Source organism: Rhodobacter lacus, from assembly GCF_042683065.1.
GTDB lineage: Bacteria > Pseudomonadota > Alphaproteobacteria > Rhodobacterales > Rhodobacteraceae > Rhodobacter > Rhodobacter lacus.
The window spans coordinates 55,257-109,249 of sequence record NZ_JBHUIX010000005.1 but is presented as its reverse complement, the minus strand read 5'-3'; the positions used below and the strand labels follow the sequence as shown (position 1 = coordinate 109,249).

At 64.5% G+C, this 53,993-nt stretch carries 56 protein-coding genes, 1 tRNA gene, 2 other RNA genes and 2 pseudogenes; 38 read left to right on the top strand and 23 right to left on the bottom strand.

Annotation, left to right across the window (positions count from 1 at the left end):
- Positions 1-70: 70 nt before the first annotated feature.
- A complete protein-coding gene (locus tag ACFSM0_RS05565) occupies positions 71-1,033 on the bottom strand; it encodes a DMT family transporter (RefSeq protein ID WP_377388154.1) in 963 nt (320 codons plus the stop codon).
- Positions 1,034-1,070: 37 nt separating this feature from the next.
- On the bottom strand, positions 1,071-2,120 hold the full coding sequence (queG, locus tag ACFSM0_RS05560; protein ID WP_377388152.1) for a tRNA epoxyqueuosine(34) reductase QueG: 1,050 nt from the start codon (positions 2,118-2,120) through the stop codon (positions 1,071-1,073).
- A gap of 366 nt (positions 2,121-2,486) precedes the next feature.
- Here queG and ACFSM0_RS05555 point away from each other — a divergent pair, with 366 nt between their 5' ends.
- Together ACFSM0_RS05555 and ACFSM0_RS05550 are read left to right on the top strand one after the other, a co-directional pair.
- Positions 2,487-3,728: an aromatic ring-hydroxylating oxygenase subunit alpha gene (locus ACFSM0_RS05555; protein WP_377388150.1), complete on the top strand. Its 1,242-nt coding sequence runs from the start codon at positions 2,487-2,489 to the stop codon at positions 3,726-3,728.
- Positions 3,729-4,793: an FAD-binding oxidoreductase gene (locus tag ACFSM0_RS05550; protein WP_097071244.1), complete on the top strand. Its 1,065-nt coding sequence runs from the start codon at positions 3,729-3,731 to the stop codon at positions 4,791-4,793. It begins immediately after the preceding gene.
- A 102-nt stretch (positions 4,794-4,895) separates the two neighbouring features.
- Here the strand turns inward: ACFSM0_RS05550 and fzlA are convergent, their stop codons facing one another.
- The 8 genes from fzlA to ACFSM0_RS05510 form a co-directional block, all read right to left on the bottom strand.
- A complete protein-coding gene (fzlA, locus tag ACFSM0_RS05545; RefSeq protein WP_377388148.1) occupies positions 4,896-5,561 on the bottom strand; it encodes an FtsZ-binding protein FzlA in 666 nt (221 codons plus the stop codon).
- Between the two features lie 53 nt (positions 5,562-5,614).
- The gene (locus ACFSM0_RS05540; RefSeq protein ID WP_377388146.1) at positions 5,615-5,974 is read right to left on the bottom strand and encodes a TfoX/Sxy family protein; all 360 of its coding nucleotides are present in this window, start codon (positions 5,972-5,974) and stop codon (positions 5,615-5,617) included.
- Positions 5,974-6,597 carry a recombination mediator RecR gene (gene recR, locus ACFSM0_RS05535; protein ID WP_377388144.1) on the bottom strand — a complete coding sequence of 208 codons (624 nt, stop codon included), beginning with the start codon at positions 6,595-6,597 and terminating at the stop codon, positions 5,974-5,976. Before recR ends, ACFSM0_RS05540 begins: the two co-directional genes overlap by 1 nt.
- Before the next feature lies 1 nt (position 6,598).
- Positions 6,599-6,943, bottom strand: a complete 345-nt coding sequence (locus tag ACFSM0_RS05530) for a YbaB/EbfC family nucleoid-associated protein (RefSeq protein ID WP_377388142.1) — start codon at positions 6,941-6,943, stop codon at positions 6,599-6,601.
- Between the two features lie 10 nt (positions 6,944-6,953).
- On the bottom strand, positions 6,954-8,726 hold the full coding sequence (locus ACFSM0_RS05525; RefSeq protein ID WP_377388140.1) for a DNA polymerase III subunit gamma/tau: 1,773 nt from the start codon (positions 8,724-8,726) through the stop codon (positions 6,954-6,956).
- Between the two features lie 83 nt (positions 8,727-8,809).
- A complete protein-coding gene (locus tag ACFSM0_RS05520; protein WP_377388138.1) occupies positions 8,810-9,682 on the bottom strand; it encodes an alpha/beta hydrolase in 873 nt (290 codons plus the stop codon).
- 83 nt (positions 9,683-9,765) lie between these two features.
- An RNA gene (ffs, locus tag ACFSM0_RS05515) (signal recognition particle sRNA small type) lies at positions 9,766-9,862 on the bottom strand.
- 56 nt (positions 9,863-9,918) lie between these two features.
- The gene (locus ACFSM0_RS05510; protein ID WP_377388136.1) at positions 9,919-10,611 is read right to left on the bottom strand and encodes a metal-dependent hydrolase; all 693 of its coding nucleotides are present in this window, start codon (positions 10,609-10,611) and stop codon (positions 9,919-9,921) included.
- 143 nt (positions 10,612-10,754) lie between these two features.
- Between ACFSM0_RS05510 and gatC the strand changes: the two genes are divergently transcribed.
- The 7 genes from gatC (at position 10,755) to rpmG (ending at position 15,232) form a co-directional block, all read left to right on the top strand.
- Positions 10,755-11,042 (top strand): Asp-tRNA(Asn)/Glu-tRNA(Gln) amidotransferase subunit GatC, encoded by a 288-nt coding sequence (gene gatC, locus ACFSM0_RS05505; protein WP_097071254.1) that lies wholly within the window; start codon positions 10,755-10,757, stop codon positions 11,040-11,042.
- Positions 11,039-12,517 carry an Asp-tRNA(Asn)/Glu-tRNA(Gln) amidotransferase subunit GatA gene (gene gatA, locus ACFSM0_RS05500; protein WP_377388134.1) on the top strand — a complete coding sequence of 493 codons (1,479 nt, stop codon included), beginning with the start codon at positions 11,039-11,041 and terminating at the stop codon, positions 12,515-12,517. The genes gatC and gatA overlap by 4 nt, the downstream gene beginning before the upstream one ends.
- Positions 12,518-12,528: 11 nt before the next feature.
- A complete protein-coding gene (locus tag ACFSM0_RS05495) occupies positions 12,529-13,197 on the top strand; it encodes a hypothetical protein (RefSeq protein ID WP_377388132.1) in 669 nt (222 codons plus the stop codon).
- Entirely contained in the window at positions 13,194-13,883 is a 690-nt protein-coding gene (locus ACFSM0_RS05490) for an N-acetylmuramoyl-L-alanine amidase (protein ID WP_377388130.1), read from the top strand. Before ACFSM0_RS05495 ends, ACFSM0_RS05490 begins: the two co-directional genes overlap by 4 nt.
- A gap of 177 nt (positions 13,884-14,060) precedes the next feature.
- Positions 14,061-14,467: RNase P RNA component class A (rnpB, locus tag ACFSM0_RS05485), an RNA gene on the top strand.
- Between the two features lie 60 nt (positions 14,468-14,527).
- Positions 14,528-14,914, top strand: a complete 387-nt coding sequence (locus ACFSM0_RS05480) for a DUF302 domain-containing protein (RefSeq protein ID WP_377388128.1) — start codon at positions 14,528-14,530, stop codon at positions 14,912-14,914.
- 150 nt (positions 14,915-15,064) lie between these two features.
- Complete coding sequence (gene rpmG / locus ACFSM0_RS05475; protein WP_036638206.1) at positions 15,065-15,232, top strand: 50S ribosomal protein L33; 168 nt, start codon at positions 15,065-15,067, stop codon at positions 15,230-15,232.
- Between the two features lie 73 nt (positions 15,233-15,305).
- Here the strand turns inward: rpmG and ACFSM0_RS05470 are convergent, their stop codons facing one another.
- The 5 genes from ACFSM0_RS05470 to ACFSM0_RS05450 all read right to left on the bottom strand — a co-directional run bounded on the left by ACFSM0_RS05470 (position 15,306) and on the right by ACFSM0_RS05450 (position 22,170).
- Positions 15,306-16,034 carry a hypothetical protein gene (locus tag ACFSM0_RS05470; RefSeq protein WP_377388125.1) on the bottom strand — a complete coding sequence of 243 codons (729 nt, stop codon included), beginning with the start codon at positions 16,032-16,034 and terminating at the stop codon, positions 15,306-15,308.
- A 53-nt stretch (positions 16,035-16,087) separates the two neighbouring features.
- A complete protein-coding gene (locus ACFSM0_RS05465; RefSeq protein WP_377388123.1) occupies positions 16,088-19,141 on the bottom strand; it encodes an efflux RND transporter permease subunit in 3,054 nt (1,017 codons plus the stop codon).
- Complete coding sequence (locus ACFSM0_RS05460) at positions 19,138-20,199, bottom strand: efflux RND transporter periplasmic adaptor subunit (protein WP_377388121.1); 1,062 nt, start codon at positions 20,197-20,199, stop codon at positions 19,138-19,140. The genes ACFSM0_RS05465 and ACFSM0_RS05460 overlap by 4 nt, the downstream gene beginning before the upstream one ends.
- Positions 20,196-21,302: an efflux RND transporter periplasmic adaptor subunit gene (locus tag ACFSM0_RS05455; protein WP_377388119.1), complete on the bottom strand. Its 1,107-nt coding sequence runs from the start codon at positions 21,300-21,302 to the stop codon at positions 20,196-20,198. Before ACFSM0_RS05455 ends, ACFSM0_RS05460 begins: the two co-directional genes overlap by 4 nt.
- Before the next feature lie 85 nt (positions 21,303-21,387).
- Positions 21,388-22,170: an ABC transporter ATP-binding protein gene (locus ACFSM0_RS05450; RefSeq protein ID WP_377388117.1), complete on the bottom strand. Its 783-nt coding sequence runs from the start codon at positions 22,168-22,170 to the stop codon at positions 21,388-21,390.
- A 111-nt stretch (positions 22,171-22,281) separates the two neighbouring features.
- Between ACFSM0_RS05450 and ACFSM0_RS05445 the strand changes: the two genes are divergently transcribed.
- From ACFSM0_RS05445 to ACFSM0_RS05435, 3 genes are read left to right on the top strand one after another with little or no spacing between them, the layout of a single operon-like run.
- Positions 22,282-23,025, top strand: a complete 744-nt coding sequence (locus tag ACFSM0_RS05445; RefSeq protein ID WP_377388115.1) for a molybdate ABC transporter substrate-binding protein — start codon at positions 22,282-22,284, stop codon at positions 23,023-23,025.
- Positions 23,026-23,028: 3 nt separating this feature from the next.
- Entirely contained in the window at positions 23,029-23,733 is a 705-nt protein-coding gene (gene modB / locus ACFSM0_RS05440) for a molybdate ABC transporter permease subunit (protein WP_377388113.1), read from the top strand.
- Positions 23,734-23,758: 25 nt separating this feature from the next.
- On the top strand, positions 23,759-24,586 hold the full coding sequence (locus ACFSM0_RS05435; protein WP_377388111.1) for a TOBE domain-containing protein: 828 nt from the start codon (positions 23,759-23,761) through the stop codon (positions 24,584-24,586).
- Positions 24,587-24,667: 81 nt separating this feature from the next.
- Here the strand turns inward: ACFSM0_RS05435 and ACFSM0_RS05430 are convergent, their stop codons facing one another.
- A complete protein-coding gene (locus ACFSM0_RS05430) occupies positions 24,668-24,874 on the bottom strand; it encodes a TOBE domain-containing protein (RefSeq protein WP_377388109.1) in 207 nt (68 codons plus the stop codon).
- Positions 24,875-25,092: 218 nt separating this feature from the next.
- Between ACFSM0_RS05430 and ACFSM0_RS05425 the strand changes: the two genes are divergently transcribed.
- The 21 genes from ACFSM0_RS05425 (at position 25,093) to ACFSM0_RS05325 (ending at position 42,832) form a co-directional block, all read left to right on the top strand.
- Positions 25,093-25,977, top strand: a complete 885-nt coding sequence (locus tag ACFSM0_RS05425) for a DMT family transporter (RefSeq protein ID WP_377388107.1) — start codon at positions 25,093-25,095, stop codon at positions 25,975-25,977.
- A 76-nt stretch (positions 25,978-26,053) separates the two neighbouring features.
- Positions 26,054-26,470: a HutP family protein gene (locus ACFSM0_RS05420; RefSeq protein WP_377388105.1), complete on the top strand. Its 417-nt coding sequence runs from the start codon at positions 26,054-26,056 to the stop codon at positions 26,468-26,470.
- A 537-nt stretch (positions 26,471-27,007) separates the two neighbouring features.
- On the top strand, positions 27,008-27,970 hold the full coding sequence (gene mdcB / locus ACFSM0_RS05415) for a triphosphoribosyl-dephospho-CoA synthase MdcB (protein ID WP_377388103.1): 963 nt from the start codon (positions 27,008-27,010) through the stop codon (positions 27,968-27,970).
- Between the two features lie 128 nt (positions 27,971-28,098).
- The gene (gene madB, locus ACFSM0_RS05410; protein WP_377388101.1) at positions 28,099-29,307 is read left to right on the top strand and encodes a Na+-transporting malonate decarboxylase, carboxybiotin decarboxylase subunit; all 1,209 of its coding nucleotides are present in this window, start codon (positions 28,099-28,101) and stop codon (positions 29,305-29,307) included.
- Between the two features lie 22 nt (positions 29,308-29,329).
- Positions 29,330-30,229: a biotin--[acetyl-CoA-carboxylase] ligase gene (locus ACFSM0_RS05405; RefSeq protein WP_377388099.1), complete on the top strand. Its 900-nt coding sequence runs from the start codon at positions 29,330-29,332 to the stop codon at positions 30,227-30,229.
- A complete protein-coding gene (mdcA, locus tag ACFSM0_RS05400) occupies positions 30,226-31,899 on the top strand; it encodes a malonate decarboxylase subunit alpha (protein ID WP_377388097.1) in 1,674 nt (557 codons plus the stop codon). The genes ACFSM0_RS05405 and mdcA overlap by 4 nt, the downstream gene beginning before the upstream one ends.
- 14 nt (positions 31,900-31,913) lie before the next feature.
- Complete coding sequence (mdcC, locus tag ACFSM0_RS05395) at positions 31,914-32,228, top strand: malonate decarboxylase acyl carrier protein (RefSeq protein ID WP_377388095.1); 315 nt, start codon at positions 31,914-31,916, stop codon at positions 32,226-32,228.
- A 15-nt stretch (positions 32,229-32,243) separates the two neighbouring features.
- Positions 32,244-33,200, top strand: coding sequence for a biotin-independent malonate decarboxylase subunit beta (locus tag ACFSM0_RS05390; RefSeq protein WP_097071272.1), 957 nt, complete (start codon positions 32,244-32,246; stop codon positions 33,198-33,200).
- A gap of 22 nt (positions 33,201-33,222) precedes the next feature.
- Complete coding sequence (gene mdcE, locus ACFSM0_RS05385; RefSeq protein WP_377388093.1) at positions 33,223-34,116, top strand: biotin-independent malonate decarboxylase subunit gamma; 894 nt, start codon at positions 33,223-33,225, stop codon at positions 34,114-34,116.
- A 30-nt stretch (positions 34,117-34,146) separates the two neighbouring features.
- A complete protein-coding gene (locus ACFSM0_RS05380) occupies positions 34,147-35,247 on the top strand; it encodes an acyl carrier protein (RefSeq protein WP_377388091.1) in 1,101 nt (366 codons plus the stop codon).
- Position 35,248: 1 nt separating this feature from the next.
- On the top strand, positions 35,249-36,010 hold the full coding sequence (gene mdcG / locus ACFSM0_RS05375; protein WP_377388089.1) for a malonate decarboxylase holo-[acyl-carrier-protein] synthase: 762 nt from the start codon (positions 35,249-35,251) through the stop codon (positions 36,008-36,010).
- Complete coding sequence (locus ACFSM0_RS05370) at positions 36,001-36,210, top strand: biotin/lipoyl-containing protein (protein ID WP_377388087.1); 210 nt, start codon at positions 36,001-36,003, stop codon at positions 36,208-36,210. Before mdcG ends, ACFSM0_RS05370 begins: the two co-directional genes overlap by 10 nt.
- A 58-nt stretch (positions 36,211-36,268) precedes the next feature.
- Positions 36,269-36,655, top strand: a complete 387-nt coding sequence (gene madL / locus ACFSM0_RS05365; RefSeq protein WP_377388085.1) for a malonate transporter subunit MadL — start codon at positions 36,269-36,271, stop codon at positions 36,653-36,655.
- Positions 36,656-36,660: 5 nt separating this feature from the next.
- A complete protein-coding gene (madM, locus tag ACFSM0_RS05360; protein ID WP_377388083.1) occupies positions 36,661-37,422 on the top strand; it encodes a malonate transporter subunit MadM in 762 nt (253 codons plus the stop codon).
- A gap of 136 nt (positions 37,423-37,558) precedes the next feature.
- On the top strand, positions 37,559-38,272 hold the full coding sequence (locus ACFSM0_RS05355) for an energy-coupling factor ABC transporter ATP-binding protein (protein ID WP_377388081.1): 714 nt from the start codon (positions 37,559-37,561) through the stop codon (positions 38,270-38,272).
- On the top strand, positions 38,269-38,877 hold the full coding sequence (locus ACFSM0_RS05350) for an energy-coupling factor transporter transmembrane component T family protein (RefSeq protein ID WP_377388079.1): 609 nt from the start codon (positions 38,269-38,271) through the stop codon (positions 38,875-38,877). The genes ACFSM0_RS05355 and ACFSM0_RS05350 overlap by 4 nt, the downstream gene beginning before the upstream one ends.
- Positions 38,878-38,909: 32 nt before the next feature.
- Positions 38,910-39,479: a biotin transporter BioY gene (locus tag ACFSM0_RS05345; RefSeq protein WP_377388919.1), complete on the top strand. Its 570-nt coding sequence runs from the start codon at positions 38,910-38,912 to the stop codon at positions 39,477-39,479.
- Positions 39,480-39,695: 216 nt separating this feature from the next.
- Positions 39,696-40,670 carry a bile acid:sodium symporter family protein gene (locus ACFSM0_RS05340; RefSeq protein ID WP_377388077.1) on the top strand — a complete coding sequence of 325 codons (975 nt, stop codon included), beginning with the start codon at positions 39,696-39,698 and terminating at the stop codon, positions 40,668-40,670.
- 84 nt (positions 40,671-40,754) lie between these two features.
- Positions 40,755-41,306 carry a CIA30 family protein gene (locus ACFSM0_RS05335; protein WP_377388075.1) on the top strand — a complete coding sequence of 184 codons (552 nt, stop codon included), beginning with the start codon at positions 40,755-40,757 and terminating at the stop codon, positions 41,304-41,306.
- A 139-nt stretch (positions 41,307-41,445) separates the two neighbouring features.
- Positions 41,446-41,535: transfer RNA gene (locus ACFSM0_RS05330), tRNA-Ser, on the top strand.
- 337 nt (positions 41,536-41,872) lie between these two features.
- Positions 41,873-42,832 (top strand): IS481 family transposase, encoded by a 960-nt coding sequence (locus tag ACFSM0_RS05325; RefSeq protein ID WP_377388073.1) that lies wholly within the window; start codon positions 41,873-41,875, stop codon positions 42,830-42,832.
- A gap of 82 nt (positions 42,833-42,914) precedes the next feature.
- Here the strand turns inward: ACFSM0_RS05325 and ACFSM0_RS05320 are convergent, their stop codons facing one another.
- The 3 genes from ACFSM0_RS05320 to ACFSM0_RS05310 are packed head-to-tail and all read right to left on the bottom strand — an operon-like array spanning position 42,915 to position 44,086.
- Positions 42,915-43,259 (bottom strand): helix-turn-helix transcriptional regulator, encoded by a 345-nt coding sequence (locus tag ACFSM0_RS05320; RefSeq protein ID WP_377388071.1) that lies wholly within the window; start codon positions 43,257-43,259, stop codon positions 42,915-42,917.
- 11 nt (positions 43,260-43,270) lie between these two features.
- Complete coding sequence (locus ACFSM0_RS05315) at positions 43,271-43,522, bottom strand: type II toxin-antitoxin system RelE family toxin (RefSeq protein ID WP_377388069.1); 252 nt, start codon at positions 43,520-43,522, stop codon at positions 43,271-43,273.
- 54 nt (positions 43,523-43,576) lie between these two features.
- Positions 43,577-44,086 (bottom strand): tyrosine-type recombinase/integrase, encoded by a 510-nt coding sequence (locus ACFSM0_RS05310; protein WP_377388067.1) that lies wholly within the window; start codon positions 44,084-44,086, stop codon positions 43,577-43,579.
- A 394-nt stretch (positions 44,087-44,480) separates the two neighbouring features.
- On the opposite strand from ACFSM0_RS05310, the gene ACFSM0_RS05305 reads away from it, so the two are divergent.
- Positions 44,481-44,810 (top strand): hypothetical protein, encoded by a 330-nt coding sequence (locus tag ACFSM0_RS05305; RefSeq protein WP_377388066.1) that lies wholly within the window; start codon positions 44,481-44,483, stop codon positions 44,808-44,810.
- Between the two features lie 1,040 nt (positions 44,811-45,850).
- On the opposite strand, the gene ACFSM0_RS05300 is transcribed toward ACFSM0_RS05305, so the two are convergent.
- On the bottom strand, positions 45,851-46,309 hold the full coding sequence (locus ACFSM0_RS05300) for a hypothetical protein (protein WP_377388065.1): 459 nt from the start codon (positions 46,307-46,309) through the stop codon (positions 45,851-45,853).
- 11 nt (positions 46,310-46,320) lie between these two features.
- A pseudogene (locus ACFSM0_RS05295) lies at positions 46,321-46,530 on the bottom strand (IS481 family transposase); the annotation flags it as partial.
- A 749-nt stretch (positions 46,531-47,279) separates the two neighbouring features.
- Between ACFSM0_RS05295 and ACFSM0_RS05290 the strand changes: the two are divergent.
- The 3 genes from ACFSM0_RS05290 to ACFSM0_RS05280 all read left to right on the top strand — a co-directional run bounded on the left by ACFSM0_RS05290 (position 47,280) and on the right by ACFSM0_RS05280 (position 51,900).
- Positions 47,280-47,555 carry a hypothetical protein gene (locus tag ACFSM0_RS05290; protein ID WP_377388063.1) on the top strand — a complete coding sequence of 92 codons (276 nt, stop codon included), beginning with the start codon at positions 47,280-47,282 and terminating at the stop codon, positions 47,553-47,555.
- Between the two features lie 184 nt (positions 47,556-47,739).
- Positions 47,740-50,025, top strand: coding sequence for an Orn/Lys/Arg family decarboxylase (locus ACFSM0_RS05285; protein WP_377388061.1), 2,286 nt, complete (start codon positions 47,740-47,742; stop codon positions 50,023-50,025).
- Positions 50,026-50,520: 495 nt separating this feature from the next.
- Entirely contained in the window at positions 50,521-51,900 is a 1,380-nt protein-coding gene (locus ACFSM0_RS05280) for a tyrosine-type recombinase/integrase (protein WP_377388059.1), read from the top strand.
- Between the two features lie 64 nt (positions 51,901-51,964).
- Here ACFSM0_RS05280 and ACFSM0_RS05275 read toward each other — a convergent pair whose 3' ends face one another.
- Together ACFSM0_RS05275 and ACFSM0_RS05270 are read right to left on the bottom strand one after the other, a co-directional pair.
- Positions 51,965-52,948, bottom strand: coding sequence for a nucleotidyltransferase domain-containing protein (locus tag ACFSM0_RS05275; protein WP_377388057.1), 984 nt, complete (start codon positions 52,946-52,948; stop codon positions 51,965-51,967).
- On the bottom strand, positions 52,945-53,529 hold the full coding sequence (locus tag ACFSM0_RS05270) for a 3'-5' exonuclease (protein WP_377388055.1): 585 nt from the start codon (positions 53,527-53,529) through the stop codon (positions 52,945-52,947). The genes ACFSM0_RS05275 and ACFSM0_RS05270 overlap by 4 nt, the downstream gene beginning before the upstream one ends.
- A gap of 376 nt (positions 53,530-53,905) precedes the next feature.
- Between ACFSM0_RS05270 and ACFSM0_RS05265 the strand changes: the two are divergent.
- Positions 53,906-53,986: pseudogene (locus tag ACFSM0_RS05265) on the top strand (hypothetical protein); the annotation flags it as partial.
- Positions 53,987-53,993 lie beyond the last annotated feature (7 nt).

Sequence of the window (53,993 nt, the reverse complement as noted above, 5' to 3'; positions counted from 1 at the left end):
ACAGAATCGCGCCCGGGTCTTTGCGCTCGGTCATGGTCAGGCAAGAAATTGCGCATTGGCCGTGCAGCTTTCAGCCGCCGCTGACCCCGCTCGTCGCCTTGCGCACGCGTTTGCGCTCAAGTCCGAGCTGGTGTTCGCGCCAGATGATCATCACCCCCGCAACCATGATCAGCCCGGCGCCGCCGAGCATCCAGACCGTTGGCACCTCGTCAAAAAGCCAATAGCCGATCCCGAGCGCAAACAGCATCGAGGCGTAATCGAACGGCGCGATGATCGAGGCATCGGCAAAGCGATAGGAGGAGGTGAGCAGGATCTGCCCGAGCCCGCCCAGAAAACCGCAGGCCACGAGCAAGATCGCCTCGGTGGGACTGGGCATGACCCAGCCGAAGGGGATGGTGATCAGCGCGAGCGTGGTCGAGGTGATGGAAAACCAGAACACGATCGCCGAGGTGCGCTCGGTCGCCACCATCTTGCGGATGAACACCTGCGCGAGCGCCGCGAAAGTTGCCCCCATCACCACAACAAGCGCGCCAAGCGCCTGCGTTGAATTTTCGCCCTCGGTGGCGCCGAGCCGCGGCCAGAGCACGATCAGCACGCCCACGAGCCCGACCGCGACCGCCGAAAGGCGGAACGCCCGCACCTGCTCGCCCAGAAACATCGCGGCGAAGATCACCACAAGAAGCGGCGTCGCGTAGCCGAGCGCCGTCACCTCGGGCAGCGGCAGAAAGGCGAGCCCGGCAAAGCCAAGCCCCATCGCCGAGGTGCCCGCGACCCCGCGCCAGACATGGCCAAGCGGGTTTTGCACCTTCAGCCCGATATGCAGCTCGCGCCGCCAGGCCAGCCATCCAAGGATCACCGGCAGCGCGAAAAAGGAGCGGAAAAACACCGACTCGCCGGGTGGAATGCGGTCCGAGACGACCTTGATCAGGCTCGACATCGCAATGAACACGAGCACCGAGCAGAGCTTGAGCATGATCCCGGTGACGGGGCTTGATTGCAGGCTGGCGGCGGCGGGAGGGGGCGCAGAAGACATGCGCCGAAGCTAGCGGATTGACGCCCGAAGGAAAGGGTCAATCGTGCTGATGGACCGCGAGCCGGGCGCATGCCCAGCTTGCGGCCTCTGCAACGCTCGGCTCCGGGTCCGAGGTGAGCGCACGGGCCAAGGGCAGGAGCGCCGCAGCACCGGAGTTGCCGGCCGCATAAAGCGCATTGCGCACCATCCGGTCGCGGCCGATGCGCTTGATCGGCGAGCCGGCAAAGCGGGCGCGAAAGGCGGCATCATCAAGCGCGAGCAGCTCGGCAAGGGGCGGGGTGCCCTGGCGCGCGGCATAGCCGATGTCGCGTGCGGCCACGGCAAACTTGTTCCACGGGCAGGCGGCAAGGCAGTCGTCGCAGCCATAGATGCGGTTGCCAAGGAGCGGGCGGAGCGCCGGGTCGACCGGGCCGCGGTGCTCGATGGTGAGGTAGGAAATGCAGCGGCGCGCATCAATCCGCCACGGTGCCGGAAAAGCGCCGGTCGGGCAGGCGTCAAGGCAGGCGGTGCAGGAGCCGCAATGATTGACCTCGGGGGTGTCGGGCGGCAGCTCAAGCGTGGTGAACAGCGCCCCCAGAAACACCCAGTTGCCCAGATCGCGGGCCAGAAGGTTGGTGTGCTTGCCCTGCCAGCCAAGCCCCGCCGCCTCGGCGAGCGGCTTTTCCATCACCGGGGCGGTATCGACGAAAACCTTGATCTCGCAGGGTTCCTCGGCAATCAGCCAGCGCCCGAGCCGTTTGAGCCGCCGTTTCACAAGGTCATGGTAATCCTTGCCCTGCGCATAGACCGAGATCGCGCCGGCGTCTTTTGCCGCCGTTGCGGCGCGCGGGTCGGCCTCGGGCGTGTAGCTCTCGGCAAGCATGATCACCGAGCGCGCCTCGGGCCAGAGCGCGGCGGGGTTCGCGCGCCATTCCATCCGCTCTGCCATCCAGCCCATCTGCCCATGGTGCTCCGCGGCCACAAAAGCGCCCAGCGCCGCAGGCAGGTCCGGGCGGGCATCGGGCCGCGTGATGCGCGCTTTCGCAAAGCCCTCGGCGAGGGCCTGCGCGATCAACCGGGTCTTCAGCCGTTCCAGAGGAACCTCCATCTCTTCGCCCCGCCATAGCCGATCCGGGCGGCGCCGGAAACACGTTCCCGTGCACAATCGCGGGCTTGTCTTTTCCGGGCATCATCATGTCGGATTCGCTCGACGTATGATGCGACAATATGTCAATCTCTGCCCATACGGGGAGCCGGCCGCAGAGCCGGAACTGGCACGCCGGCGCAGAACCGGCACATTGGCGCAAAGATCCAGCGGAAGGGGCAGCATGCACCCGGGCCGAACGGCTCGGCCTGTGCCGCATGCCCGGGGAGACCCGCCTTTTGCGCCTGCTCGCATCGCCCCGAAACCGCCGGGCCAAAAGGCCCAGATGAAGCCAGCACCTGCGGGGAGGCAGGGCAAGTGAGGTGCCAGATGCTTGAAGCGTCCGAAGTCCGCGCGGAGCTTTCCGCCCGCCGCAAGAATTATTCCCTGTCCCGCGCGCTTTACTGCGACGAGGGCGTGTTCGGGGCCGATCTTGAGCAGATCTTTTACCGGGAATGGCTGTTCGCGCTGCCTGCCTGCCAGTTGGGGAAGGCGGGTGATTATGCCACGCTGCAGGTGGGCGCCTATCCGGTGATCGTGGTGCGCGGGGCGGATGGCATGATCCGCGCCTTCCACAACGTCTGCCGTCACCGCGGCCAGCGGCTTTGCGCCAAGGCCACCGGCACAACGCCGAAGCTTGTTTGCCCCTATCACCAATGGACCTATGACCTTGACGGAAAACTCCTCTGGGCCAAGGACATGCAGGAGGATTTCGAGCCCGGCAAACACGGGCTGAAAAAGGTGCATTGCATCGACATTGGCGGCATGGTCTTCGTGTGCCTTGCCGATGTGCCGCCCGCGATTGCGGATCTTGCAGGCACGCTCGGGCGCTACCTCGCCCCCGCCGGGCTGAAAAACGCCCGCGTCGCCCATGTCTCGACCATCGTCGAGAAGGGCAACTGGAAGCTCGTGATCGAGAACAACCGCGAATGCTACCATTGCGGCGGCTCGCACCCTTCGCTCTGCCGCACCTATTCGGACAACCCGCGCATGACGGCGATGGAAGGCCCGGAGGCCGCGAGCCCCGACATTCTCGCGCATTGGCAGCGCTGCGAGGCGGCGGGCCTGCCCTCGCGCTTCATCCATCATCCGAAGATGCAGTGGCGCCTTGCGCGCATCCCGCTGCTCAATCAGGCCGAGAGCTACACCATGAGCACCAAGGCCGCGGTGAAGGGCAAGCGCATGGGCGAAATGCCCTTCAACGATGCCGGAAGCCTGCTCTTCTTCCATTATCCCAACACCTGGAACCACTTCCTCGCCGATCATGCGATCGTGTTCCGCGTGCTGCCGATCTCGGCCACCGAAACCGAGGTGACAACAACCTGGCTCGTGCCGGGCGATGCCGTCGAGGGGGTGGATTACGACCTGAAGGAACTGACCGAGGTCTGGATGGCGACCAATGACGAGGACCGTCAGGTGGTCGAGGAAAATCAGGCCGGCATTCGCTCGCCCGCCTATGAGCCCGGCCCCTATTCGCTGGTGCAGGAAGAAGGCGTGATCCAGTTCGTCGACTGGTATTGCGACACGCTCACCGCGCGGCTCGGCCCCGCGCCTGCCGTGGCGGCCGAATAGATGCGGCGCCAGAACTGGGCTGGCGCGCCCTGGAACGACGCCGAACTGCTCGAATGCGCGATGGTGGTCCCCGAGACCCGTGACAGCGCCACAATCACCTTCCGCGCGCCTTCGGGCGCGTGGTTTGACTACATGGCGGGGCAATTCCTGACCTTTGATCTGCCGGTGCCGGGCAATCCGGTCTCGCGCAGCTACACGATCTCGTCCTCGCCCTCGCGCCCGCTGTCGCTCTCGATCACCGTGAAAGCGCAGCCCGGCTCGATCGGCTCGCGCTGGATGATCGACCAGCTCAAGCCCGGCATGCAGTTGCGCGCCCGCGGCCCGATGGGGGCGTTCAGCGCGCAATTGCACCCGGCGCGGAAATACCTGTTCATCTCGGCGGGCTCGGGCATCACGCCGATGATGTCGATGACCACCTGGGCCTGGGACAGCGGCGAGATGCCGGACATCGTCTTTGTCCATGCCGCGCGCCGCCCCTCGGAGATCATCTTCCGCAACCGGCTGGAGCAATTCGCCGCCCGCGTGCCGGGGCTGCAATTGCGCTTCACCGTCAAGGAGCCCGATCCGTTCTCGGTCTGGCATGGCCATCACGGACGGCTCAACCAGATCATGCTTGGTCTGATGGCGCCCGATTACCTTGAGCGCGAGGTGTTTTGCTGCGGCCCCGAGCCTTTCATGCAGGCCGTGCGCGAGATCCTCGGCACCATCGGCTTTGACATGAGCCGCTATCATCAGGAGAGCTTCGGCCCGCCCGAGATCCCGTTCGATCCGGGCGCGGAGGCGGCGGAGATCGCGGCCTCGGGCGACAGCGAGATCCATTTCGCCGCCTCGGGGGTGCGCGAGCCCTGCACCGAAGACGAGACCGTGCTTGCGGTTGCCAAGCGCGCCGGGCTCAACATCCCGTCGGGGTGCAATTTCGGGCTGTGCGGCACCTGCAAGGTGAAAAAGACCGAGGGCGAGGTGCAGATGGTCCACAACGGCGGCATCTCGGACGACGAGATTGCCGCGGGCTATATTCTGGCCTGCTGCTCGCGCCCGAGGGGCGCGGTGGCGGTCGAGGTCTGAGCCTGGGCGCCCCCGGTGCCAGCCCCTGTCGGCGCGCTTTGACGTAGCCGCCGGCAGGGGAATTCCCGTCGCTCTTGCGGCAGCCCGATCAAGGCAGGTGGGTCAGAAATCCAGCTCCGCATATTGCGGTGAGGGCGGCATGCCGGGGAGCTGATCGGCCAGAAGCGAGCGGAACGCCGGGCGCGACTTGATTTTCGCATACCATTGCTTGACCACTTCGGAGCGGTTCCAGTCCACATCCGAAATGTAATCGAGGCAGCTCAGATGCGCGGCGGCGGCAAAATCCGCGAGCGTCATCAGATCGCCTGCAAGCCAGCGCCGCTGATCGAGCAGCCAAGCCATGTAATCAAGGTGATACTTGGTGGCCGCGAGCCCTTCCTTGACGGTCTTGCTGTCGGGGTAGCCCTTTTTTTGCACCTTCTTCCAGACCCGCTCGCCCATCACCTTGGCGGTGACTTCGGCGTTGAACTTGTCATCAAACCAGGTGCACAGGCGGCGCACCTCAAAGCGCGCCTCCGCATCGCGCGGCATCAGCGCCGGCGTTGGAATGATCTCGTCGAGATATTCGCAAATCGCCTGACTCTCGGAAAAGAGCCGGTTGTCATAGCGCAGCACCGGCACTTTGCCCGCCGGGTTGCGGCGCAGAAAATCGGCGCTTTTCTCCCAGTAGCGTTCTTCGACAAGCTCCACCTCGATCTTTTTTTCCGCGAGCGTCAGGCGCACCTTGCGGCAGAACGGGGAGAGGGCAACGTGGTAAAGACGGTTCATCGGCACACCCGGACCATGACTTTTCCCCCTGATAGCGGCGGGGGGCGGGGGGATCAATGCTTGTCGGGCCTCTGGCGCGCCTCATCCTTAGGTTTAGTGCGTTTCGGCTTTGGGGCGGGAAGGTCGCGTTCCATCAGCGCAAGCAGCCCCCAGAGCCAGTCGGCCTCCTCCCAGAGATCCGCCTCGATACGAAAATAAGGTTTTGCACCAGGGTAGGGCGCCGCTTCGACCGGGGTGTCAAGATAAGCTGCCGCCGCGGGGATCGGGCGCACGAACAGGCAGTCGTCACAGATCAGCGCGACCATCTTCGCGCCCAGATAAATGCCGTATTCGCCAAACATCTTGCGCGCGCGCACATCGCGGCCCTCGAGCTGTTCGAGGAAAAAGGCGATGGTTTCGGGGGAGGTTGCCATCAGAGCGCGCGGCGCGCGCGCAAGGCGGCCGAGATCGTGCCATCGTCGAGATAGTCAAGCTCGCCGCCAATCGGCACGCCCTGCGCAAGCGAGGTGACACTGGCCCCGGACCCCTCCAGCGCTTCGGCAATGTAATGCGCGGTGGTCTGGCCCTCGACCGTGGCGTTAAGCGCAAGGATCACCTCGCGCACCTGCTCATTCGCCACGCGGTCGATCAGTCGCGGGATGCCGAGATCTTCGGGCCCCACCGCATCGAGCGCCGAAAGCGTGCCGCCGAGCACGTGATAGCGCCCCTTGAAGGCCCCGCCGCGCTCCATCGCCCACAGGTCTGCGACATCTTCCACCACGCAGATCTCCCCGGTGGCGCGCGCCGGATCGGCGCAGATTGCGCAGGGCGCGCCCAAGCCCGTGCCGACCGCGATATTGCCGCACAGCGGGCAGTCGCAGGCGGTCTCGGCCACATGGGCAAGGGCCGCGGCAAGCGGCACCATTTGCCCTTCGCGGCGGCGCAACAGATGCAGCACCGCGCGCCGCGCCGAGCGGGGCCCGAGCCCCGGCAACCGCGCCATCTGCGCGATCAATGCCTCGATCTCGTCGCGGCCAGTGCCGGGGCCGGGCGCCATCTCAGCCCGGGAAGGCCATGTCGGCGGGCAGGCCCAGCTCGGCCATCAGCTTGCGCTGCTCTTCGGCGGCCTTGTCGATGGCGCGCGACTGCGCCTCTTTGATCGCGGCGATAATCAGGTCTTCGACCACTTCCTTTTCCGAGGCGACGAGGATCGATGGGTCGATGTCGAGCCCGCAGATCTCGCCCTTGGCGGTCGCGCGCGCCTTGACGAGCCCGCCGCCCGCCTCGCCGATCACCACGATCTGGCCAAGTTCTTCCTGCAGCGCCATCATGCGTTCCTGCAAGTCCTTGGCGGCTTTCATCATCTTGGCCATGTCGCCCAGCTGGCCCAAACCCTTCAGCATCGCTCTCTCCTCAATTGTCCTCGAAAGGATCCCATTCGTCCTCCACCTCGGGCAGGGCTTCGGCGGCCTGTTCGGCCTCAAGCTCCGCCGCGAGGGTGATCTCGTCAAATTTTGCCTGCGGGAAGGCGGCAAAGATCGCCTGCACCACGGTATTTGCCTCGCGCGCCTCCGCCTCGGCGGCGAGTTTGGCCGCATTCTCGCGCTCGAAAATCGTCGGCGCGCCGCCCGCAGAAACGACCGAAACGCCCCAGCGCGCGCCGGTCCAGCCCTGCAGGCGCTGCGCGAGCGTTTGCGCCAGATCGCGCGGCGCCTCGGGGGCAAGCTCGAATTCGATCCGCCCGGGCGCATAGCTCACCAGCCGCACCCCATGCTCGACCTGATGCTTCAAAAGCCCGTCGCGCATCCGCGCGATCAGCTCCACCACATCCTCAAACCGCGCATAGCGCGCCAGCATCGAGGCGGCGGGCTGAACGGCAAGCGCGGTCGCGCCAGACAAATGGAGCGGGCGCCCGCCCATCATGTGCCGCGTGGTGGCCTCGGCGCGCGGGCTCCCGCCGCCGCCGCCGCCGCCCTGCGCGGGGCCTTGCCCGCCCGCGGTGCCGGGCCCGCCCATCACCTTGCGCATCAGCGTTTCCGGGTCTGGCAGGTCGGCCACATGGGTGAGGCGAATGAGCGCCATCTCGGCGGCCATCATCGCATTGGGCGCGCTTGCAACCTCTTCGATCGCCTTCAGGAGCATCTGCCAGAGCCGCGACAGCACCCGCATCGGGATCGCGGCGGCAATCGCCTGACCACGGGTGCGCTCTTCGGGGGGCACGGTCGGGTCATCGGCGGCCTCGGGCGTGATCTTGATCACCGAGACCCAATGGGTGATTTCCGCCAGATCACGCAGCACCGCCATCGGGTCTGCGCCATCGGTATATTGCGCGCCAAGCTCGGTCAGCGCCGCCGCTGCATCGCCCTTGAGCACGTGATCAAAGAGGTCGAGCACGCGGGCGCGGTCCGCGAGGCCCAGCATCGCCCGGACCTGATCGGCGGTGGTTTCACCCGCGCCGTGCGAAATCGCCTGATCGAGGAGCGACATCGCATCGCGCACCGAGCCCTCCGCCGCGCGGGTGATGAGCGCGAGCGCATCATGCGCGATCGCGGCGCCCTCCTTGGTGGCGACTTTCGAGAGGTGGTCGATCATCACCTCCGGCTCGATCCGGCGCAGGTCAAAGCGCTGGCAGCGGGAGAGCACCGTCACCGGCACCTTGCGGATCTCGGTGGTGGCGAAGATGAATTTTACATGCGCGGGCGGCTCTTCAAGCGTTTTCAACAGTGCGTTGAAGGCCGAGGTCGAGAGCATGTGCACTTCGTCGATAATATAGACCTTGTAGCGCGCCGAGGCGGCCCGATAGTTCACGCTCTCGATGATCTCGCGGATGTCGCCCACCCCGGTGCGCGAGGCGGCGTCCATCTCCAGCACATCGACATGGCGCCCCTCGGCGATGGCGCGGCAATGCTCGCAAAGGCCGCAGGGCTCGGTGGTGGGGCCGCCCGTGCCCTCCGTGCCGATGCAGTTGAGCCCCTTGGCGATGATCCGCGCGGTGGTGGTTTTGCCGGTGCCGCGAATCCCCGTCATGATGAAGGCCTGCGCGATCCGGCTCGCGGCAAAGGCGTTCTTCAGGGTGCGCACCATCGCCTCCTGCCCGATCAGATCGGCGAAGGTGGCGGGGCGGTATTTGCGGGCAAGAACCTGATAGCCCGGGGCGGTCTCGGCGGGGCTGTCGGCTTCGGTCATGGGCGCTCCTGAATTCTGCGCGCAGTCTAGCGGCGCGGGCGGCCAAGTCAAACCGATGGCACGCCGCAGGCCGGGCGCGCGGCTTAAAGCCGGGCGGCGGCGGCCCTGTCAAAGGCGACAAGGCGCTCGACCGCGGTGCCAAAGCTCTCGTCGGGGGTCAGCGCGATCTCGCCATGGAGCAGGCTGTCGCTCTCGATCAGCGTCAGCGCGGTGCCAAGGCGCGCCTTGAGCGCGCGGATCGAGCCAATCGGCACGCGGGAATCGGTGGGGCCGTGCAGCGCGAGGGCGGGCGCGATGTCGGGGCGGGCCAGGCTGCCATAGGCAAAGCCGCCGGAGCTGACAACGGCGGACCGCACGGCGAAGGGGGAGGGGGCGAGTTCGGGGAGCAGATAGAGCGCGTTGAGCGCAGAGATTGCCCCCGCCGAAGAGCCGCCCCATGTGATCTGGCGCCCAAGACCGCGGGGGCCGCCTTCGGTGGCAAGCCACGCCAGAAGCGCCGCGCAATCCTCCAGCACCGCAAAGGCGCGGCTGCGCTGGAACAACGGGCGCATCGGGTCTTCGGTCGCGGCGGTTTCGGCCAGCGCCTTGCGCATCAGGGCCCGCGTTTGCGGGGTGATCAGCGGGTTTTGCCGGTGCAGCCGGTAATCAGGCACCGCCACCGCATAGCCGTGGCGCACGAAATGACCGGCAACGACGGGATGGCTGAAAGCTTGCCGTGTGCCGGTGGTAAACCCGCCCGAATGCAGCCAGATCAACACCGGCCAGTCGCGGCCCGTCTTGGGCGTGTAAAGGTCGACCGCAAGCGGCACCGGCCCGGTTTCGGTGGGCTGCTCGGCGTAGCAACGGGTTTCGACATCGAACAGCGGGGCCAGTGTTTCGAGATCCCGCCGCAGGGCCCGGCGCTGGCGCATGTAAAAGCGCTTTTCCGGGCTGATCTCGCGTATCTGGGATGTCATCGGGGCGGCCTCCTGCACGGCGCAAGCGCCTGCGCCGATCCTATCATGGCGGCCCCCAAGCACAAGCGACCGAAAGGGGAGGGGGTGAGAGGCTGGACAGCGACCCAAGCGGGGCTCGTTGCGGCTGCTTCCTTCCGGACCTGACCGGGTTGGCGAGGCGCTCGCCCGCGCCAACCTCTCGCGGCGTCATATAGTCGTCACCGCCCCCCCATGCAAGCCTTCGATCACCGCGCCGTTCACAGCGAGATCGGCACCATCACCTCGGGTTCGATGACATCGACACCGGGGAGCGCCGCGATCAGCGCCGCGGCGGATTGCTCCAGAAGCGGGTTGGTCCGGTAATGGCAGGGGATCACCGTTTTGAAATCGAAATATTTCTTCGCGGCCCACCCGGCGGCGCGCATGTCCATGGTGAAATGGCCCCCGGCGCACAGAATGCCGATGTCGGGGCGGAAATATTCACCCATCCACGCCATTTCCGAAGAGATGGAGGTATCCCCCGAGACATAGATCACATGGCCCTCGCCCGCGATCATGTAACCCGACTCGGTGCCGGTATAGATCGGCCCGGTCGGCCCCGAGATCGAGGAGGAATGGCTCGCGGGCACCATTGTCACCTTCGCGCCGCCCAGATCGACCGTGCCGCCCTTGTTGAAGCCGATGCCCTCGATATGCTCATGCGCCCCCCAATGGCTGACGATGTCATAGATGCCGACGACGGGAATTTCGAGTTCCTTCGCCAGCGCGAGCGTATCGCCCGAATGGTCGCCATGACCGTGGGTGAGCAGGATATGCGTTGCGCCCGCAAGCGCTTCGGCGCGCCGCTCCGCCGGAAACATCGGGTTTCCCGTCATCCAGGGGTCGATCAGGATCACCGCCTTCTCGATCTCGAGACGGAAGCCGGAATGGCCGAGCCAGATCAGTTTCATCGCAATAGTCCTCAGTGCCGGTAGGGTGAATGGATGGCACAAAGCTAGTGCAACGGAGTGACAAGGGAAGCCCGCAGGGGAGCGCATGCTTGCAGCCTTGGCGCGGCAACGCTAAACCCGAGCCAAGACAAGCGGAGATATTCATGTCCATCGACATCGACACCGCCCGCAAGGTGGCGCATCTGGCGCGCATTCGCGTGGCCGAAACCGACCTGCCCAAACTGGCCGAACAGCTTTCGGGCATCCTGACTTTCATGGAACAACTCAACGAGGTGGATGTCGAGGGCATCGAGCCGATGACCTCGGTCACGCCGATGCGGCTCAAGCGCCGCGTCGACGAAGTGACCGACGGCAATTATCAAGACAAGATCCTCGCCAATGCCCCCGATGCCCGCGAGGGCTTCTTTGCCGTGCCGAAGGTGGTGGAATGAGCCTCAACAAACTGACGATTGCCGCGGCCCGTGACGGGCTGAAGAAGGGCGATTTCACTGCGGTGGAGCTGACCGAGAGCTGCCTTGCCGCGATCGAGGGCGCCGCGGCGCTCAATGCCTATTGCGCGAAAACGCCCGAGATCGCATTGGCGCAGGCCACTGCGGCGGATGCCCGGCTGAAAGCGGGCGAGGCGCCTGCGCTGTGCGGCATTCCGCTGGGTATCAAGGACTTGTTCTGCACCAAGGGCGTGGCCTCGCAGGCCGCCTCGCGCATCCTTGAAGGCTTCAAGCCGGAATATGAATCGACCGTCACGCAAAACCTTTGGGATGCGGGCGCGGTGATGCTCGGCAAGCTCTCGATGGACGAGTTCGCGATGGGCTCCTCCAACGAAACTGCCTGTTATGGCCCGGTGGTGAACCCCTGGAAGGTGGATGACCGGCAACTGACGCCGGGCGGCTCCTCGGGCGGCTCGGCCTCGGCGGTGGCGGCCGATCTGTGCCTGGCCGCGACCGGCACCGACACCGGCGGCTCGATCCGCCAGCCCGCCGCCTTCACCGGCATCGTCGGCATCAAGCCCACCTATGGCCGGGTGTCGCGCTGGGGCATCGTGGCCTTCGCCTCCTCGCTCGATCAGGCCGGGCCGATGACCAAATCGGTGCGCGATGCGGCGATCATGCTTTCCGCCATGGCCTCGAACGACGCCAAGGATTCGACCTGTGTCGATTTTCCGGTGCCGGATTTCGAAGCGGCGCTGACGGGCGACATCCGCGGCAAGAAAATCGGTATCCCGAAAGAATACCGCATGGACGGCATGCCCGCCGAAATCGAGAAGCTCTGGGACGATGGCGCGGCGATGCTGCGCGATGCGGGCGCCGAAATCGTCGATATCTCGCTGCCGCACACCAAATACGCGCTGCCCGCCTATTACGTGATCGCGCCGGCAGAGGCCTCGTCGAACCTCGCGCGCTATGATGGCGTGCGCTACGGCCACCGCGCCACGCTTGGCGCGGGCGAAGGCATTGTCGACATGTATGAAAAGACCCGCGCCGAGGGCTTTGGCCCGGAGGTGCAGCGGCGCATCATGATCGGCACCTATGTGCTTTCGGCGGGCTTTTATGATGCCTATTACAACCGCGCGCGGCGCGTGCGCGCGCTGATCAAGCGCGATTTCGACCTTGCTTTCGAGGCCGGGATCGACGCGATCCTGACCCCGGCCACCCCCTCCTCGGCCTTTGGCCTTGGCGAGATGCAGGACGCCGATCCGGTCGAGATGTATCTCAACGATGTGTTCACCGTGACGGTGAACCTCGCGGGGCTGCCGGGCATTTCGGTCCCGGTCGGGCTTGATGCGAAGGGGCTGCCGATGGGGCTGCAGCTGATCGGCAAGCCCTGGGGCGAGGGTGATCTGCTCAATCAGGCGATGGTTCTGGAAAAAGCGGCGGGCTTTACGGCAAAACCCGCACAGTGGTGGTAAGGAGTCGCGCGATGCGCAAGGTTCTGGTGTTTGCCCTTCCGGTTCTGGCGCTCGCGGCCTGTGATCCGCCGGTGCCGAATTCCGCGGCCGGGGTCGGCTTCGGGGATTACCAGAGCTATCTGCATCAACGCGAGGCAGAGTTGCGGGGCGGGAGTGCCGCCCCTGCCGCCGCCACCCCCGCGGCGGCGCCGGGCGGCAATTACGGCGTTTCGGGCTATGGCGCGACGCCGGTGCAATCGGCGGCCGGTCAAGCGGCCGCGGCTCAGGCGGGTGATGGCTCGATCGGGGCCGAGACGCTTGCCGCGCTGCGCGCCACCGCGCCCGCCGGAGAGACCAACCCGGCACTCGCGGCTCCCGCCCCGGGGGCGGCGGGGGTGGGCGCCCCGCTTGATGCGATGGCGCCGGCGGCGGGGGCTGCCGTCACGGGCGGCGCCGGGCCAAACCTTGCCGCCTATGCGCTTTCTGCCACCAACGCGCCGGGCCAGCAGGTCTACAAGCGGGGCGGGATCAAGCTCACTAATTCCGCGCGCGCCTGCGGCAAGTTCGTCTCGCCCGATCTGGCGCAGATGGAGTTTTTGCGCCGGGGCGGGCCGGAGCGCGATCCGGGCAACCTTGACCCGGATGGCGACGGTTTTGCCTGTGGCTGGGATCCGCGCCCGTTTCAGGCGGCGCGGCAGTGACCGGAGCGCCCGCCTCGCCCAATTTCGGCGAAAGGCGCGGTGGGGCGCGGCCCGAAATCGTGGTTCTGCATTACACCGGCATGGCAAGCTGTGCCGAGGCCCGGGCGCGGCTCTGTGACCCCGCCGCCGAGGTTTCGGCGCATTGGCTGATTGCCGAGACCGGCCGCGTCGAGGCGCTCGTTCCCGAAGACAAGCGCGCCTGGCATGCGGGGGCGGGCGGCTGGGCGGGTGTTACGGATGTGAATTCCAGCGCGATCGGCATCGAGCTTGCCAATCCCGGCGATGCTCCCTTTCCCGAGCCGCAAATGGCCGCGCTCGAAACCCTTCTGGAGCAGATTCTTGCGCGCTGGGGGATCGCACCGCAGGCGGTGATTGCCCATTCCGACATGGCGCCGGGGCGCAAGACGGACCCGGGCCCGCGCTTTGACTGGGCGCGGCTGGCGCGGCAGGGGCTTGCCGTGATGCCCGCGCCGGGCGGGGTCGCGCCGCCGGTTGCGGCCCCGGGCTTTTGCGCGATGGCGGAAACATTTGGCTACCCCGAGGCGCCGTTCGACGTGCTGCTCGCGGCGTTCCGGCTGCGCTTTCGTCCGCGCCACGAAGGCCCGCTTGACGCGACCGACATGGCGCTGATCACCGATCTTGCGCTGCGCTTCGGGGCCGACGGCGGCTCCTGGCGGTCCAGCTGAGGAGGGGGGCGCTGCCCCCCGTCCTGCGGACTCCCCCCGGGATATTTGGACAAAGTCGAAGGCAGGCGGTTTGTCTTCGACTTTGTGAAAATATCCCGGGGGTGAATTTGGCGTAGCCAAAGAGGGGGCAGCGCCCCCATTGACCTGCGCCCCCCGCGCAGCGTAAGGCAGACGCGCGCGGAGGGCTGGATGACCGCGGCGGCCCATAGCTCCGTTGTGCGGATAGCTGGGCGGTCGAGGAAAGTCCGGACTCCCTGAAGCAACGGTGCCGGGTAACGCCCGGCGGGGGCAACCCCAGGGAAAGCGCCACAGAGAAGAGACCGCCCCCGCTTGCGGGGGCAAGGGTGAAACGGTGGGGTAAGAGCCCACCGCGGGACTGGCAACAGGACCGGCACGGCAAGCCCCACCGGGAGCAACGCCGAATAGGGATCGCGCGCCGCGACCGGCAACGGGGCGGCAGGGGAGCTTCGCCCCGAGCGATCCGGGTTGGCGGCTTGAGGCTGCGGGTGACCGCAGACCCAGAGGAATGGTCATCCAGGGGGGCAACCCCCGGACAAAATCCGGCTTACAGGCTCTCCGCGCATGTTTTACTGTCTACCGGGCGGGCCGCGCGCTCGCCTTGGACAAACCAGCCGGAGGCTCAGATGAGCTATACGATCGACCGCGTTCTTGCAGATATTTCCTTTGCCGATGCGGAGGCGCGCACCCGCGCGGCGCTTGCCGAGCGCGGCTTTGGCGTGATCACCGAGATCGACGTTGCCGCGACGATGAAGGCAAAACTGGGCCGCGAGATGGCGCCTTACAAGATCCTTGGCGCCTGTCATCCGGGCCATGCCTTTGCCGCGATCGAGGCTTCGCCGCGGATCGGCGCGATGCTGCCGTGCAACGTGATGCTGCGTGCGGTCGAGGGCGGGGTGGAGGTCTCTGCCGTCGATCCCGTGGCCTCCTTCGCCGCCGTCGAGGAGGTGGGCGCGCGCAAGGTGGCCGCTGATGTGCGCGCGATTTATGCCGAGATGATCGCGGCGCTCTGAGCTCTGCCGATGCCTGGCGCGGATCTGGGGGCGCTGTGCGAAAAATCGCGCGTGGCCCCGCCTTTGCGGTTGACTCCGCTCCCGCGCTGACTAAAAGGCAGGCTTCAAGGATTTCGCGGGCGCGAGGCGCCCGACTCTGGGAGACTGAAAATGGCGAAGCCGACGACGATCAAGATCCGTCTGAACTCGACGGCGGGCACCGGGCACTTCTATGTGACCAAGAAGAATGCCCGCACCATGACCGAAAAAATGACCGTGAACAAATACGATCCGGTTGCGCGCAAGCACGTCGAATACAAGGAAGGCAAGATCAAGTAAGATCTGCGCTTTTCTCGGGTCAAGGGCCGTCCTTCGGGGCGGCCTTTTGCTTTGGGGCCGCGGGCAGGCGGGCTCACAGCAGCAAAAGCACCGAGAGGATGAAAACGGTGGTGAAGGCCGCGCCGACAAGCCCCCAGGGGCTGGGGGGCGAGGGGCGCGGATCGAGCGGCGGCGGGTGCAGGGCGAGGGCATCATGGCGCCGCGGCCCCGGCGCGCCAGATGTCTCTGCCTCTGCCTCTGTCTCGCTCATGGGGCCCGGGGCGGGCTCGTCGCCGCCCTGAGCATGTTTGCCGTGGTTGCCAAGGGTCAGCGGCAAATGCGGCGTGTGCGGATCAAAGGTGTCGGTCGGGGCGTGATCGAGCGCCTTGGCGGGGCCATCGCGGCGCGGCTCGCTCCGGTGCGGCGGATGGGGCAGGGCGCGCGTTGCGGCTTGCTGGGCGAGCATCGCTTGCAGGGGGGCGGTTTCGGCCCCGACCATTTGCTGGGCCCCGATCATTTGTGCGGTGACAAGCGAACTCGGGCTGGCGGTGCTGGCGCTTGCCGCGGCGGCATCGGCCGCGGAAAGGGCCGCCCCGGCGAGCGCTGTTTCGGCCGTTGGCAGCGGCGCCGGAGCCATGTTGGCAAGGGCTGCCGCAGCGCTGGGCGCAGCCCCCGGAGGGGCTTGCGCCGCTTGCGGGGTGACGGTCGCAGCAAGCGCGATCGGCGCGGCGGGGGTCTTGGGCGCGCCAGCGCCTTGCGGCAGCGGCAAGAGCGTGCTGCCGGGGGCGGTGGGCACCGCAGGTGCAGGCAGGGGCGTCAACATGGCGAACCTCCGACGGAGAGGTCGAATCGTCGCAAAAAGGAGTGAACAGAGGGTTAACTGGCCTCAGGCGTGGCATTTTGCTCCGGCTTCACCCGGAACACGATGCAATAAAGCGCGGGCGCGAACACGAGCGTGATCAACGTGCCTGCGATGATGCCCCCCATCATCGCGAAGGCCATAGGCGCCCAGAACACCTCGCGCGAGATCGGAATGAGCGCGAGCGAGGCCGCGGCGGCGGTGAGCAGGATCGGGCGCGCGCGGCTGTCCGAGGCCTCGAATACCGCCTGCCAGTGGCTCGCCCCCTTGGCCCGCAGATCCTGCACTTCGGCCATCAAGATCAGCGAGTTGCGGATCAGGATGCCGACAAGGGCCAGCACGCCGAGAATCGCGACGAAACCGAGCGGTTGCCCCGAGGGCAGCATGGCCGCGACCACGCCGATGAGCCCGAGCGGCGCCACCGCAAGAACGATGAACATCAGCCGGAAGCTTTGCATCTGCACCATGACGAGGGTGAGGATGATCAGCACCATCAAGGGCACCACGGCAATGATCGGGGCCTGACTTTCGCCACTGGTTTCGGCCACGCCGCCGGGCTCGATGGTATAGCCCGCGGGCAGGGTTGCGGCCTGCGCCGCGATGGCGGGGGCGAGATCGGCGGTGATCGTGGCGGGTTGGTTGCGGCCCAGAACGGCGGTTTTCACGGTGATTGTGGGCACTCGGTTGCGGGCATGGAGCACCGGTGCCTCCATCTGCCACTCCAGCCGTGCAAAGCTCAAAAGCGGCACCGGCACGCCCGTTGGCGAGGGCAGTTGCAGCGAACCGAGCGAGGCGAGCGAGGCGCGGTCGGCGGCGGTGCCGCGCGCGATCACGTCGACCAGCGTCTGCCCGTCGCGCAATTCGGTCACGGTGACGCCCTCGAACAGGATCTGCAGCGCTTGTGCGACATCCTTTTGCGTCAGGCCAAGCTGGCGCAGGCGCTCCTGATCCAGCACCACGCGGGCCACGCGCACGGGCTCGCCCTCGTCGATGGTGATATTGCCCAGCCGTCCGTCCTTCGAGAGCGTTTGCGCGAGGCTGCGTGCTTCCGCCAGAAGCCGCGCCCGGTCCGGCCCCATGATGCGGTATTGCACCGGCTTGCCAACCGGGGGGCCAAGCTCGATCAGCTTTGTGAACACGTCCACCCCCGTGAGCGTGGCGCTTTTCTCCTCCAGCGCGGCGCGCAGGGTGTTGCGGTCTTCGATCCCCGCCGTCATCACCACGATCTGCCCCATGAAGGAGGCGGGCGTGGGCCGGTCGAGCGACAGAAGGAACCGCGGCGCCGATTGGCCGACATAGGTGGTCCAGTAGCGCGCCTCGGGGCGGGTGGCGAGCCAGGCGTCAATTTCCGCCATCGCGGCATCGGTGGCGGTAATGGCGGAGTTCTGGCGCAGCGTGACGTCGATCAGCAGTTCGGGGCGGTCCGAGGCGGGAAAGAACTGCTGCTCGATGTGGCGCATGCCGTAAAGCGAGCCGGCAAAAAGCGCGACCGTGGCCAGCACGGTGAGCCAGCGCGCCCGCATGGCACCGCGCAAGAGCGCGCGAAACGCGCGCCGCAGCGGGCCGGGGCGCGGGTCGTGATGGGGCAGATGGGCGGGCAGCACGGTGGCGCCGATCAGCGGCGCAAACAGCACCGCGACGATCCAGCTCAGCACAAGCGCGATCGCGATGACATAGAAAAGCGAAAGCGTGTATTCCCCCGCCTGCGAGGAGTTGAGCCCGATCGGGATGAACCCCGCCACGGTGACGAGCGTGCCCGAAAGCATGGGAAACGCGATGGAACTCCAGGCGTAGGAGGCGGCCTTGGCGATCTTGTCGCCCGCCTCGAGCCGCGCGATCATCGTTTCGATGGCGATCATCGCATCATCGACGAGCAGCCCGAGCGCGATGATCAAGGCGCCCAGCGAGATCCGTTGCAGTGTCACCCCCATCGCATCAAGAATGACGAAGGTGAGCGCGAGCACGAGCGGGATCGACATCGTCACCACGAGCCCGGCGCGCCAGCCCAGCGAGATGAAGGAGACAAGGAGAACGATCGCCACCGCCTCGGCCAGCGCGCGCAGGAAGTGGTTCACCGAATCCTCGACCACCTTGGGCTGATCGGCCACCTTGTGCAGCTCCATGCCGACGGGAAGCTCTTGCGCCACGCGGTCCATCAAGGTGGTCAGCTCGGCCCCGAAATCAAGGATATTCGCGCCTTCCTTCATGCCGATGATCAGCCCGACGGCGGGCTTGCCGTCAAAGCGGAAGAGCGCGGAGGGCGGGTCGGCAAAGCCTGCGCGCACGGTGGCCACATCGCCCAGCGTGAAGAAGATCTCCCCCACCCGCAGCGGGGCCGCGGCGAGCGCCTCGGCATCGTCAAAGCGCCCCGACATGCGCACCGCGATCATCTCGTCATCGGTGCGGATCACACCGGAGGGGACGATGGCGTTTTGTGCCGCCAGCGTGTCGAGCACAGCGGCCTGATCGAGCCCGAGCGCGGCCAGTTTGCGGGCCGAAAACTCGACATGCACCACCGGGTCTTGCGTGCCCACAAGCTCCACCTTGCCCGCGGCCTTGAGCGTGAGCACGGCCGAGCGCACCTCCTCGACCCGGTCTTTCAACTCCTGCGGCGAAAACCCGTCCGAGGTGAAGGCATAGATCGAGCCATAGACATCGCCAAAATCATCGCTGATGGCGTAACCGGCGAATTCGGAAGGGAATTCCGGGCGCAGATCCACCATCATGTTGCGGACCTTGAGCCAGGTCTGGGTTACGGCGGGGCCGCGCGTCTCGGGGGTAAGCTCGACATAGACGACAGAGCGACCGGGGTAGGTTTCCGAGCGCGTCACCTTCAGGTTCGGCAGCTCCTGCATCTTCTTTTCGATCCGGTCGGTGACCTGCTCGCGCGTTTCCTCGGCGGTGGCGCCGGGCAGCGCGGCGGTGATGAACATCACCTTGATCGTGAAGGACGGGTCTTCTTCCCGGCCAAGGTTGATGTAGGAGAGCACGCCCGCAACGATCGAGACGATCAGCAGGTACCAGACCATCGAGCGATGGCGCAACGCCCAGTCAGAGAGGTTGAAACTCATGGGTCGACCCTCGCGCCAAGCCTTTGGCCTTCGGTAAGCGAATGAATGCCGCGGATCACCACCTCGTCGCCCTCGGCAAGCCCGGAGGTGATCACCACGCGGGGGCCGATCTGCTGTCCGAGGGTCACGGGGGCGGGGCGGGCGCGGCGCTCGGCATCAAGGCGCCAGACCATCGGTTGCGCCTCCGGGCCCCAGATCGCGGCCAACGGCACCGTCAGCAGCGTGGCGCGGGGCAGTTCGAGCCGGGCCGAGACGAGCGCGCCAAGGCGAAAGCCTTGGCCCTCGTCGGCAAGGGTGATCCTGAGCCGGTGCGCGCGGGTGGAGGGGTCTGCAACGGGCTCGACCAATCTGAGCCGCCCCTCGGTGACGAGCGCATCTTCGTAGCGCGCGGCGATGCTGAAGGGCGCGGCCTCGGGGAGCACGGCGAGCACGTCGTCGGGCACGTCGATCACCGCCTCGCGCCCGGCCTCGGTGGCCAGGCGCAAAACCGGCGTGCCGGCGCTGACGACGGTGCCCGGCTCGGCAAGGATGCGGCTCACGATCCCCGCTGCGGGGGCGGTGAGGGTGCCGTAATGCGCGGCATCGCGGGCGCGGGCAAGGTCCGCCTCGGCGGCCTCGACGGCGGCGCGGGCAGAAATATCCTTGGCTTGCGCGGCTTCAAGCGTGGCCTTTGGCGCGACGCCGCGGCGGTGCAATTCTTCTGCCCGCGCAAGGCTTTGCGCGGCAAACTCGGCCTCGGCCCGGGCCGCGTTCCGCCCGGCTTCGGCGGCCGCGACATCTTCGGCAAGGGTCACTTGATCGAGTGTGGCAAGCACCGCGCCGGTCTCGACACTGTCGCCCAGATCGACCGGGCGGGTGGCAATGCGCCCCGCGGTCTGGAACGCGAGCGTGGTCTCGACGGTGGCCGCGATCACGCCCGGAAAAAGCCGCGCCGTCATCGCGGAGCCGGTAACGATTTCGCTGACCACCGGGCGCGGCGGAGCCTCCTCGGCATGCAAAACGGCAAGCGGCATGCACAGCGCGAGGAACAGCGCGGCGGCCGGGCGCAGGGCGCTCATTCCTGCCCCTCCCGCACCTGCACGAGTTGGCCCGAGTACAGCAGATGCGCCCCCTCCGTGACCACGCGCGCGCCTTCGGGCAGGCCCTCGGCGATTTCGATCTCATGATCGGTGTAGCGCAGCACCCGCACCGGGGTGAGCGCGACGCGGCCACGGTCGCGCGCGCCCTCCTCGGGGCTGAGGGTCCAGACCGCAGCGCGCCCGTTCTGGCTGACAAGCGCCTGCCAGGGCAGCGCCATCGCCGCGCCGTAGCGCAGATCGACCGCGGTGACGACCGTGGTGCCAAGGCCGGGCGGGGGCAGATCCGGGGCGGGGGCGAGTTCGGCCTTCACCCGCACGGTGCCCCCGTCGCTGGAGACCAGCGGCGCGATCTCGGTCACGGTGGCCTTGCGCGCCGGGCCGGTCTCGCCAAGCGGATGGAGCGTCACCTCGCGCCCCTGAAACCGGTCGAGCGCCGCGAAATCAGGGATGTAGAACACCGCCTCGCGGGCACCATCGCGGGCAATGGTGAGCACGCTTTGCGCGGCCTCGACAACTTGGCCCGGTTCGGCGGTGCGCTCGGTGATGATGCCTGAAACGGGGGCGACGAGGGTGCAATCGGCAAGGGTTTGCGCGGCCTTGGCGCGGGCGGCGCGGGCCTGATCGCGGGCCGAGCGCGCCGAAAGGGCCGCCTCGGTTGCGGCATCCAGCGCGGCCTGCGTGGCAAAGCCGCGCGTGGCAAGGCCGTAGGCGCGGTCCAACGCCTGTTCCGCTTGCGTCAGCGTGGCCTCGGCGGCGGCGTCTTGGGCCTCGGCGGCGCGCAGCGCGGCGGCGGCCTGCGTCGGCTCAAGCGCGGCGAGCACCGCTCCGGCCTCGACCCGGTCGCCCACGTCCGCAGAAAGGTGCACCAGCCGCCCACCATTGCGAAACCCCGCCGGCACGGCCTCAGCCGCCGCGATCGTGCCCGAAAGCTCGAAATGCATCAGCACCGGCGCGGTATGGGCCGTGGCAACGCGCACCGGCAGCGCCTCTTCGGCCCGCACCGGAATGGTCAGAGCCAGCACCGCCCCGAGCGCATAAGGCGCCAGGGCATGGGCGCGGGGAAAAATGCTCTCGCGCGGCATACTGCCTCCGTTTTTATCCGTCCCTTGATTTCGGATTTTTCTGATTCGCGAAAGGGCAAGGGCAGGAAAAGGCGGAGAGCTGCCGCTACGGGATGAGAGAAACCGCGGCGATCCGGGGGCGCGACGCCACTGCCGGGCCACTTTGGGCCAAAGCCCCGGGGGGCGTGTGGACAAGCGCGCCCGCCTCAAGCCGCAGCACCCTGTCGGCCAGAAGGGCGGCCTCGGCGGGGTCATGGCTCGTCATCACCGTAGTGGCGCCAAAATGCGCATGCATCCGGCGCAGATGGGCCTGAAGCTCGGCGCGGGTCTCCGGGTCGAGGGCAGAGAGCGGTTCATCCAGCAGCAAAAGCCCCGGCCCGCGCGCGAGCGCCCGCACCAGTGCGAGCCGCTGTTTTTGCCCGCCCGAGAGCTGCGCGGGATAGGCGCGGGCGAGCGGCGCGAGCCCCGCGATCTCGAGCATTTCTGCCACCCGTTCGGCGCGGGCGCGGCGCGGCAGATGGGGCAGCGCAAAGCCGATCTGCGCCGCGGCGGTCATGTTCGGAAACAGCGCGTAGTCCTGAAACACGAAGCCCAGATCCCGCGCCCGCACCGGCACGAACACCCCCGCCGCGGCATCGCTCCAGACCCGCGTGCCCATCGCCACCCGCCCCGCCCCGGGCCGCTCAAGCCCGGCAATCAGTCGCATCAGCGTGGTCTTGCCAGCCCCCGAAGGGCCGGTCAAAACAACGAAGCACCCGGCCGGGATGGTCAGGCGCACCGACAGATCAAAGGCGCCCTGCGGCCCGCGCAGCCGATGCGTGAGCGCGACCGAGAGCGGGGCGCCGGGCGCGGCGGCGCTTGGCACGAAGTTTGACACAGGCTCGGGCATGGGTGGGTTGCATCCTCTCGATGTATAGGAGAACTATATAGCGAAAGGCGCGCTGTCGAGTCTTGAGCCCGCGCGCGCCGAGCACCCTCTTGTCGCACCGGAGAAACCAAGATGAGAACCCCTCGGTCCATGATCCTTTCCGCATGTCTCGTCGCTGCGGTGGCGCTGGGCACGGTGGTGCTGGGCACGGCGGCGCCGGTTTTTGCCGAAGGGCTGACAATTGCCGCGGGCGCGGGCTATCGCCGCCCGATGGCGCAGGCCTTTGCCGCCTTCGAGGCCGAGAGCGGTGCCGCGGTCGGGCAGGTTTACGGCAATATGGGGCAGGTGCTCGGGCAGGCGCGCGAGAGCGGCCAGATCGCCATGGTCTGCGGCGACCGCAAGGTGCTGGCGAAGGCGGAAGGGCTCACCTTCACCCGGTTTGTCCCGCTTGGCGCGGGCAAACTGGTTGTCGCCTTTCGCAACGGGGTGACGCTCGCCGCGCCCGAGGGGATCACCGATCCCGAGATCACGCGCGTGGGCATTCCCGATGCCAAGGCCGCGGTCTATGGCAAGGCCGGGCGGCAATATCTTTCGCAAAGCGGGCTGGCGGAGGCCGTCGCGCCAAAGCTCGTCGAGGTGCAGACGGTGCCGCAGGTCACCGCCTATCTGACGGCGGGCGAGGTCGATGCCGGTTTTCTCAATATCACCGATGCGATCGGGGCAGGCCCGGCCATTGGGGGCTATGTGCCTGTAGATCCAGCGCTTTATGATCCGATCGAGATTGCCTGCGGGGTTCTTTCTCCCGCGGCGGAAGGCTTTGCCGCCTTTCTTGAGAGCCCCGCGGGCCATGCGATCATGGAAGCGAACGGGCTGTGAGCGGTGGGAGAAACCGCCCTTGGCGCAAGCCTTGCCGCGGTGCTGGGCGATCCGGCGCTCGCCTTTCCGCTGGCGCTGAGCCTGCGCATCGCGCTTGCCACGCTTGCGCTGCATGCCACGCTGGGCATCGCCCTTGGCTGGGCGCTGGCGCGGCGCGGCTGGTGGGGGCGGGGGCTTGTCGATCTGCTGGTGATGCTGCCGATGGTATTTCCGCCGATCGTGCTCGGCTTCGCGCTTTTGATGGCGCTCGGGCGCCGGGGCCTTGGCGGTTGGCTCGAGGCGCATCTGGGGTTTGGCTTCATTTTCACCGAGGCCGGGGTCTGGCTTGCCTCCGTGATCGTCGGGCTGCCGCTGATCGTGAAGCCTGTGGAGGCCGCGATTGCCGCCCTGCCGCGCCATCTGGCGGAAGCCGCGCGCACGCTCGGGCATGGCGAGGCGGTGATCTTTGCGCGCGTCATCCTGCCCAATATCGCGGGGGCGGTTGGCGCGGGGCTGTTGATGGCCTCGGCGCGCAGCCTTGGCGAGGTGGGGGTCACGCTGATGCTGGGCGGCAATATTCTGGGCCGGACCAACACGATTTCGCTCGAGATCTACAATGCCGTGACGGTGGGCGAGTTTCGCCGTGCGCTGGTGCTCTCGGGGCTGCTCGGCATCGTTTCCATCGCGGTTCTTGTGGTGTTGCGCCGTCGTGCCGGGGCGCCGCTCTGAACCGCCCCAGACCAATGGATCTGTCATGAACGAACGCCCCCTGACCGCCGCCCTGAGCCTGCAACGCCCCGGCGAGGCGCGGATCGGCCGTGACCGGATCCGGCTTTTGGCTGCGATCGACCGGCTTGGCACCATTGCGGGGGCCGCGCGCGAGGTCGGGATGTCTTACAAGACCGCCTGGGATGCGGTGGCCACACTCAACAACCTGTTCGAGCGCCCGCTGGTCGAGGCGGCGCCGGGCGGGCGCACCGGCGGCAATGCGCGCGTGACCGAGGCAGGGCGGGCGCTGGTTGGCGGCTTCGGGCGGCTTGAGCAAACGCTGGAGCGTGCGCTGGCCGAGCTGGAAACGGATCTTGCCCCCGGGGCGGGGCCGGGGCGGGCGCATCCGGCGAGTGATGCCGCCATCGGCACATTATGGAGCCTGAGCATGCAGATATCCGCGCGCAACACGTTCCGTTGCACCGTCACGGGGGTGAGCCCGGGCGCCGTCAATACCGAGGTGGAACTGGCCTTGACCGATGGCCACCGGCTCGTGGCGGTGATCACCGAGCGCGCCGCACAGGATATGGGGCTTGCCCCCGGCCGCAGCGTTTTTGCGCTGATCAAATCGAGCTTCGTGATGCTTTCGGCGGGGGGCGATCCGGGGCGGATCTCGGCCTGCAACCGCCTGACCGGGCTTGTGGCCGCGCGCTCGGACGGGCCGGTGAACAGCGAGATCGTGCTGGATCTGGGGGCCTGCAAGTCGATCACGGCGGTGATCACCCGCACCAGTGCCGATGCATTGGGCCTTGCGCCGGGCGTGCCCGCGACGGCCCTTTTCAAGGCCAGTCATGTGATCTTGATGTGCCCCTGAGGGCCCCTGAGGGCCGCTGAGGGTCGCCGCGCGGGAGGCCGCGCGACGAAAGGGGGGGACGTTCCCCGACCCGCGGCGGGCTCAGGCCTTGCCGACGATCACATCGCTCGACTTGATGATGGCGCAGGCCGCGTCGCCCACTTTCAGCCCGAGATCCGCCGCCGCTTCATTGGTGATCGAGGCGGTGACGATGGTGCCGCCGATGTCGATCTTCACATGGGTGGTGACATGCCCGGTTTCGACCGTGGTGACGGTGCCATTGAGAATGTTGCGCGCAGAGAGTTTCATGGGCTGTCCTTTCCTGAAAACCGAAATCGAAGGCGCCGGCAAATCCGGCCCTTTCTTGATCGGACGAAGCAAGTGCTTTGACAATATAAGAAATAACCACATAACGCCCGCGGGGCGGGGGGGCGGCGCGTTTCAGGAGCGGGTCTGGCCTTGCGGTGGCGCGCGCCCCATGTCAGGGCTGGCGCCGGGGCCATCGGCCCCGCGAAAGGCAGGCCCAGATGAACGACAATACCCGCGGCATTCTCTTCATGGTGCTGGCGATGGCGGTGCTGATCGGCTCCGACATGGTGGTGAAACGGCTGGCCGAAGGGATGCCGCTGTTCGAGGTGATCTGCCTGCGCCATATCGTGATGACGCTCTGCCTTGGCGCGATGGCCTGGCGTGAGCGTGGTTTTGCGCGCAGGCTCGGTGGCGGTGCGCGGGCGCTTGTTGGCGTGCGCACGCTGGGCGAAGTCGGGATCGTGATGTTCTACATGCTGGCGCTGACGCTGATGCCGATGGGCACGGCGACGGCGTTGTTCCAGCTTCAGCCGCTTGCGGTGACGCTCGCAGCGGCGGTGTTTCTCTCCCAGCCGATCGGGCCGCGGCGGATCGCGGTGATTGCGGTCGGCTTTTCGGGCGTGCTTCTGATCGTGCCGCCGGGGACCGGAGAGGCGGGGCAGGGCGCGTTCGGGCCCGGGGCGCTTTTCGTTCTGCTTGCGGTGGTTTGCGTCTGTTTGCGCGACATTTCCACCCGTGCGCTCGGTCCCGGGGTTCCGGCGGTGGTGCTGGCCTTCCTCGCCTCTGCGGCGCTTCTGGTGGTGAGTTTTGTCGCCATGCAGATCCGCGGCGGCTGGGTGCCGGTGAGCCCGGCCCAGCTTGGCGGCATCGGGCTTGGTGCCGCGCTTTTGATGGCGGGATATCTGGCGATGGTGCATGCGATGCGCACCGGCGATATCGCGGTGATCGCCCCGTTTCGCTATGTGTCGCTGGTGTTCGGGCTCCTTGGCGGCTTTGTCCTGTTTGGAGAAGTGCCCCGGCCCGCGATGCTTTTGGGGGGCGCGATCATCGTCTCCAGCGGGATCTACACCTTCTTGCGCGAGCGGCAGTTGCAACGGCGCTGAACATCATCATCGTTGAGCCTTGCCGCCTTCCTCTGTAGAAGTGCCCAAAAACTCGGGATCGAAACGGATAAATGCTATGGAAGTAGTTGCCGATCGGATCGGTAAGGCCGCGATCATGGCTGCGATCAGCAGTCGTGAGGAAGAAGAGCGGATCAAGGTGCAAATCACCGAACGCCCGGATTGGAAGATCGGCATCACCTATGTGACAGGGCGGCGCACCGATATCGAGCGCGGCTTCGTCAAGTCGATCGTCGCTTGTGCGCTCAACTCCGGGGTGATCCGGCATCGCTCCAACGAGATCCATGGCGTGATTCACGCCGGTCTCGAATGCCTGCACGGGGTGAGCGCCTCTGTGGTGGCTGAGTCGAATCTCAAGCTCAAGGTGGCGCTTGTCTCCGATGGCCATTGGGTCGCGGTTGCCGCACATGGCGAATCAGCGTTCCATCCGCTCACCAACCACGAGCGGATCGGATTCGGCGTGATGCATATCTGACAGTTGCAAACTGCATGACGTGCCGGCCCGGGGCTGTTTTCGGGGCGGTTTGCATCGAAAAATCGCGGCTTTGTGACGATTCTCCTTGGCGCCGGACTGCTTGGCATGGTCTGTGCGCCAAGGCACCCCAAAGCGCTGAATCTCAGTCATATATTTAAGCAGACCATTGATTTTATTTTATTTTGGCATGTCAACTGCGATACTTTGCCGCAACTTTAGGCACGCAAAACGAATGCTGGACAAGCTGAAAAAGGAGGCGTATCGCTGCTTTCAACCCCGGGGCAAGATCCTCACAAGATGTTGATCGGGGCCGCCCAGCCCTGAACAGCTGGACAGTGATCCCGTGATGAGCCTGCCGAGACAAGTGTGGCAGCGCTGACGAGCCTAAAGCACCGCGTGCCTGAGTGATGATCGTGTGGTGCATTCCTGACGGTTCTTCGGACCGGATGTAATCTTTTCATCTGGATGCGAACGCAAACCGCGATGCCCCTTTGTGGGCGCGCGCTGCGATACCGTCGGTTGCGCGGGATAGATCTCATGAAATACGCTTTGCGGCGCACGCTGGATTGGTACAGCGACATGTCGCTGTGGCCCCACTCGAACGCCTGGTCGATCGGATCGGCCTTCCTGACTGGCGCGCTGCTCGAAATCTCCACCCATCCCAAACCCGGCCTGGTGACGCCCCGTTCGAACGGGTCGCACGAGGACATGAACTTGCAAACGTTCATGATTTCCTCGGCGGTGATCGCACCTTGCCTTTACCAATGTGCCGAGGCGGGACTTGGCCACGCCGGTCCGGCCTGGACGCTCCTCGAACAGGTTCGCAGCATTGGCGAGCGCTACGAGGCGCGGCTTCTGGAAGCGACGCGGGGCGTGAACACGCAACGCGGCCTTCTGTTCTCGGCGGGCATCCTGAGTGCCTCGGCCGGGCTCGTGACGCGGCAGATGCCGCGCTGCGAAGAAGGCGTGCTCTTTGCCACCGCCGCCGATATGGTGCGTGGCATCGTTGAACGCGAACTGCGTTCGATCGGCCGCCGCGCGCCGCAGACGGCTGGTGAAAAACTCTATCAGCAATATGGCGTTACGGGCATCCGTGGCGAGGCCGAAGCCGGCTTCCCCGCGGTGCGCAAGCTTGGCCTGCCGGCGCTGCGTGCCGCGCGTGACAGCGGCGCGCCGCTCGCCACCGTGCTGCTCGACACGCTGATCGCGCTGATGACCGAGACCGAAGACACCACGCTCCTGTGGCGTGGCGGCCCCGAGGCGCTCTCTTTCGTGCAATCGCGCGCCAGAGAGATCCGCGGGCTCGGCGGCGCGCTTACCGATGCCGGCATGGAAGCGATCCGTGTCTTTGATGCCGATTGCATCACCCGCCGTCTCTCTCCCGGCGGTTCCGCCGATCTGCTTGCCGTGACCATCGGTGTCGATGCGCTTCTCGGCGGCGTTCTTCCCCCTGCAACTCCTGCGCGCGGCGCCTCCCCCGCTCGTGCGCCCAACTTCTGAGGACCGACCGATGAGCATCATCACCTATGCCGCCTTCAGCTACCTGATCACCGCCGTCATCTCTTTCGCGGTGATCGGCGTGATCGTGGGCATCTCCAAACTCCTGTCCAACTCCTGAGGATCTTCCGATGCTAGAAACTCTCTTCAACGTGTTTCCCGGGATCGGGACACTCTTCATACAGGACCCGGTCATTGCGATCGCGCGTATTCTCTTTATCGCGCTCGGCTTCACGCTCGCCTATCTCGGCTTCAAGCGGACGCTCGAACCGCTGATCATGGTCCCGATGGGGCTTGGCATGATGGCCGTCAACGCCGGCGTCATGATCCTCGAAGGCGGCCAGCTCGGCACGCTGATCATCTCGCCGCTGGTCTCTGACACCGACGCGCTGATGAACATCATGCAGATCGACTTCCTGCAGCCGATCTACAACTTCACCTTCGTCAACTCGCTCGTCGCCTGCATGCTCTTCATGGGCATCGGCACGATGGCCGACATCTCCTTCATCCTCGCCCGTCCCTGGGCCTCGATCACGGTGGCGGTCTGTGCGGAACTCGGCACTTTCGTGACGCTGGTCGTGGGCTACTACTTCGGCCTGACGCCCGGTCAAGCGGCTGCCGTGGGCACGATCGGTGGCGCTGACGGCCCGATGGTTCTCTTCGGCTCGCTGATGATGGCCAAGGATCTGTTCGTTCCGATCTCGATCATCGCCTACCTCTACCTCTCGCTGACCTATGCCGGTTACCCCTACCTCGTGCGCTGGCTGATCAAGGAAGAGCACCGCGGCATCGAAGTCGATTACGATTTCCCCGATGTGACGCCGCAAGCGAAGTTCGTCTTCACCGTTGCCGCCGCTGGTCTGCTGTGCCTGCTGCTGCCCGTCGCCACGCCGCTGATCCTCTCCTTCTTCCTCGGTGTTGCGATCAAGGAAGCCGAGATCGAGCCCTACCAAAAACTGCTCGAAAACACCGTCACCTATGCGTCGACGCTGCTGCTCGGCCTGGTTCTGGGTGTGCTTTGTGAAGCCGGCACGCTGCTCAACCCGCAAGTTGCGATCCTCGTGGTCCTCGGCATCTTCGCCCTCGCGGTTTCGGCGCTCGGCGGTATCGGTGGCGGCTACCTGATGTGGTGGATCTCCAAAGGCAACTACAACCCCGTGATCGGTATCGCTGGCGTCTCCTGCATGCCCTCGACCGCCAAGATCGCCCAGAAAGAAGCCTTCAAGGCCAGCCCGCACGCCATGATCATGCCGCTCGCCATGGGCGCCTCGATCTGCGGGGTCATCGTCTCGGCCATCGCCGTGGGTGTCTTCGCCTCGACCATCGGCTTCGTGCACTGATCGTCTCACCCGGAGCAAACAAATGAACGCGTATCCGACCCTTTCCGCCCAAGCCCCCCGCTTCTCGCGTCCTGCGCAGCTGGAACGGCCGCAAGCCGGGGTCGGGTGCGCCCTCCATCGCCTTCCCGTCGTCGACTCCACCAATCGGTATCTTGCCGATCTCGCTGCCGGCTCCTCCCCCGCGCAAACGCGCACCGGCACGGTGGTTCTCGCCGACACGCAGACCGCGGGGCGTGGCAAATATGACCGTGTCTGGGCTTCCCTCCCCGAAAGTAGCCTGACGTTCTCGGTTTTGCTGCGTCCCGCGCGTCCTGTCGAAGATCTGGCCCAGACCACGCTGGTGGTCGCGGTCGCGCTCGCTGAGGCGATTGCGCAAGTGACCGGGCTCGAAACCGAAATCAAATGGCCCAATGACCTGATGGTGCGTGGCCGCAAGCTCTGCGGCATCCTGTGCGAGCTGGTTCTGACCGACGACGGTGAACCTGCCCATATCATCGCCGGGGTTGGCCTGAACCTGAACCATCGCAAGAGCGACTTTCCCGGCGCCCTGCAAGGCTTTGCCACCTCGATCGCGCTCGAAACCGGGCGCCAGGTGGACCGCTGGGAGCTGTTCACCGCCGTGCTGGAGCGGCTCGACGAACGGCTCCGCGAATGGGAAGCCGAGGGCTTTGCCCCGATCCGTCAGGCCTGGAGCGCGCGATCGTGCACGCTCGGCCACGAGATCCTTGTTACCCACACCGGCGGCGCGGCCCTGCGCGGCACCGCCCTGCGTCTTGAAGCCGATGGCAGCCTGAGCCTGCGCGACGCTTCGGGACACATTCACAACGTCGTCTGCGGCGAAATTAGTTCCCCCCCGGACAGCTCCACTCACGGCGCCCTTCCGAGGACTGCACCTGCAAAGGAGGAAAACGAAAGCAAATGACCCATCACGACACGCGCAAGAACTGGCGCACGCGATCCGCGGATACCGCGGCGCGGAAAGAGGCGGCAGCGCCGCTCTTCGCCAAAGGAAAAGAAGTTCTCGCCAAGGATACGGTTGCGCTTCTGGAAGCGGTGATCCGCGCCGGTGACGTTATCAACATCGAAGGCAACAACCAGAAACAGGCTGACTTCCTCGCGGATTGCCTCAATCAGGTCGACAAATCCAAGATCCACGACCTGCACATGGTGCAATCGGCGGTGCCGCTGAAATCGCACCTCGACCTGTTCGAGAACGGCATCGCGAAAAAACTCGACTTCGCCTTTGGTGGCCCGCAAGCCGCCCGCGTGGCCGAATTCATCGAAAACGGCAAGATCGAGCTTGGCGCGATCCACACCTATCTCGAGCTCTTCGGGCGCTACTTCCTCGACCTGACGCCGCGCGTCTCGCTCGTTTGCGCCTACAAGGCTGACCGCAAGGGCAACCTTTATACCGGCTTCAACACCGAAGACACGCCGGTGATCGTGGAAGCGACGAAGTTCAAGGACGGGATCGTGATCGCGCAGGTCAACGAGATCGTCGACGAGCTGCCGCGCGTCGATATTCCGGGCGACTGGGTCGATGCGGTCATCGAATCGCCGCGTCCCTTCTTCATCGAACCGCTCTTCACCCGTGACCCGGCCAACATCACCGACAACCAGATCCTTCTGGCGATGATGTGCCTCAAGGGCATCTACGGTGAATACGGCGTCACCTCGATGAACCACGGGATCGGCTTCCTGACCTCGGCGATCGAGCTTATCCTGCCGACCTATGGCGCGGAACTTGGCCTCAAGGGCAAGATCTGCACCCATATGATCATCAACCCCCACCCGACGATGATCCCCGCGATCGAAGAGGGCTGGGTCGAGGCGATCCACTGCTTCGGCGGTGAACTCGGCATGGAAGACTATGTGGCCTCGCGCCCCGACGTCTTCTTCATCGGGCCCGATGGCACGCTGCGCTCGAACCGCGCCTTCGCGCAAACCGCCGGTCACTATGCGGCCGACATGTTCATCGGCGGCACGCTGCAGATCGACAAATACGGCAACTCCTCGACCGCGACTGCGGGCCGTGTGGCCGGTTTCGGCGGTGCGCCGAACATGGGCTGCGACCCGAAAGGCCGTCGTCACCCCTCGGGTGCCTGGCTCAAATGCGGTGCGGAACTGCCCTCGCTCGACACGCTCACCGGTTCGGTGCCGCGCGGCAAGCGCCTTGTGGTGCAAGGGGTCGAAACCTTCGGGGAAGGCCGCAAGCCGGTGTTCGTCGATGAGCTCGACGCCTGGAAACTGGCGAAGAACGCGAACCTCGACATCCCGCCGGTGATGATCTACGGCGACGATCTCACCCATATCGTGACGGAAGAAGGCATCGCCTATCTCACCCGCTGCAAGGATATGGAAACCCGGATGGCCGCGATCCGTGCGGTGGCCGGCTTCACCGAGATCGGTCTGTCCGCCAAACCTGAAGAGACGAAAGCCCTGCGCGAGGCCGGCATCGTCAAGACCCCGTCCGACCTCGGCATCGACCCCGCCCGTGCGACCCGCGACCTTCTGGCCGCGAAGAACATGCGCGATCTCGTGACCTGGTCCGGCGGTCTCTACAACCCGCCCGCGCGTTTCCGCAACTGGTAATGGAGGCTGGAGCGATGGCTCTGCATACTCTCGAATTCGAACTCGAAACGACCTCGGGCACCGCCTCGATCCCCGCGCCGACCCATGTGGGCGTGACCGGCTCGAGCGACCTCGAAGTGATCCTGGAACCGAGCCCGGCTGGCAAGGTGGCGGTGCGTATCGTCACCCCGGTCACCGGCTTCGATGAACTCTGGAAGCGCGTGGTGAAGAAATTCACCGATGAGTCCGCGCTCGCCGGGGCCCGGATCGAGATCAACGACAACAATGCAACGCCCGCCGTGGTCCTGCTGCGCCTCAAACAGGCGCTCACGCAGGCGACCGCGGCCTGAGGCGGAGATTGAACAATGAGCAACTGGAAAAACCTGCAAAGCCGCAGCTTTCTTGAATCGAGTGCACGCGACCGGGCGCTTGGCCTGGTCGATGAGGGCACCTTCACCGAGCTTGCCGGTCCGTTCGATCGTGTCACCAGCCCGCACCTTGCGCTGCTGGGGGATGCCGTGGCCTTTGACGACGGGATCGTGACGGGCGTCGGCCGGATCGGCAAGACCCCGGTCTTCGTGATCTCGCAAGAAGGCAAGTTCATCGGCGGGTCCGTGGGCGAGATCGGCGGCGCGAAGATGGTCAACACCATCAAGCTCGCGATCGACTTCCACGATGATCTGGTCGCGAAATACCCGGACCTCTCGGATGCGGAAAAACCCGTGGTGGTGATTTCGTTCGAGACCGGCGGCGTGCGTCTGCACGAAGCCAACGCTGGCCTGCTGGCCCATGCCGAAGTCATGGATCAGCTGCAAAAAGCCCGCGGCAAGGTTCCGGTGATCGCCGTGATCGGCTCCAAAGTGGGCGCCTTCGGCGGCATGGGCTTTGTGGCTGCGGCCACCGATGCGATCATCATGAGCGAGTTCGGCCGCCTTGGCCTGACCGGCCCGGAAGTGATCGAGCAGGAGATGGGCAAGGAAGAGTTCGACGCATCGGACCGCGCTCTTGTCTATCGCACCACCGGCGGGCGCCACAAATACATCATGGGCGACGCGAACTTCCTCGTGGAAGACACGATCGAAGGCTTCCGCGCCAAGCTCGTGGATCTGGCGCCGCTGCCGGTGGCGGATTTCGAAGCGATGCGCCGTATCGGGTCGCCCGAGAAGGTCGAGCATCAGCTGAAACTCGTCGCGCTTGCCGCCGAGATGCAGCCGAAAGACGCCGTCGATGTCTGGGCGAAGGCGGGCAACGAGAACGCCCCCGGGCTTCTGGATGTGCCCTTCGCGGAGTTCGTGGGCAGCGTCAAGCGGCTCTCGGTCTGACCCCGAAACACAGGAGAAAATCATGGAAATGCAAGAAAGCATGATGGGCCGGGGGCGTGAGGCGATCGACATGATCGTCGACGCCGGCTCGTTCCAGGAGAACACTGTCGGGGCGAAGAGCTTCGACGACCCGGACTTCGGCCCCGGCGCCGTGGTCGGCACCGCAACGCTTGATGGCATGCCCTGCACGATGATCGTGTCGGATGCGGATGCTTTCAACGAGAAGTTCCCTGTCGTCTATGCCGGGATCATCGGCATGGAAGAGGGCTACAAGATGGCGCAGGCCGTCTATGCCTCGATCGAAGCCGATGCCGAAAAGCCGCTGGCGGAAAAACGTCCGCTGGTGCTGGTCGTCGACACCCCCGGCAACGGTCCGGGCAAGGTCGAAGAGATCTTCGGCATGAACAAGTCGACCGCGGCCTATCAGCTCGCGCTCGCCGAAGCCCGCCTCAAAGGCCACGCGATCATCGCCATGGTGATTGGCCGCGCGATCTCGGGCGCCTTCCTGTGCCACGGTCTGCAAGCCGACAGCATCATCTCGCTTGATGCCAACTACGGCACGATGATCCACGTGATGCCGCTCACCTCGGTCTCGCGCATCATCAAGAAGCCGCTTGAAAAGCTTGAAGAAATCTCCAAGCACAGCGCCGTCTTCGCGGCCGGCCCGCGCTTCTTCTACTCGCTCGGTGGCGTTGGCTCGCTCGTCGACAACGTCGACGGCATGCGCCCGGCGATCATCGCGCGGATCAAGGAAGTGCAGGCGGCGAAAGCCGAGGGCAAACAGGACACGCTCGGCCCCTGGGGCCGCGGTGCGCTGGGTGCCGAGCGCGGGGGCCGGGTCGAACGGCCGAAGATCCTCGCGCTGATGGACCGGGAATTCGCAGCTGTGGCGGAGCAATACGCCCCCGCCCGCTGAGACCCCAAACGAGCCTGAAGGAACAAAGCCATGTCGGACAAACTCACGGCGATCGAAGAGGCCCTCGCGGTCTTTGGATCGGTGCCGACCTTCGAGGAAATGCCGCACCGCACCCTTGGCGACAAGGGCATCGCGGGGCCGACTGCGGCGCATGTCATCGAAGAAGTGCACAGCCCGTTCAACCTGGCTTACCTGACCTTCACTACAGGCTCGTCAGCCTTCCAGACCATCGTGGGTGTAACATACGCGGAACTCCCCGACCGCAGCGCCGTTGCCCGTGCGATCTTTGGAAGGCTGAACCTGGAGGGGGGGGCAAGGATGCTTGTCACCTACCCCCCCCTCGTCAACGTTTTCTCCAAGCCCGCGCTGGATGACTGCGCGGTGACCTGGAGCCACCTGCAGCGCTCGAGCCGGGATGCGCTCCTGCTTGCCGCATGCCGCGAGGCGCCGCAGGTGATTTTGGGCGAGTCCTCCTTCCTGCGCGCGGGCCTTGAACAGGCCGAGGCGCTCGATCTGAAGGATGAGATGCCGAAAAACTGTGTGCTGCTGTGCGCCGGCACGCCGCTTGATCAGGAGCTGATCCCGGTCGCGGCGCGGTTCGGCTACGAGGTGCATGACCTTTACGGCTGTCAGGAATTTGGCTGGCTGGTGCTCGATGGCGTGCCGCTGCGCGACGATATTTCGCTCGTGCCCTCGCCGCGCGGGCCGGCGTGGCGCGAACTTGTGGTGGGCGGTCTGCCGATGGGCGACAGCTTCCTCGTCTCGGCGGCGGGCCATGTCTGTGACCGCGAGGGGCAGATCATCACCTACCGGCGCGAGCGCACCTATCCCGAATATGAGGTGATCGTGCGCGCGACACCTGCGAGCGCGAATGACGTGATCGAAAAGACCGCGCGCACCGTGCTGCGGATCAAGAGCCGGGTGGTGAAAGTGCCCCATGACGTGGAGCTCAACGCGGCGGTGACGCGGCTTGAACTCGTGCCGGGGCTTGTCGATCCGGCGGCGGAGCCTGCGGCCCCGATCGTGATCGAAGGGCCAGACAAGACACGGCTTTTCGAGGCCATGGTGACGGCGCAACGCGATCTGAGCCAGCACGCGAAGACCGACCCGGCCTGGGTGAAGAGGCGCTGAGATGCTGCACAATCGCCATACGCTCGTTTATCTGAACGATGTTGCGCGCACCGCGCTCCTGCCCGCGGTGATCGCCGCGCTGCCCGAGCCGATGCGCAACTGCCAGATCGAGGCGCGGGTGCGCGAGACGGTGCTGCGCGAGCGCATTCCCGGCATCGTGTGCCGCCCCACCGGGCCTTGCCCGGACGGCGGCGGCCAGATTGGCTTTTCCTTCCCGTTCCGGGTGGGAGAGGCACGGGTGCGCGCCGCCGTTGGCGTGGCGCGCGACCAGATCACCGCCACGCTGACGCCGTGGGAGGTGATGGTGCTGGCCGAGACGCTGGGCGATGTGCTGCATCCGGCGATCGGTGAGTTGCACCGCATCGGCGTGGCCACGGGCGTCGAGATCGGGTTGATCGGCTCGGTCGCGCTGCGCGCGGTCACCGGGCTGGCCTATACCCGACCCGATTCCGATATCGATCTCGTGGTGCGCGCCGCGCGCCCCGACCAGCTCGCGGCGCTTGCCGCCGCGGTGCATGACCTCACGCTGTGCACCGGGACCGCCTTCGACATCGAAGTCGAGCTGGCGGGGGGCATCGGCGTGAAACTGAGCGAACTACTGTCTGGCTCCGATACGGTGCTGGGCAAGACGATCACGGGGGTGGAGCTCGTCTCCCGCGCCCGGATCGATGAGACACTCGTTTTTCGGGCCCCTGCGGGTGGTGCCGGGAGCGAGCTGCAATCCCCCAAGAAGCAAGCCGAAAGGAGAAGGCTATGGATGTGAAAGTGAAGATGCCGTCGGTCGTGGTGTCGCTGGAAGTGGCGGAAGGCGCCACTGTCACGAAAGGGCAAAACGTTGCCGTGATCGAGGCGATGAAAATGAAAAACAACACCCCGGCGCCCTGTGACGGCGTGGTGAAGTCGATCGCCGTGAAAGCTGGCGACCGGGTGAAGCCCGGTGCGGTTATCATGACCATCGAATAAGGGATTGGCCGGGGGCGGCCCTGCCGTCCCCCGTCGGCCAAATACAGGAGGACTGGACATGCTTATTTACGGTGTCGCTCTGATGAGCGGCTGCATGATCGTCGGGACGTTCCTCGGGCGTCTCGTCGGTCATCTTGTCGGCATCGAATCGGATGTCGGCGGTGTGGGTATCGCGATGCTTCTGCTCGTGCTCGTGACCCGCTATCTGATGGACCGCGACAAGTTTTCGAAACTGGCGCAGGACGGGATCAAGTTCTGGTCGCAGATGTATATCCCGATCGTCGTTGCCATGGCCGCGAGCCAGAACGTCGTGGCCGCGTTCAACGCGGGCGCGCTCGCGTTCATCGCGGGTCTCGGCTCGGTCGCCGCGGGCTTCCTGCTGATCCGCCCGCTTGCCGCGCTCAGCCCGAAAACGGGCTCGGCTGAATCCTCTGCCGCGGAGTAAGACCAATGTTTGACATTCTCTACAGCACCATGGAAAAAGTGCCGCTGATCACGGCGTTCGTCACTGTTGGCGTGATCATGGCCGCGTCCTACGCGATCGGCAAGCTGACCAACAACCGGATCCACGGTTCGGCCATCGCGATCCTCGTCGGTCTGATCCTCGCCTATATCGGCGGCGAAATCACCGGCGGCAAAAAAGGCATCTCGGACATCACCCTGTTCTCGGGTTTTGCCCTGATGGGGGGCGGCATGCTGCGCGACTTCGCGATCGTGTCGACCGCTTTCGGCGTTAAGCTCGAAGAACTGAAAAAAGCCGGTCTGCCGGGCGTGCTCGCGCTGATCGTCTCGGTGGTCATCGCCACCGTGATCGGTTCGGCCACGGCCTATGCCTTCGGCTACACCAGCCCGGTTGACATGGCCACGATCGGCGGCGGCGCCACCACCTTCATCGTTGGCCCGGTCACGGGTGCGGCGCTCGGTGCCTCGTCGGAAGTGATCGCGCTCTCGGTCGCCGCCGGTGTGGTGAAATCCATCGCCGTGATGATCCTGACGCCGTTCCTCGCGAAAATCGCGGGCCTCGACAACCCGGCTGCGGCCGCGGTTTACGGTGGGCTGATGGGCACCACAAGCGGCGTCAGCGCGGGTCTGGCGGCAACCGACCCGAAACTGGTCCCTTATGGTGCCCTGACGGCGACCTTCTACACCGGTTTCGGCTGTCTGGTCGTCCCGTCGATTGGCTACATGACTCTCGTCGCCCTGTTCGGTTGATCTCCGCCAAGAGCTAATCAAACAGATATATGAAACTCTGCAACCTCAGGTGAGATAGGCCGGTCCGATGATCCATTCAAGTGTCCAGCTCCCGCACCAGGGGTTGCAAAGCGCCGCAGGCAGCATCAGCGTCCCGTTGCCTGCGGCACCCTCTGCCACAGTGTCCGGCACCGCCCGGATCGAGATTTCCGCGGTGTCGCATCGCTTTACCGACAAACCGGTGCTGCGCGAGATCACCGCAACGCTCACCGAACGCCGCATCGCCATCATTGGCGCCAATGGCTCGGGCAAGAGCACCTTTTCGCGGCTGCTCAACGGCCTCCTCGTCCCCGATCGGGGGCGCGTGACGGTCGACGGGCTGGATACCGCGCGTGATATCAAGGCCGTGCGCCGCAAGGTCGGCTTTGTGTTTCAAAACCCTGACAACCAGATCGTTTTTCCCACCGTCGCGGAAGATCTCGCCTTCGGCCTGAAAGGGCTCGGGCTCGGTCGCGCCGAACGGGAGGAGAAGGTCGGCCAGATGCTCGCCCGCTTCGGGCTTGAAGCGCTGGCCGCGCAGTCTGCGCACAAGCTTTCGGGCGGGCAAAAGCAGATGCTGGCGATTGCCGGCGTGCTGATCACCGCGCCCTCTTGCGTGGTTTTTGACGAGCCGACGACCGCGCTTGACCTGCGCAATGCGCGCCGCATCGCCGAAGTGATCTCCGGGCTCGACGAGACCGCGATTGTGGTGAGCCATGATCTTGATCTGATTTCTGATTTCGACCGTGTTCTGGTGTTTGACGAGGGCCGGATCGTGGCGGATGACACGCCCGGACCGGCGATCGCGCATTATCTGCGGTTGATGCAATGAGCGCGGTTCATGCCTTCTTGAAGCAATTGCCCGCGGGCGCGAAACTTGCGGCACTGGCGCTTGTCGGCACCGGCATCGTTGTGGTGAATGACTGGCGCGTGATGCTGGCGCTGGCGCTCTGCGCCGCGGTTGCGTTTCGCCTTGCAAGCACCGGCCCGGCCCGGCTTTCGCGGCAGGTGCGGCCGATGCTGTGGATGCTTGCGCTGCTTTTTGCCGCCCAGCTCTGGCTGGCCGACTGGCAAAGCGGCGTGCTGGTGGTCATGCGGATCGTGACGCTGGTGCTGCTCGCCGCGCTCGTCACCCTGACGACCCCCGCCGAGGCGATGATCGCCACCATCGAGCGCGGGCTCAAACCCTTCGCGCGGTTCGGCGTTGACCCGGGCCGTGTCGGGCTCGCCTTTTCGCTCGCGCTGCGCTTCATCCCGGTGATCGGCGAAGAGGCCGAGCGGGTGCGTGAGGCGCAGGCCGCGCGCGGGCTTGAGCGCAACCCGCTCGCGCTGCTGCTGCCGCTGATCGTGCGGGTGCTGAAATCCGCCGAAGATGTTGCCGCCGCGATCGAGGCCCGTTCGGGCCATGACGATCCGGCGCGCCCCCCGATTTCCTGATCTCTCTGGTAAAAAGGATCCCCGCCATGGACATGCGTCCGACCCAGACCGTCGATATCGTCTATATCGCTCTCTTCGCCGCGCTGACGGCCGCGCTCGCGATTTTTCCGCCGATCACGCTGCCGGTGATCGGGGTGCCGATCACCGCGCAATCAATGGGGCCGATGCTGGCCGGGGCCATTCTGGGCGCACGGCGCGGGGCGCTGGCGATTGTGCTTTTGCTCGCGCTCGTCGCCATCGGTCTGCCGATCCTTGCGGGCGGGCGCGGCGGGCTTGGTGTGTTTGCCGGGCCGACCGTGGGGTTCATGCTCGGCTGGGTTCCTGCGGCCTGGGTGACGGGGCTGCTGCATGAGCTGGGCTGGCGCAAGCTCACCGTCGTGAGCTCGTTCACGCATGCCGCGGTGGGCGGCATTGTCGTGCTTTACGCCATCGGCATTCCGGTGCTGGCCTTCCAGGCCGGGCTGACGCTGAAAGCCGCGGCGGTGGGCTCGATGGCGTTCATCCCGGGCGATTTGATCAAGGCGGCCTTGACCGCGGTGATCGCGATGTCTGTCAAGCGCGCCTGGCCGATCATCCGGCCGTCAGCCGAACATTCCGCATGAGGCAGGCCAGCAGGCCAGTTGCCGGTTGCGGCACGAACAGGCCGGGGCGCCGCGGCCCGGACCCCCGGAACGTTTGCGGCAAAGGCGCGCCCCTTCCCGGCACATGTGCCTACTGGGCCCCCCGTTTCGGGGGGCCCAAGCTACTTTACACAGCCATTCGCGCTTGACCCGGTGGCGCCACGGCGAGAAGAAGGCGCGGCAGTTTCAGGAGACGACATGAATCCGCTCAAACGTTTCGGCATCGACACTTACATGCTTCTTTTGATCGGCACGGTGGTGCTGGGGGTTGTGGTGCCAGCGCAGGGGATCGCCGCGGTCGGGCTCAAGAGCCTGACCTATTGGGCCGTGTCGCTGCTCTTTTTCCTCTACGGGCTCAAGCTCGATCCGCAATCGGTGCGCGCGGGGCTGCTGAACTGGCGGCTGCAGGGGCTGACCTTTCTGGCCACCTATGTCATGTTCCCGCTGCTCGGTCTGGCCTTGAGCCCCTTCGCCGAGCCGGTGCTCGGGCCAGAGGTGACGCTCGGCATCCTGTTTCTGGCGGTGCTGCCCTCGACCGTGCAATCCTCGATCGCCTTCACCGGCATTGCGGGGGGCAATGTGCCCGCCGCGATTTGCGCCGCCTCGTTGTCCAACCTCGTGGGGGTGGCGCTCACGCCGCTTCTGGTTGCGGTGATGCTGCACACCGGCGGCGGCGAGATCAATTTTGACGCCGTGATCCGTATCGGCACGCAAATTCTGTTGCCCTTCGTGCTGGGGCAGGCGCTGCGCCCGCTGATCGGCTTTTTCGTGGCGCGGCACCGGCGGCTGACGCTGCTGGTCGATCGCGGCTCGATCCTGCTGATCGTTTATTCGGCCTTCAGCGCGGGCACTGTCTCGGGCCTGTGGGAGGCGGTGCCGCCCGCGCGTCTGGGGGCGCTTTTCGGCGCGATCGTGGTGTTCCTCGCGATCAGCATGGGGCTGATGGTGGGCGCGGGGCGCCTGTTCGGCCTGCCGCGCGAAGACCGGGCGGCGCTGTTTTTTTGCGGCTCCACAAAAAGCATCGCCACCGGGTTGCCAATTGCCTCGGCGCTCTTTCCCGTTGCCGAGGTGGGCGCGATTGTGCTGCCCGCGATGATCTATCACATCACGCAATTGCTGATCTGTGCCTTTGTCTCTCAACGCGCGGCGCGGCAATTGCCCGAAGACGCCTGATCCGCGCCCTCGCGCGCAGCCGTGACTGGCAAGCGCGCGCGAATCGTGCTCCCATCACGGCGCGCAGCGATGAGGGAGGCAGAGATGCACAGGCGGGTTTTTCTCACGGCGATGGCCGCCGCGCTCGGGATCGGCCAGGCGCATGGCGCCGAGAGCGTGATCGACGATTTTTCCGGCCAGCCGGAGACGCGCTGGAAGTTTTACACCGATGCCGTGATGGGCGGTGTCTCGACCGGGGCGCTGGAGATGATCCGCGGCTCGCGCGGGGGCAGGGCGCGGATGACCGGCGAAGTCAGCACCGCGCATCAGGGCGGGTTCTTGCAGATGCGGCGCGCACTTGGCGCAGCGCCGGATGCGGCCACGCAGGGGGTCTGGCTTGAGGTGCGGGGCAATGGCGCGGAGTATTTCGTGCATCTGCACACCCGGCAGATGGTGTTTCCCTGGCAGTATTATCAGGCCCGGTTCGAGAGCGAAGGCCGATGGCGCAGGCTCCGGCTGCCGTTTGCGGCGTTTCACCCCTCCGGCCGGATGCTGCGCGCAACGCCGCGCCCGCAAGACCTGATTTCGGTGGCTCTGGTGGCGTATGGCCGCGATTACAGCGCGGATGTGGAGCTGCGTGCGATCGGGTTTTACTGAGCCGCAGGCCCGCGTTCGCACCCGCGTGCCGACGCGGATCGTTTGAAGAAGATTTGCCGCGACGGCGATTTGCCTGCGTCTGCCGGTCACATCAAAAAGGCGCTTGTTCTGCCGAGACTTGCCGCATATACGGGTCGACGGAGACGTGGCCGAGTGGTCGAAGGCACACCCCTGCTAAGGGTGCAGGCCCGGAAGGGTCTCGAGGGTTCGAATCCCTTCGTCTCCGCCACTTTCCCTGCCTCACGGATTTGCGATTAAAATCAGCGCCTTAGAGGAGGGGTGGTCGACCTTCCCACACATGCTTTCCATACATGTCTCCCACACATGTTGTGCCCCATCTCTTTGCCGTGAGAACGCCTGAAGACTTCAACAGATGCCTTCGTTTCGGGATGCCCTGAGCCACAGCACCGCACTGACGTTCTCGAAAGCAGGCTAAGAGCTGTAGGAGACATTGGCCGCACTGCCACGGGCTGAAAGACGCACCTGATGCCGTGACATCGCGCCCTTAGGTGTTTGATCTCACGGTTTGATGGTGTGATCCTTTCGCAGGAATGGAAGGATGCCCTATGGGACAAGTTCGTCACGGCAGCGCCACGACCACCTACGCCGTTAGAGCAGCAATACAGCGATCGCAAGCTTCGCTCGCGACGCTGAGCCGAGACCTGGGTATCAATCCCAAGACGGTTGCGAAGTGGCGGAAGCGCGCAACGGTCGAAGATATGAAGACCGGACCGTCCGAGCCGCGTTCCACCGTCCTCACCGAGGCTGAAGAGGCGATGGTCGTGGCGTTTCGGCGCCACACGCTGCTGCCGCTCGATGACGGCCTCTCTGCGCTTCAGCTATCCATTGCGCAGCTGACACGCTCAACGCTGCACCGCTGTCTGCAACGACATGGCATCTCGCGCCTGCCTGACGTCGAGGGCGACAAGCCGAAGCGGTCGAAGTTCAAACGCTACCCGATCTGCTTATTTCACATGGACATCGCCGAAGTGCAGACTGCTGAAGGAAAGCTCTTTCTTTTCGTTGGCATCGATCGCACGAGCAAGTTTGCCGTGACCCAACTCGTGGAGAAGGCTGACAGGAAGACAGCCTGGGAATTCCTGCAACACATGCTCGAGGCTGTGCCATACCAAGTCCATACCGTCCTCACTGACAACGGTATTCCCTTCGCTGAGCAGCCTCGGAACCGGAACACTGCTTATTCCCGCCCCATGCGTTTCGACAGGATCTGTGACGCCAACGGGATTGAGCACCGACTGACCAAGCCCAACCATCTATGGGCCAACGGGCAGGTCGAACGGATGAACCGCACCATCAAGGAGGCGACCGTCAAACGCTTCCATTCCGACAGCCATGATCAGTTGCGTACGCACCTTGCAGACTTCATCGCAGCTTACAACTTCGCGCGCAGGCTCAAGACCCTCAACGGGCTCACACCCTATGAATACATCTGCAAGATCTGGACTGCAGAGCCGGACAGATTCATCTTGAACCCGATCCACCAAATGCCAAGACTAAACAACTAGGCACCAGCATCTGCCGCTGCGGCTAAGCGGGCTGCGGTCGCAGCATTCCTGAGGAAGGTCGAGTGACCAGTATGGGCCGGCGTTACTCCGTCAGATCATCTAGACTCACGCCAAGCGCAGCGGCCAGCGCGCGCAATGTTGCGATCGAGCCCTGCTTTCGGCCGGTCTCGATCTCGGCAACGGTGACCCGCTTCACGCCCGATTTCTTGGCCAGCGCAGCTTGGGTCAGTCCGCGCAGATCGCGATAAACGCGCAAGGCACTTTCGCCATTCAACAGGCGGTCCGCATAGTCCGCCGGGATCAACTCGTCCTCTCCCGCCGCAAGCCGCGCCGTGGCGCGGTCATAGCTTTGCAGGTCGACCAGATCCTCCGCGGCAGCCCGCAGGCGATCATATTCTTCGCGCGGGATCGTCACCATCTCGTTCATCTCAAACCCCTTCAGCCGTAGACGCCGCCGCGCGGCCCGATATCGAGAATGGCCAGAACATTGCCCTGATCATCCATGATCACCCGCGGGTCCCCCACCCTCAGCCGAATACCCTCCCGGCCTTTCAAAGGCTTCACGTTATTGGCCTGCGAGCTTAGGTCTTGTGCATAGGCTTCGATCTTGGTGCGGATCAGCGCAGCGGTATTAGCGGGCATCCGCCGCAAGGCCTTGATCGAGGCTTTCGTGGTGCTGATCTGCCTCATGATGTAGCTTTACGCGACATTGCGCTTGGACAGCAGGCGTCGGCCGGGCAAAGGTCACAGATCAATCCCTTCCGACAGCGTCAGCGCGTCTTCCAGATCGACGCCCAGACACCGAACGGTGCTGTCCATCTTTGTGTGGCCCAGAAGCAGCTGCAGGGCGCGCAGATTTCCGGTCTTCTTGGTGATCTGCGCGACTTTCGTGCGCCGCATTGAATGTGTGCCATAGGCACTGGGCTCAAGCCCGATCGAAAGAACCCAGTCGCGCAAGATCCGGGCATATTGGCGCGTCGACAGGTGGGGGCTGTCGTGAACGCGACTGGGCCAGAGATATTCGCTGCCGATCATTTCGGGATCCTCGATCCACCGTTCCAGCGCCAAGCGCGTGGTCTCGGTGATCTCGAAGCGGACGGGTTTGTGGGTCTTGCTCTGGGTCACCGAGGCACGTTCCTTAACGTGACCGGCGGCATAGACGTCGTTCACCCTGAGGCCGACCAGATCACAGCCCCTGAGTTTGCTGTCGACGGCCATGTTGAACAGGGCAAGGTCGCGCCGATTGTCGGCCATTTCAAGCCGCACGCGGATGGACCAGACATGCTTCGGCTGCAGCGGAAGCTTTTGGCCGATGATGCGGCCCTTGTTCCACGGCGCGCGGGACGGGCAAGAGCGGGCAAGGTTTCGATGGTCATGAGGGTACTCCCCTCCGCCACGCCCACCACGTCCTCGGCTCCGCCGATCCGGAAGTGTAGCACCGATCCATCCGTCGTTTCGATCGATCAAGGGGGCGGGAAGCGGACTGCCGCAGCTTCCGCATCGCATCCGCAGAAAACCGCCATTGCAGTCGTTCGCTCACCCCAAGTGGAGCGATGTGATGGCGCAGGAGCTGCCTTTGCGGGGCTCCGGTGCCGAACGGTGCAGATCCACGTGCCCGGCCCTCTCCGGCCATTCATCAAGTCGCCTCTTGCTGCGACGCAGCTTCCACGATCCGGTCATCCGCCACCGTTTCCTTGTCCTTTACACCTCGACTGGGGCGCCGGTGATGCTGGATTACGCCTTCGGCGCGGTGGGCACGAGCGCGGGGACATTGGGGATCAGGCTCCGGCGCGGCACGACGACGATCTATGACAGCCGCGCCTATCTCGCGGGCAGTGTTGCGCCCTTTGCTGGCGGTGTGCTCGACGCACCCACCGCAACCGGCGCGCGCACCTACACGTTGGAGGTGCAAAACCCGTCGATGGTTGGCCTGATCGCAGAAAACCGCTCGCTGCGCGCGCTGGAGGTCAAGAAATGATCCGGGGCCTGATTTACGACGGGGCGACGGGCGAAGTGCTCCGCGCGATCACCTGCGCCGCCGCGGATCTCGCCGCCAATCTCCCCGGGGCGCCGCGTTTTGGGAAGGCGAGAGCGATGGCGCAGGCATCTGGTTCAAAGACGGCGCGCCCGTGGCGATGCCCGAGCGCGAGGCGCCGGGCCTGAGCGTCGACCCAACCGCGTGGGCCTGGGTGGACCGGCGCAGCGGGGCCGAGCTGGCGGCGGTGGCGCGGGCGAAACGTGATGCTCTCCTCACCGAAACTGCGCTGCTGCAACATCAAGTGGCACGCACTGCAGAACTTCGTGGCGCGCTACAAGCGCGACAAAATAACTTGTAACCCGACAAAATAACCCGTTACGACGGAGGTAATCCGGGAACAGCTGGGAACAGCCGGGAGAAGGCGGTAAGTAACCGAGATTGCGGCGCTTTTCCGGTGTGGCGACGGGGTGGGCGCAGCTGAACTTTGCACTCTTGACGGGCAGCAGGTCTCCCACAATAACCGCTCTGGGCCCGTATCCCGCGCACGCAGGTGCGTCTGCAACGCCTCACGAAACACACTAAAAGACCGATTTTACGGGCATTTTGCGATTCAGCGACGCGTTGGCCTTGCGGGTAACTTTGCACTTTTTGCGGCTATCGCGGATCAAGTACAAAGTTACGTTAAATCAATGCGTTGAGCCATTATCGCAGGTGACTTGGTCAGAACTTCCACGATCCGGCAGGCGAAGCGGGTAGAACTGCGAGCTATGCTCTGACCGCATATCCTTGCGGTGTCATCCCGTTGCGCCATCCTGCGGCGGCAAGGCCACTGTAGCGCGCCACGAAGTTCTGCAGTGCGTGCCACTTGATGTTGCAGCAGCGCAGTTTCGGTGACGCACTGTGACCTCACGCCATTGAACCTTTGTGATCCCCTTCAACACCCCATCATCCGCGCCCGGCGTCGAGGGTGGATCAGCCCGGCTGCGGGCCTCGAAGGCGCGCGGACGGGCTCTTGGTCGGGAGATCAGCGCCCGTGCCCCTCACTGCGTCGCCGGTGCGCGCAGGGAGGCCGCGATGGCCGCGGCCAGTCGCGCCGTGCCCTGCGCCGTGGGGTGAATGTGGTCGCGATAGAGAGCCGGACCCCAATCGGGGATCTGCGCGACGTGGTGCAGCGTGATCCTCTCGCCAAGGGCTTGCGCAAAAGGCGCAAAACCCGTCTCGAGCGCCGAGGCCCCCGGATCTGCCTCTGAAAGCTCGTCGCGCGTCGGATAGAGCCAGACATGGACATCGCAATCGCAGGCCCGGACCACTTCGGTCAGCGCCGCGACCGGATCGCGCGGCGGCACCTGCAGCTCGGGGGGCGTCGGATCGGGGTCGGGCTGGATCAGGGTTCTCTCGATCAGATAGGCCAGCGCCGAGACCGGATGCGCCCGCGGATGCGTGAGCGGGTTTGCCCAGGACGAGGGATCCCCGAAATCGGCACTGTTGAACACAAACACCAGGGTCTCGGTCGCCTCAAGGACATCGCGGTTGGCTGAAGCGCATAGAGGCAGTCATCGAGCGGCAGCAGCGTGTGGCGCCGAAACGCCACCACCATCGCCTCTTCAGCCTCGGTGAGGACGGTGGAACGCGGCTCGGATGGTCCGGTCTTCATATCATCGACCGTTGCGCGCTTCCGCCACTTCGCAACCGTCTTAGGATTGATACCCAGTTCTCGGCTCTACCCGCTTCGCCTGGCCAGATCGCGGAAGTTCTGCCCAGGGCACTTGCGATAATGGCTCAACATATTGATTTGACGTAACTTTGTGCTTGATCCGCGATAGCCGCAAAAAGTGCAAAGTTACCCGCAAGGCGAACGCGCCGCTGAACCGAAAAATGCCCGTAAAATCGGCCTTTTAGTGTGTTTCGTGAGGAGTTGCAGAAGCGCCTGAGTGCGCGGGATATGGGCCCAGAGCGGTTATTGTGGGATACCGGCTGCCCGTCACGAGTGCAAAGTTCAGCGGCGCCCCCACCCGCCAACGAACCAGAAAAGCGACGCAATCTCGGTTACTTACCGCCTGCTCCCGGCTGCTCCCGGATTACCTCGGTCGTACCGAGTTATTTTGTCGGGTTACAAGATGCCTTCGTTTCGGGATGCCTTGAGTGTCGCGCGCCACGAAGTTCTGCAGTGCGAGCCACTTGATGTTGCAGCAGCGCAGTTTCGGTGACGCACTGTGACCTCACGCCATTGAACCTTTGTGATCTCCCTCAACACCCTATCATCCGCGCCCGGCGTTAAAGGAGGCCAGAGGGTTGAGCAGCCCGGCTGCGGACCTCGAAGGCGCGCGGACGGGCTCTTGGTCGGGAGATCAGCGCCCGCGCCCCCTCATCGCGTCGCGCGCGCGCAGGGAGGCCGCGATGGCCGCGGCCAGTCGCGCCGTGCCCTGCGCCGTGGGGTGAATGTGGTCCCGATAGAGAGCCGGAGGCGGTATGCAGAACTGGATGCGCCCGTCGGTGATGAAGGAATGGCAGACGGTGCGGAGCCGTTTATCGGCTTATCGGCGGGCATGCCTCGCGCTCTTCAGGCCGCTTGCCGCGGTCCAATATACGCGCGATCTCGGCGTCAGCGTCGTCGAAGCGGACGCCCTGCACAAGGATCGAAGGCGTGAAAGTCGCAGTTTCGCCGGAGCTGTTCCAGCCCCAGCGCGGCCCTTCACCTTCACCGACCAAAACGCTGTGCGGCGCCGCGCCACGGCCAACACCTGAAGGCGGCGGCATGATCCGCGGGCAACTCACGCAACGCCGCAGATCTCTCCGCGGAAGGGGGATCACCTCAGGCCCTGGAGGATGCAGATCGCATTGGGCGTCTTTTGGGATATATTGGCCTTGACGTGATGGCGCGCCGCTTCGAGAAGGTCATGGCACCGAGCGCCGCAACAGGGATGGGCCGATGAAGTTTCACTTTCCGATCGTCATTATCGACGAGGATTTCAGGTCTGAAAACACCTCCGGCTTTGGCATCCGTGCCCTTGCCGAAGCCTTCGAAAACGAGGGGTTCGAGGTGCTGGGCGCGACGAGCTACGGCGACCTGTCGCAATTCGCGCAACAACAAAGCCGTGCGGCGGCCTTCGTCCTTTCCATCGACGATGAGGAATTTACCCCCGGCCCGGACCTTGATCCGGCGGTGCTGAACCTGCGCACCTTCATCGGCGAGGTCCGCTCCAAGAACGAAGACGTGCCGATCTATATCTATGGCGAGACCAAGACCTCGCGGCACCTGCCCAACGATGTTTTGCGCGAGCTGCACGGCTTCATTCATGCCTTTGAAGACACGCCCGAATTCGTCGCCCGCCACATCATCCGCGAAGCGAAGAACTATCTCGAGTACATCCAGCCGCCGTTCTTCCGGGCGCTTCTCGATTACGCCGAGGACGGCTCCTATTCGTGGCATTGCCCCGGGCATTCCGGCGGGGTCGCCTTCCTGAAATCGCCCATCGGGCAGATGTATCACCAGTTCTATGGGGAGAACATGCTGCGCGCCGATGTCTGCAATGCGGTCGAGGAGCTTGGCCAGCTGCTCGACCACAATGGTGCGATCGGAGAATCGGAAAAGAACGCAGCGCGGATCTTCAACGCCGATCACTGCTACTTTGTCACCAACGGCACCTCGACCTCCAACAAGATCGTCTGGCATCACAACGTGGCGCCCGGAGATGTGGTGATTGTTGACCGCAACTGCCACAAGTCGATCCTGCATGCCATCGTGATGATCGGCGCGATCCCGATCTTCCTGAAACCGACCCGCAACCACTGGGGCATCATCGGGCCGATCCAGCGCTCCGAATTTGCGCCCGAGGCGATCAAGGAGAAGATCCGCGCGCATCCGTTGCTTGAAGGGGTCGACCCCGAGACGGTGAAACCGCGCATCCTGACCCTGACGCAATCGACCTATGATGGCGTGCTTTACAACACCGAAGTGGTGAAGGAGATGCTCGACGGCTATGTCGAGACGCTGCATTTTGACGAGGCCTGGCTGCCGCATGCGGCCTTCCACCCCTTTTATGGCACCTATCACGCCATGGGGCGCAAACGCGGGCGGATGAAGCACTCTGTCACCTATGCCACGCAATCGGTGCACAAGCTGCTCGCCGGTATCAGTCAGGCCAGCCACATTCTTGTGCAGGACAGCGGTGAGACCAAGCTCGACCGGCATCTCTTCAACGAATCCTACCTCATGCACACCTCCACGAGCCCGCAATATTCGATCATCGCAAGCTGCGATGTCGCGGCGGCCATGATGGAGCCTCCGGGGGGCACGGCACTGGTCGGGGAGAGCCTCGCTGAGGCGCTCGATTTCCGCCGCGCGATGCGGCAGGTGGACGAAGAATACGGCAATGACTGGTGGTTCAAGGTCTGGGGGCCGGACGCGCTGGCCGAGGAAGGCATCGGCCGCGCCAAGGACTGGGAGCTGAAGAAGACCGACAGCGAGGCGGTGGAAAGCTCCGGTCAGGACGCATGGCACGGCTTTGGCGACATGGCGCGCGGTTTCAACATGCTCGACCCGATCAAGGCCACGATCATCACGCCGGGCCTGAACATCGACGGGCGGTTCGAAGAGAGCGGTATCCCGGCCTCCATCGTCTCGAAATATCTCGCCGAACATGGCGTGGTGGTGGAAAAGACCGGGCTCTACAGCTTCTTCATCATGTTCACCATCGGCATCACCAAGGGCCGCTGGAACACGCTTCTGGCCGCGCTGCAGCAGTGCAAGGACGATTACGACCGCAACCAGCCGCTTTGGCGCGTGATGCCCGAATTTTGCGCCAAGCAGCCCCGCTACGAGCGCATGGGGCTGCGCGATCTCTCCCAGCATGTGCATGAGCTTTATGCCAAATATGATGTGGCACGGCTCTCGACCGATATCTATCTGGGCGACAATTATCCCGCGATGTCGCCCACCGAGGCGTTTTCCCATATCGCGCGGCGCAAGACCGAGCGGGTGCCGATCGACGCGCTCGAGGGCCGCGTGACCACAAGCCTCGTGACCCCTTACCCCCCCGGCATCCCGCTGCTGATCCCGGGGGAGGTGTTCAGCAAGGAGATCGTGGATTACCTGCGGTTCAACCGCGAATTCTCCCGCGAATGCCCGGGCTTCGAGACCGACATTCATGGTCTGGTGCAGGAGAAGGGGGAAAACGGCGAGATCTGCTACTTCTCGGACTGTGTCGCGGAGTAGGGCGAAAGCGCCCAGCCGGAGCCTCCGGCCGGGCGTCGCAGCGGGTGCCGTCTCGACGCTCGGAGAGCCGCGCCAGAGGTTCGGCTGGCGCGGCTCTCCGGCTATTGGGCGAGCCCGGCGGCACAGGCGCGCAACAGGGCCCGGCGCAGGACGCGACCGGCCGGTCAGGGCCGGGAGTGGCGTTGCGCCTGCCGCCTGAGCATTTCGGTCGAAGTGTCGCCTCAGATTTTTTCGCCAAAATCGGGCGGCTTGGGCCTGAGTCGGTCGGGCCTCAAAACTTGATCGGAATGATTGGTCGGAACTTGGTCGGAGGGGTCTGGGGCATTTCCCGTAACCCGCTGATATTGCTTCAATTTTCAGGAAGTTTCACGGCTTGGTGGAGCCAAGGGGAGGAGTAACCAAATCACCTTCGCGCCCTTTTTCTATTGATATTCAGGGCTTTGCGGGGCATGGATTGGTCAGCATGCGTTGGTCAGCATGGGATTTGGAGCGGTCATGGCGGGCATCAGTGATAAGGGCGGAGAGCGCCTGTTGAAGCTCAAGGGGAATACTTGGTGGTTTCGCCGTCAGGTGCCCAAAGCGGCCCGTTCGGCGCTCGATAGAGACTGGCTTCTGGTGAATTTGCAGACCTCCGAAGTGGTGCGTGCAAAGCGCCTGCGGGATGACCTCGAAGCTGCAACGAACCTGCAGTTCCGGCAGATCGCCTTGGGGACCAGAACCGCCCTTGAGTTGCCCGGTTTCGCGCCCGTGAAGCTGGCCCCTTCGGCTGCGGAGCGTGGGGCTTTGTCGCGTGCTGCACTTGCGGAGGCCTTTGACGAGGAGGAGGCCGAGTTGATCGCCTTTGCAGCTGAGGTGGAGTCCGATGCCCTCAAGCCTTCGCAGCGACAAGGCTTCGACGACGCCTATGCTGGGCGGGTCGATGTTGACCACCACCTGAACGAGTACCTCGCCAAGGCGGGCCTTGCCGCGAAGACAGTGAATGAGCGGCGCGGGTTGATCGGACGGTTCGCCCAATGGTGCCGCGAAAAGCGGGTGAAGCTCGACCGGGTCGATAGGCGCAGCGCTGGGCAGTACGTTTCCGAGGTCATCGACCCGATGCACCCGGCCACGCAGACCAAGCACCTGAGCGCGCTGCGTTCTTACTGGAAGTTCTTGGCGCAGCGCGGGCACGTCACGCTGCCGTCCGGTGTCACCCTCGACATGGGATGGCCTTGGAACGGCCAACAGATCGAGAAGCGCGGCAAGCGGGTCGAGCGTGGTTCCCGGCAAGAAACCGAGCGCCCCTTCACCGATGACGAAGTGGCGGCGTTGCTCGACAAGCCTTTCCCCCTGAATGCCGAATTTGAAGAGTTGATGCGTGATGTGCTGAAAGTCAGCCTGCTGTCGGGCATGCGGCAGGCGGAGGCTTTGACGCTCTGGGTCGAGGAGGTGCGCGAGGGTGAAAGCGGCGCTGGGCTGGTCTTCGACATTCAGCAAGGCAAGACCGACGCAGCGGCCCGCAAGGTGCCCGTTCACCCCGACCTCATGGAAATCGTTGAACGCCGCCGACGGGGCAAGGGGGGAAAGGAATGGCTGTTCCACGAACTCGCCGACCAACCCAACCCCGGCGACACCTACGGCAAGCGCTTCAAGCGGTGGCGTGAGGCGGTAGGCGTGGATGACAAACGGGAAGGGGTGCGGCGGTCGCTGGTCAATTTCCACTCTGCCCGTCGCTGGTTCGCCACCAAGGCCGACCGGGCGGGCATCCGGGAAGCTGTCATCAAGGACGTGATCGGCCACGTTCCCGACAAGAAGAACGTCACCCGCGCGTCCTACATCGCGGCCTCGTCAGGGGAGCAGATGCGGGAATGCGTGGAGGCCGTGAAGGTGGGTTAGGTAGTCCACGCCACAGTAAAAATCGTCAGCAAGACAGACGCGATCTATTCGATCGGATTTCTTTCTATATCAAGAGAAGGCGCATGAACTTTTCGTCTGGTTCCATCTGATTTATGAAGCGACTCATGTTGTCTCCAAATTCATACGATTTTTTTGTCCAATCTGAGCCGTGAGTTTCAAAGTCTTTGATCAGTTCTTCCTGCGGTTTATCCATTTTTTGCAAAAATGATGCATAGCCGGAAGATAGGTCATCGCGAATGGTGCGGAGGTCACCCGATCTTGCATTCTCTGCGACAGAGTCAATCCGCTGAAGAGGAGAAAGCTTAACCATGTCCAAAATATCAGAGGTGACCACGGTGCCATTGACTGAGAACGCATTCAACATGTAGATTATTGCGGAGTAGCAGGTTAGCATTCTGCTATGTTTTAGTTTAAGGTTCTTTATGCCAGATTTTGCGGAAACGGTTCGTTTTTTGCGGCTGAATTCGTAATTGACGCAGAATGTGCGCCACAGGCGCAAGATGTCATTGCACAAAAAGGCAGGAATGAAGCTATCGGAGTGATCGGGATAATCTTGAAAATATGCCGCTATGATTTCTTCAATGAGTTCATCAAATACTTTGTCTCCCGCAAGTGGGCGCCCCTCGAGGAACATCAATAGGCGCCCAGTCAAAGTATTCCTGTAGTCATCTTCAGGCCCGCCTAGGTGACTGACAAAGTCACATATGGGATGGCATGCAAGATATTTTCCATCGCCGTCAAAATCTGGAAGATTGAGGGCGCGGACAGCATTGATTAAGTCTGCCTTGATTAGGATTTGATCTAGATTCGACAAGAGGCTGACTTGCGTTCCATCGCGCTTCTTTTCGACTTTGGCTACGATGAAAAGATCGAGGTCACTTTGAGACCCGGCCTCTAGACGGCCATAGGAGCCTGTCGCATACACGCAAGCATTTCCTGCGAGGCGCTCTTCAATGTTCTCAAGTAACGCCTTCAATGCGGTGAAATTTTTTTCTGAGAAGGCGCGCCGTTCATCCAAGTAGCTCAACTTGACCTCCATTCGAATATGTTAGCGAAAATCTCGGCTTGCTCAATTGCATCGTCGAGTGCATTGTGAGAGTGTGATAGGCTAGATTGAAGCCTCCATGGAAGATTTGACCTGCCCGAGTTTGAAACCGACCGCCCTAGCTTTACTGAAAGAGCTGTTTTAATATCGAAACAGCGCGAGTGACCAAATGGGGACCCCTTCGGGCAAAATCTGGAAAAATACCAAAACATCCAAGACCAGTCGAAGCTAAGTGGGTAAGCTACGAAAACTGGACTTCCCTTTCCTGAAACTGCTTGTACCCAATCATAGGCCTCAAGCATTGCAACTTCGGGTTTTTGTCCATTTTCAATCAACTTACTTCGGTCGAAGCCATTTACCTCAAGAGCTGCTTGGTCGTATTCTTCGGAGATTGGTTTTAGCTCTTTGTATAGCGAAATCTTGTAGTCTTTGGGACGTTCAAACTTGCTGCCATCGAATGTTCCAGCCAAAACCAAGGCGAACGAGAGCATCGAGTTATACCCGGGAATTGCTCCATCAGTCTCGATGTCTGCAGAAAAATAGACATCAACGCTCTTATCCATAGGTTCGTCCGCTTGTGGTTCGGTGACAGCAAGAGTTGATCAAGGGGTCGATCTTGCTTCGCTTTTATGCGCTTTTCGCACGTTCAACGTTCTTAGACAACCACGAAGGGGCATCGGATGAAAAAGTGGTCAATTCTTTTTGTTGTTTAAATACATTTGGTTAGCTGGCGCGCGTGTGAGTCTTGCGCTGCGAATAGGCCGATTGCGCATCTCTCAGTAGAGTTGTGAGGAAGACTTACCGATGCTCTTGGTTTCAACGACTGCGCGGCGCGGCGGCCTTCCGCTCGTCGAGCAGACTTGAGCTACTTTCTGAGAACTCTGCAAGGGGCGCTCTCAATCCGCCGGGGAGGCGCGCGCCGACCACGTCGCCGCCCCTATCAACGAGAGTGGCCTGTGCAAACTGATCATGCGCGGCGATAGGACCGAGGCCAAGCCCTTCCACGATTGGGCGACCCGCGAGGTGC

Bases quoted from the DNA above. Each gene is read 5' to 3' on its own strand.
- ACFSM0_RS05555 (WP_377388150.1), top strand. From the start codon at position 2,487: ATGCTTGAAGCGTCCGAAGTCCGCGCGGAGCTTTCCGCCCGCCGCAAG.
- ACFSM0_RS05335 (WP_377388075.1), top strand. From the start codon at position 40,755: ATGCACAGGCGGGTTTTTCTCACGGCGATGGCCGCCGCGCTCGGGATC.
- mdcG (WP_377388089.1), top strand. From the start codon at position 35,249: ATGCTGCACAATCGCCATACGCTCGTTTATCTGAACGATGTTGCGCGC.
- ACFSM0_RS05350 (WP_377388079.1), top strand. From the start codon at position 38,269: ATGAGCGCGGTTCATGCCTTCTTGAAGCAATTGCCCGCGGGCGCGAAA.
- gatC (WP_097071254.1), top strand. From the start codon at position 10,755: ATGTCCATCGACATCGACACCGCCCGCAAGGTGGCGCATCTGGCGCGC.
- ACFSM0_RS05380 (WP_377388091.1), top strand. From the start codon at position 34,147: ATGTCGGACAAACTCACGGCGATCGAAGAGGCCCTCGCGGTCTTTGGA.
- ACFSM0_RS05370 (WP_377388087.1), top strand. From the start codon at position 36,001: ATGGATGTGAAAGTGAAGATGCCGTCGGTCGTGGTGTCGCTGGAAGTG.
- ACFSM0_RS05480 (WP_377388128.1), top strand. From the start codon at position 14,528: ATGAGCTATACGATCGACCGCGTTCTTGCAGATATTTCCTTTGCCGAT.
- ACFSM0_RS05420 (WP_377388105.1), top strand. From the start codon at position 26,054: ATGGAAGTAGTTGCCGATCGGATCGGTAAGGCCGCGATCATGGCTGCG.
- ACFSM0_RS05340 (WP_377388077.1), top strand. From the start codon at position 39,696: ATGAATCCGCTCAAACGTTTCGGCATCGACACTTACATGCTTCTTTTG.
- ACFSM0_RS05465 (WP_377388123.1), bottom strand. From the start codon at position 19,141: ATGAGTTTCAACCTCTCTGACTGGGCGTTGCGCCATCGCTCGATGGTC.
- ACFSM0_RS05565 (WP_377388154.1), bottom strand. From the start codon at position 1,033: ATGTCTTCTGCGCCCCCTCCCGCCGCCGCCAGCCTGCAATCAAGCCCC.
- ACFSM0_RS05345 (WP_377388919.1), top strand. From the start codon at position 38,910: ATGCGTCCGACCCAGACCGTCGATATCGTCTATATCGCTCTCTTCGCC.
- ACFSM0_RS05520 (WP_377388138.1), bottom strand. From the start codon at position 9,682: ATGACATCCCAGATACGCGAGATCAGCCCGGAAAAGCGCTTTTACATG.
- ACFSM0_RS05460 (WP_377388121.1), bottom strand. From the start codon at position 20,199: ATGAGCGCCCTGCGCCCGGCCGCCGCGCTGTTCCTCGCGCTGTGCATG.
- ACFSM0_RS05530 (WP_377388142.1), bottom strand. From the start codon at position 6,943: ATGCTGAAGGGTTTGGGCCAGCTGGGCGACATGGCCAAGATGATGAAA.
- ACFSM0_RS05540 (WP_377388146.1), bottom strand. From the start codon at position 5,974: ATGGCAACCTCCCCCGAAACCATCGCCTTTTTCCTCGAACAGCTCGAG.
- ACFSM0_RS05450 (WP_377388117.1), bottom strand. From the start codon at position 22,170: ATGCCCGAGCCTGTGTCAAACTTCGTGCCAAGCGCCGCCGCGCCCGGC.
- madB (WP_377388101.1), top strand. From the start codon at position 28,099: ATGCTAGAAACTCTCTTCAACGTGTTTCCCGGGATCGGGACACTCTTC.
- ACFSM0_RS05325 (WP_377388073.1), top strand. From the start codon at position 41,873: ATGGGACAAGTTCGTCACGGCAGCGCCACGACCACCTACGCCGTTAGA.
- mdcC (WP_377388095.1), top strand. From the start codon at position 31,914: ATGGCTCTGCATACTCTCGAATTCGAACTCGAAACGACCTCGGGCACC.
- ACFSM0_RS05525 (WP_377388140.1), bottom strand. From the start codon at position 8,726: ATGACCGAAGCCGACAGCCCCGCCGAGACCGCCCCGGGCTATCAGGTT.
- ACFSM0_RS05550 (WP_097071244.1), top strand. From the start codon at position 3,729: ATGCGGCGCCAGAACTGGGCTGGCGCGCCCTGGAACGACGCCGAACTG.
- madL (WP_377388085.1), top strand. From the start codon at position 36,269: ATGCTTATTTACGGTGTCGCTCTGATGAGCGGCTGCATGATCGTCGGG.
- ACFSM0_RS05280 (WP_377388059.1), top strand. From the start codon at position 50,521: ATGGCGGGCATCAGTGATAAGGGCGGAGAGCGCCTGTTGAAGCTCAAG.
- ACFSM0_RS05470 (WP_377388125.1), bottom strand. From the start codon at position 16,034: ATGTTGACGCCCCTGCCTGCACCTGCGGTGCCCACCGCCCCCGGCAGC.
- ACFSM0_RS05425 (WP_377388107.1), top strand. From the start codon at position 25,093: ATGAACGACAATACCCGCGGCATTCTCTTCATGGTGCTGGCGATGGCG.
- mdcB (WP_377388103.1), top strand. From the start codon at position 27,008: ATGAAATACGCTTTGCGGCGCACGCTGGATTGGTACAGCGACATGTCG.
- ACFSM0_RS05285 (WP_377388061.1), top strand. From the start codon at position 47,740: ATGAAGTTTCACTTTCCGATCGTCATTATCGACGAGGATTTCAGGTCT.
- fzlA (WP_377388148.1), bottom strand. From the start codon at position 5,561: ATGAACCGTCTTTACCACGTTGCCCTCTCCCCGTTCTGCCGCAAGGTG.
- ACFSM0_RS05445 (WP_377388115.1), top strand. From the start codon at position 22,282: ATGAGAACCCCTCGGTCCATGATCCTTTCCGCATGTCTCGTCGCTGCG.
- ACFSM0_RS05315 (WP_377388069.1), bottom strand. From the start codon at position 43,522: ATGAGGCAGATCAGCACCACGAAAGCCTCGATCAAGGCCTTGCGGCGG.
- ACFSM0_RS05495 (WP_377388132.1), top strand. From the start codon at position 12,529: ATGCGCAAGGTTCTGGTGTTTGCCCTTCCGGTTCTGGCGCTCGCGGCC.
- queG (WP_377388152.1), bottom strand. From the start codon at position 2,120: ATGGAGGTTCCTCTGGAACGGCTGAAGACCCGGTTGATCGCGCAGGCC.
- ACFSM0_RS05435 (WP_377388111.1), top strand. From the start codon at position 23,759: ATGAACGAACGCCCCCTGACCGCCGCCCTGAGCCTGCAACGCCCCGGC.
- ACFSM0_RS05290 (WP_377388063.1), top strand. From the start codon at position 47,280: ATGCAGAACTGGATGCGCCCGTCGGTGATGAAGGAATGGCAGACGGTG.
- gatA (WP_377388134.1), top strand. From the start codon at position 11,039: ATGAGCCTCAACAAACTGACGATTGCCGCGGCCCGTGACGGGCTGAAG.
- ACFSM0_RS05320 (WP_377388071.1), bottom strand. From the start codon at position 43,259: ATGAACGAGATGGTGACGATCCCGCGCGAAGAATATGATCGCCTGCGG.
- ACFSM0_RS05405 (WP_377388099.1), top strand. From the start codon at position 29,330: ATGAACGCGTATCCGACCCTTTCCGCCCAAGCCCCCCGCTTCTCGCGT.
- rpmG (WP_036638206.1), top strand. From the start codon at position 15,065: ATGGCGAAGCCGACGACGATCAAGATCCGTCTGAACTCGACGGCGGGC.
- ACFSM0_RS05310 (WP_377388067.1), bottom strand. From the start codon at position 44,086: ATGGCCGACAATCGGCGCGACCTTGCCCTGTTCAACATGGCCGTCGAC.
- mdcA (WP_377388097.1), top strand. From the start codon at position 30,226: ATGACCCATCACGACACGCGCAAGAACTGGCGCACGCGATCCGCGGAT.
- madM (WP_377388083.1), top strand. From the start codon at position 36,661: ATGTTTGACATTCTCTACAGCACCATGGAAAAAGTGCCGCTGATCACG.
- ACFSM0_RS05455 (WP_377388119.1), bottom strand. From the start codon at position 21,302: ATGCCGCGCGAGAGCATTTTTCCCCGCGCCCATGCCCTGGCGCCTTAT.
- ACFSM0_RS05510 (WP_377388136.1), bottom strand. From the start codon at position 10,611: ATGAAACTGATCTGGCTCGGCCATTCCGGCTTCCGTCTCGAGATCGAG.
- recR (WP_377388144.1), bottom strand. From the start codon at position 6,597: ATGGCGCCCGGCCCCGGCACTGGCCGCGACGAGATCGAGGCATTGATC.
- ACFSM0_RS05390 (WP_097071272.1), top strand. From the start codon at position 32,244: ATGAGCAACTGGAAAAACCTGCAAAGCCGCAGCTTTCTTGAATCGAGT.
- mdcE (WP_377388093.1), top strand. From the start codon at position 33,223: ATGGAAATGCAAGAAAGCATGATGGGCCGGGGGCGTGAGGCGATCGAC.
- ACFSM0_RS05430 (WP_377388109.1), bottom strand. From the start codon at position 24,874: ATGAAACTCTCTGCGCGCAACATTCTCAATGGCACCGTCACCACGGTC.
- ACFSM0_RS05270 (WP_377388055.1), bottom strand. From the start codon at position 53,529: ATGGATAAGAGCGTTGATGTCTATTTTTCTGCAGACATCGAGACTGAT.